The organism is Acinetobacter sp. 809848 (assembly GCF_000581275.1).
In the GTDB taxonomy this organism is placed as follows: Bacteria; Pseudomonadota; Gammaproteobacteria; order Pseudomonadales; family Moraxellaceae; genus Acinetobacter; species Acinetobacter pittii.
This window is the reverse complement of the sequence record NZ_JEXG01000001.1, coordinates 1-57,671: the sequence shown is the minus strand read 5'-3', so window position 1 is coordinate 57,671 and position 57,671 is coordinate 1. Positions and strand designations below refer to the sequence as shown.

Below are 57,671 nucleotides of genomic sequence, written 5' to 3'. Positions count from 1 at the left end.
TCAGAATAATAGTAGTAACATAATTAGTTCAAGTAACAATTTTATACTGTGAGTATAAACGATGAAACTACTTCAAATTGACACAAGTATTTTAGGTGAGCAGTCTGTTAGCCGCCAACTCACCTCATCTGTTATTGGAAAGCTCAGCGCAGCTTATCCTGATGCAAAAATTATTCATCACGATTTTGCTTTAGAACCAATTCCTCATTTATCTGATGCTGAGTTTTTGGCATGGCAAGGTGTTGAACCTAATAATGAAATAGCGCAGCAACATGTTGCACGAAACACCCAATATTTGGACGAGTTCTTATCGTCAGATATCGTTGTAATCGGCGCGCCAATGTATAACTTTAGCTTTCCATCACAGTTAAAAGCGTGGCTTGACCGACTATCTGTTGCTGGAAAAACATTCCGTTATACGGAAAACGGCCCTCAAGGTTTAGTAGAAGGTAAACGTGTCATTATTGCTTCTTCGCGTGGTGGTGTGTACTCAGAAGGTTCACCAGCCGAAGCTTTAGACTATCAAGAAACTTATATCAAAGCGTTTTTCAATTTTATTGGTGTGACTGATATTACTTTTTTGCGCGCGGAAGGGATCGCTTTCGGCCCAGAAGCACGTCAAGCTGCCTTAGATAATGCAGCAGCACAAATCGCACAATTAGCGGGTTAAAAATATAAACAGCCGAACAGAAAAGAAACTGTTCGGCCTTATTGATAAGATTTTCTGAATTTAAAAAATATTTAAATCAATAGTTAACTAAACAAAGTGACAGCTAGTCCAACCAGCGCTGATGCAAAAATCACATATAACACGTTCACGTTAAAGCGGAATAAAGCAATAAATGCACCAACAGTAATGAAGGCTGCAACAATGTCAAAATGCCCTGAAAAGCCTTGTGGCCATAACACGTGATAACTAAAAAATAGTGCGAGATTTAAAATTACACCGACCACAGCCGCGGTAATTGCAGTGAGTGGCGCAGTAAATTTAATTTCATTATGTGTAGATTCAATAATAGGCGCACCCGCAAAAATAAATACAAATGAAAAGAGAAAGGTAAACCAAGTCACAATGACTGCACCAAGTGCTCCAGCAAAAAATAGATGCTCAGAGCCAAGTAATGAATGATTGACGCCTCCTAAAAAGCCAACAAAAGCCACTACCATAATCAGTGGACCTGGTGTAGTTTCACCTAAAGCTAAACCATCAATCATTTGTGTAGGTGAAAGCCATCCAAAATGATTTACAGCTCCTTGATAGACATAAGGTAAAACTGCATAGGCCCCACCAAAAGTGAGTAATGCAGCTTTAGTAAAAAACCACGCCATTTGAGTATAAGAATGATGCCATCCAAAATATGCGCCTAAAGCTAAAATTGGCAATAGCCATAAAGCGATTGCTACAAAAATAAGTTTAGCTAAACGCAACCAATGGAATTTAGCGTGCTCTGGTGTTGGGGTCTCATCATCAATAAATGCCGGACCATAATCTTTTTGACTGGCTTTATGTCCAGCCGCGGAGGAAAATAGTTCTGGGTACTTTTTACTCGCTAAATAGCCAGCAATACCAGCTGATAAAACGATAAGCGGGAAAGGAAGCTTTAAGACAAAGATGGCAAAGAACGCCGCAATCGCGACGATCCATAAAAACTTATTTTTAAGCGAACGGCTACCTATACGGTACGTTGCATGGAAAACAATTGCGGTAACGGCAGGCTTGATTCCATAGAAAATACCTGCAATAACGGGAACATCTCCAAATTTTATGTAAACCCAAGACAGTCCAATTAAAATAAATAAGGAGGGTAATACAAATAGAATACCTGCAACTAATCCTCCAGCAGTTCTATGCATGAGCCAACCAATGTAGGTTGCTAATTGCTGTGCTTCAGGACCAGGTAATAACATGCAGTAGTTCAGGGCATGCAAAAATCTTTTTTCAGATATCCAGCGCTTTTGCTCAACGAGTTCCTGATGCATCACAGCAATTTGTCCAGCTGGTCCCCCAAAGCTAATAAAGCCGAGCTTGAGCCAAAATAAAAAGGCTTGCCAGAAGGTGACTTGAATAATACTTTCAGGTAAAGGGGATTTTTCGTTTTCCATTTTTTATCCCATCAAAAAATTGATTCATACGGATCAAGAACATCAAAAACTAGTAACTTTTAGTTAATTGAATAAGTTAGATGTGCTAGGCAGCTATAGCATACAGAACAAAAATGACTTTCTTATTATTTTAAAAAGATATTCTTCTAAAAAATCTCTAGAAGAATATCTATCTTTTACTTTTTAATGATCATGTTCTAAATAATCTGGTTTTTTCGGAAGCGCAAGGCTACATAAGAAGCAGATAATCAGCATGACAATCACATATATAAAGAAGGTGTTTTCAATTCCGGCAGCTTTGAATTGTAAGGCAACTGAAGGTGCAGAACCACCAAACAGCGCATTGCCTACTGCATAAGAGAAACCTACACCTAAAGCTCGCACATGAGGTGGGAACATTTCAGCTTTTACCAAACCACTGATAGATGTATAGAAACTGAGTAACATCATCATAAAAATAAGTAGCAACGCAATAATGATCGGCGAATCAATATAGGCACGCATCCCGATCACCATGACGGGATAAATAAAAATCGCAGACAATAAGCTAAATGCCAACATTGAAGAGCGTCGCCCAATACGGTCTGAAATTGCACCAAATATAGGTTGAGCACACATATAGACAAATAGGGCAAAGGTCATGATATAACCAACGGTTTTTCCATCCATCCCTAAGTTGGTTAAATAGGTTTTTGAATAAACAGTCTCTACATAAAACGTTAATGAACCAGCAGAAGTGTATCCAACCACTAATAAAAAGGTTTTCCAATGTTTCTTAAAGAGTTCTCTTAAGCTACCAGACTCTTTTCGTCCGCTATCTTGATGAGAAAGAGTTTCTTCTAAGCGACTACGTGCAAGCAAAGAAAAAATTGCTGCAATACCACCAATAACAAACGGAATACGCCATCCACCATCATGTAATTGTTGTTCACTTAAGAACGTTAATAAAATTACACCAAGTAAGCTGGCAAGTAATTGACCACCAGAGAGGGTGACATATTGGAAAGACGAGTAAAAACCACGTTGGCCTTTTAAGCCTAATTCACTCATATATGTTGCTACTGCACCATATTCACCACCAACCGATAAGCCTTGAAGTAAGCGCACTACAAGTAAAAGGAAAGGGGCAAATAAGCCAACTTGGTCATAAGTAGGTAGGGCTGCAAATAGAAAAGAACTCAAAGCCATCAGACAAATTGAGATGACCATCGACTTTTTTCGACCATGCCGGTCTGCAATTCGTCCAAATACCCAACTACCAATAGGACGCATAAAAAAGCTTGCAGCGAATACGCCCCACACATAGATAGATTTAGTCGTACTATCCATATCAGGTGCTGTTAGTGCTTGAGTAAAGTAGGCAGCAAATACTGCATAGATATAAAAGTCGAACCATTCAACTAAATTACCAGAGGCTGCGCCTACAATCCCACGTATTCTGCTACGTTTTTCTTCCTGAGTGTATGTCATATTTCTTCCATCATTTTGCAGACAAAAATGAGGAATTTTTAGATATGCTGGATAGAAAATAGAATGAAACTTTAAATATCACTCAATCCTGAGCACTTCCTTAAATTCCTAACCATTCATTTTTTCTAATTTTAAAATTCGTTTCTAGTAAGATTACGTCCTTTTGTTCGATTTAAAGATAATTTTACCAATGATCGAACACTTCCTTTCATTTAACTTAATAATTAATTCTATTTAAAATCAGTGAGCTAATTTACAACGGTACTTTTCTATTTTATTTCTCCTTTTAAGTTTCATTTCGAGCTTAAGTTTATTTTGAATATTTGGTAATACTTAAAAAGTTATAGCGTCAATTCCTAATAAAATAAATGAAATTTATATAATGATAAGTTCATAAAATTTGTATCAAATACACTTAATCGAAAAAGTACAGAATGTATTGTTTCTCAATATATGTAGCTGTATTCTTGCGTGGCTAAAAATAGACTCCGCACTCATTTCTAGCGCTTTAGAATTATGCACGGTATGGCAGGGAGTTATTCAATGGAAAGACGTTCGTTAAATCTTCACTTCATGACATGCTCTAAAACAGCATTGGCTTCATCTATTGTACTCATAACATCTGTCGTCTATGCAAATGAAGCGGAGGTTTCGCAGCTCCCAACCATTACTGTGAACGCTACACAAAATCATGATGCACTATATACGTCTAAAAAAGTTAATTTATCTGGTTTTCAAACTGGTGATGTAAAGAAAGTTCCTGCATCTATTACCACCATTACATCTGAACGCATAGCAGACCAACACGCAAAAACTTTAACTGATGTTATTAAAAATGATTCATCGTTAGGGGATGGTTACGCTGCAATTGGCTACTATCCAAACTTTGTAGCACGTGGTTTTGCGCTTGATTTAGGCTCAAGTTATCTCATTAATGGCCATAATATACGTGGCGAACAAAATGTGGCTTTAGAAAATAAAGAACAAGTTGAAATTTTAAAAGGCATTTCTGCTATTCAAAGTGGAATGTCGACACCGGGTGGTGTGGTTAACTATGTAACCAAAAGCCCTGCCGATATTAAAACTATTACGGTCGATGCAAATTCAGAAGGCGGCTATACACTGGCAACAGATGTTGGCGGCTTTATTAATGATAGTTTTGGTTATCGAATCAATTTAGCCCATGAAAGCATCCATCCAAATGTTGATCACGCAAATGGTAAACGAGAGTTTGGTTCAGTTGCTTTAGACTGGAAAATTAATGAGCGTTCTAAATTATTGTTTGATATTGAAGCTCAGCATCAAAGTCAACGTTCAGTACCAGGTTATCAACTGCTTGATGGGCAAGAAGTACCAACAAATGTAGATCAAGACCGTTTATTGGGTTACCAGTCTTGGAGTAAACCTGTTGTAAATAACAGTGTAAATGCAAGTTTGAAATATCAATATGCATTTAATGATCAATGGAGTGGTAGCTTAAGTGCATCGCAAAGCCGTGTTGTAATTGATGATAATAGTGCTTTCCCATGGGGATGTTATAACGATATTTGTTCTGGTTTGGGCAATACTTTTGATAAACACGGAAATTATGACATTTATGACTTCCGCAGCCCAGATGATACACGTATTACTAACCAGTTCGCTGCTGGGTTAAATGGTCAATTCAACACTGCTAATATCCAGCATCAAATCGCTTTCGAATTACAACGTACATATAAAACCTTAAAGCACCATACACCACTGAATGTAGCGGTAGGAACAGGCAATATCTATGAAGATACGATTGACTATAGTCCGTCATCGGAAAGCTTAGGTGATCGTTATAAAGCCTTAGAAAGTGATCAGACTGCATTTACTATATCTGACCGAGTTCAATTTAATGATCAATGGTCAACTTTACTCGGTGGAAAACTTATTCATCTTGACGAACAAGCCTATAAGCCAGATGGCCAGCAAAGCCGAGATACCGATTTAAACAAGTTCTTGCCACAATTAGCACTCATGTATAGCCCAACTTCCGCGACTAATCTTTATGCTTCATATGCCAAAGGTTTATCAGATGGTGGCGAAGCTCCATGGTATGCAGAAGCGAATGCTTATCAAGTTCTATCACCTAGAAATTCTGAACAATATGAACTTGGTGTTAAGCAACAAATACGCAACTTTTTATTAACAGCAGCTATTTTTGATTTAAAACAAGATAATCAATATACGACTATAAATTCTGAAGGAAAATTAGAATTTGTTGAGCAAGGTGAACAACACAATCAAGGTATTGAGTTAGGTTTAACTGGTGCCCTAACCGATACACTCGACGTAAGTTCAGGGGTTACCTATACGAAATCACGTCTTGTTGATATTGATAATGACAGCTACAAAGGGCATCAAACTCAAAATGTACCAAAAGTCCGCGCAACTGCGCAGTTATCTTATAAAGTACCTTCAGTTGAAGGATTAAGATTATTGAGTGGTATGCAATACAGTAGCAGTAAATATGCAAACAAAGAGGGAACGGCAAAAGTAGGTGGTTATAGCGTCTTTAATATTGGTGCTGCCTATAAAACAAATTTTGCTGGGCATGACACAACTTTTAGATTCAATATTGATAACTTGTTTAATAAGAAATATTGGCGTGATGTAGGGGCATTTATGGGTGATGACTATTTATTCTTAGGTAATCCACGTACAGCCCAGTTCTCTACAACTTTCAGTTTTTAAAATATAGAACAAATAAAAAAGGAGCTTATAAAGCTCCTTTTTTATTTTCAGGAATTAAGCCGACATTTTTGGTTTAACCATATTATTAATCGACAAGATATCATCAAGCTCTTGTGCCGATAATAAACCTTCATTTTGAACTAAAGCCAATACGCTTTGTCCAGTTTCGTTTGCAGTTTTAGCAATACGAGTTGTAGTTTCATAACCTAGATATGGGTTAAGTGCAGTCACGATACCAATTGAGTTTTCAACCAAAGCTTTACAATGCTCAGGGTTCGCCGTAATTGTATCAATACACTTAGTTTGGAACATTGCCATTGCTTTACCGAGCAAGTCCATCGATTCAAATAGTTTGAATGCAATAAGTGGTTCCATTGCATTTAACTGTAATTGACCAGCCTCAGCAGCTAAAGTTACAGCCAAGTCATTTGCAATAATTTGGAAGCAAGCAAGGTTCATCGCTTCAGGAATAACAGGGTTTACTTTACCCGGCATGATCGAGCTACCCGGTTGGCGAGCTTCTAAATTAATTTCATTAATGCCAGTACGTGGACCACTTGAAAGTAAACGTAAGTCATTGGCAATTTTTGAAAGTTTAGTCGCGGTACGCTTTAATAAACCAGATAAAAGAACAAAGTCGCCCATATCTGAAGTTGCTTCGATTAGATCAGGGGCAGACTTAATTTTCTTACCAGAAATTTTTGCAAGTGCTTGAATAGCGAGTTCACGGTAACTATATTCAGTAGTAATTCCCGTACCAATCGCCGTACCACCAAGGTTCATATACGCTAAAACATTTGGAATAAGAGTATTAATTTGCTCAAGGTCTTTTTGTAAAGTTACTGCAAAAGCACCAAACTCTTGACCTAATGTCATAGGAACCGCATCTTGTAACTGCGTACGGCCCATTTTTAGGATGTGAGCAAATTCTTGAGATTTATTGCGGAAACTTAAGATTAAATTGTTAAAAGGAAGATTTAGTTCATCTAAGCTTAATAACAAACCTAAGCGAATCGCAGTAGGGTATACGTCATTTGTTGACTGTGACATGTTAATGTCGTTATTAGGATGCAAATACTGATATTGGCCTTTTGCATGTCCCATATATTCTAAAGCGACGTTTGCTAATACTTCATTTGCATTCATATTGGTTGAAGTACCAGCACCACCTTGCATCATATCTATCGGAAACTGATCATGAAAATTACCGCGAATCAGCTGATTACAGCTGTATTCAATTGCTTCAAATTTAGTCTGATCTAAGCTTTTAAGATTATAGTTCGCTTCAGCGCAAGCAAGCTTTACCATTGCTAAAGCTTTAATAAGGTGAGGGAAATTTCCGACCTTGCTTTGAGTTAAATTAAAGTTTTCTAAAGCACGTAATGTTTGAACTCCGTAGTAGTCGTTATTATTGATCTCTCTATAACCAATAAGATCCTTCTCAATACGGGTGGTAATTTCAGCGTTCATCATTAAACTTCGAATTAGTAAAGAAGATAATTCATATTAGATTTCGAAATGCTTCACTTCTAATGCATTTATCAAGTTAATTATGCATTTTTTGCATATCAAATTTTTAATTTTATAGAGAACTAACGAGGAGATTTCACTTACAACTATTAATTTAACTTAAATTTTATTATTTAAATTAATATCTTAATATTAAAATAAGGTTAATTAAAAAATTGCTTGATACATTGAAATGTCATCTAATTTTTGAAAAGCAACTTATTACAAAATTTAAGACTGATTAATTTAAGTGAAATATCAACTTAATTATCTTTATTATTAGCTTTTAAAGTGTAGCTTATCTAACAAATTTATATAAAAACGTGATGCATTTCACATAAAAACAACTATAATATGAAAAAATCTTAGTTTTAAGTTTATGTTAAAAGTCACAGCCGCATTAATTATCTTGGGAAGTTTTACATACTATGTACTTTTCCATGGTGAAGAGAAAAGTGAGTCTAAAACTTCTCGTCTGCTTAAAGAAGCAGAGCAATCTATCGCTTCTGCTGAAACCTCTGTAAATAAGGCCAATAGTATTGTACCCATATCTTATAAGTAGCTACAGCTCTTAGGTTAATCTTTTATATCTTTCATCAAAATATTGTTTTACTTAGACTTTTTTAAGGTTTAGGTAAAAGACTGTATGTATAGAGACAAAATTCATGAGAATGAAGTTTATCGCCTATGATCCCAATTCTGGGGAAAAATTAAGCTTAAAAGAGCATATTCACCACATGGATAAATACACCACTTATATCTTTTTTAGTGATGAAAAGGACAATATGGTGTTCAATCCACAGAAAAAGCAAGTTTTTGAAATTACTCAATATACTTCTAATATGATGGTTGAAATTTCAAGGAAGCTATATTATCTCATTGGTGAATACTAAGAATTCGTTTTAATTCAATCTTAAGTTAAATACTTTAGTAGAATAGTCAGGTTTTATGGACTGAGCTATACTACAAGCATATCTTCTGATTTAAATGAATTTATTGAGTCAGAGAGCTTAATTCCTGAAATAAGCAAGATAGTCAATTTCAGTTTTACAGTCCGTATTCTTCCCCAAGGTGCGGACTTTTTTTATAAAAAAACATGAGTAAAGCATAGGGTTATTTCTGTTTTTTATTAACTTAAAACTTGTTATTTACTTGCTTTATATGCTCTTTACTTTTTGATTTAAAATAATTTTTAGGATGATAATTTTATATTTGTATGAGTTGTTGAGTTAAATCAAAGTCTTTTATTCTCTTACGCTCTTTTCTATGTCAGAATTATTTAAATACTTACTTTTATTGTTTGGCTTTGCCAACCCTCCATCGCATTTTTGCAGGTACTCCCATGTTTTATAGTTTTTATTCATCTATTCAGCTATTTATTCAGCTTCCCAACCAGACAGATTAAGGACATAACTATAAAAAGGGAATGCATAAAATGAACTTAGAAGTACGTTGGGTAGAAGACCTTTTGACACTTGAGCGTGAGCGTTCTATTTCAAAAGCAGCCGAAAAACGATTTATTAGTCAATCTGCGTTTACGCGTAGAATTCAGCAAATAGAAGAGATGATCGGAGCTGAAGTTATTATTCGAAATAATAAAAATAATATTGAATTTACAGACATTGGGCGGATTATGCTGGTGATGTCTAAAAATATTGAGAAGCAGGTAGAAGAAACAGCAAAGCTGATTAAAAATATCAAAAATGAAACCGAATCTACGATTCGTTTCTGTGTTGTTCATTCATTAGCATCAGGTTTTTTAACCACTTTTTTAAAAAAATTCCCAACGTTTATGCGTGATTTAAAAATTGAAATTGTCGCAACGAATAGTGGTGAAGGCTTATCTCTTTTAAAAGAAGGTGCCTGCGATTTTATGATTTGCTATGCAGATCGATCTAATATTAATCGGGTTGGTGATGATATTTTAAGTGGTATCAAGATCGCTGAAACAGAGATTGTTCCAGTGTCAGCTACCGAAGCAGATCATACGCCTAAGCATACAATTCAGAGTAATTTTTCATTACTTGCTTATAGTAAACATGCTTATTTGCGTAAATTGGTCGATCAATTGATTGAAGGTAAACTGATTTATAAAACCTTATATGAAACTGACAATGCCACCAACTTGAAAGAGCTTGTATTACAAGGTTTAGGTGTCGCATGGATTCCAAAAATTAATGTAGAGGAAGATCTCGCTACCGGGAAATTGGTCATGTTGGACCATAAAGAATACTGCCTGCCACAGGATATTTATATTTTTAAAAATAACTTGAGTGATAACAAATCAGTTCAGCAAATCTGGAAGGGCTTCCAAACTCAGCATGATTAAAATTTATAATGATATGTGATGTATTTAACATATTTACATACAAAGTAATCAATTAAATAGCTCATACCTTTGTCTTTGTGATGAAAGGCTTTATAAAGCATTGCTCATGGTCTAGATTCTTTGTTAATTTAGACCATATATCAATAATTCATAAATCTAGTGAGCATTTTTATACATGCTGTGCCTGATTTTATTCCTTTTGAATGGATTATTTGATCCAGACGGAGACAATTTTGTTTGATCTAGATAGTAGATTACTAAATATTTTTTATCATATTTATCGGTTTAAAAGTGTTTCAATGGCTGCTGATGCGATTGGCCTTACACAACCGAGCGTTAGTAATGGACTGAACAAAATCCGTCAGCATTTTAATGACCCGCTTTTTATTCGTGTTGGGAATGAGATGATCCCAACCGAATTAGCAAAGGAGATTTTTCCACTCATTAGTGAAGTGATTGATAAAGTGGAAAGCATTAATAATTTTAGTGTGAATTTTGATCCGCTAACTTCAGATCAGCTTTTTACAATTGCGATGACAGATGTATCTCATCTGGTTTTATTACCGCAATTAACAAACTATTTAAAAGAGAAAGCCCCTTTAATTCGCTTGAATATTAGGCCGATTACACCAGAAACCAGCTATCAAATGGCAAATGGTGAGATTGATCTTGCAATTGGCTTTTTACCGCAGTTAGAAGAAGGCTTTTATCAACAAAAGTTTTTTAAACAACATTATGTTGTGATTAGCTCTAAAAGCCATCCTCGTTTAGATCCAAATAATTTCACTTTAGATGATTATATGCGCGAATATCATATCGATATTGATGCGGGAATCGGGCACTACCATATTAAAAATGAATTACAGAACAAAGGATTAGATCGAAATATTTTAATTCGATTACCAAGCTATCTTGGAGTGGGATTAGTCGTTCAAGAAACAGATGCGATCGCAACAGTGCCGTATTATTTGAGCCAAGTCTTATTGGTGAGAGAAAATTTACAGATTTTACCAGCACCTCTAGACTTTCCAACTTATGATGTTAAACAACATTGGCATATGTCATGCCATCATAAAAGTAGCCATAAATGGTTCCGTCAAACCTGTTATGAACTTTTTAAAGTCTAAAAAAAGAAGATGTAAGAAAAATTCTTACATCTTCTGCGTGGTTTGACTTTTAGATTTCAATTGCAACAGCTGTAGCTTCACCACCACCAATACATAATGCAGCAACACCTTTTTTCTTACCAAGGCGTTTTAAAGCATAGATAAGAGAAAGAATAATTCTTGAACCAGTTGCGCCAATTGGATGGCCTAAAGCACAAGCACCACCATGGACGTTTACTTTTGCCTCATCAATGCCGAGTTCATGAATTGGCGCCATTGCCACCATTGCAAAAGCTTCATTAATTTCCCAAGCATCTACCTCGTCAACTGACCAACCAGCGCGCTCAAGCACTTTTTGAATAGCACTAATTGGAGCGATGGTAAATTCACTTGGATGCTGGGAGTGCGTAGAAGTTGCAACAATTTTTGCTAAAGTATTTAAACCATGACTTTGAGCATATTCTTCAGTGGTGAGTACTAACGCCGCAGCACCATCAGAAATTGAGCTTGAGTTCGCAGCTGTAATTGTCCCATCTTTACTAAAAGCTGGACGCAATGTTGGGATCTTCTCAAGATTCGCTTTTAATGGCTGTTCATCCTGATCGATAACTTCAACACCTTTACGTGTTTTTACTTCAATAGGAACAATTTCTTCTTTGAAGTAACCTTCCGTAATCGCAGTTTGCGCTTTTTTAAGTGAAGAAATCGCAAAGTTATCCATTTGCTCACGGGTAAAGCCTTTAGTATTTGCCATGTCTTGAGCAAAAGAACCCATTAAGCGGCCTGTTTCTGCATCTTCAAGGCCATCTAAAAACATATGGTCCTTAATCTCACCATGACCCATACGGTAACCACCGCGAGCTTTGGGTAAAATATAAGGCGCATTGGTCATAGATTCCATACCACCAGCCACAATAATATTGGCACTGCCTGCTTTTAGAGTATCTGATGCCATTAACACCGCTTTCATTGCAGAGCCGCAAAGTTTATTAATGGTGACAGCGCCGACATGATCAGGCACGCCAGCTTTACGCATCGCCTGACGAGCAGGACCTTGGCCAATACCCGCACTTAATACGCAACCAAAAATAACGTCATCTACTTGTTCAGGGGAAACACCTGCACGTTGGATCGATTCACGGATAACTGCAGCGCCAAGTTCTGGTGCAGTTAAAGCCGATAGGCTGCCTTGAAAACCGCCCATTGCAGTACGGCTACCTGAAACTATAACAATTGAACTCATCTTAATATCTCTTATTGATGTATTTGCTAAATTTGCCTTTAGCCGAAACTAAAGGCGCCGGTAAATTAAAAAGTAGGTGGGGTATAGCTAAGCGTTCTTCCAAAGAACCATAATAAAAATAAAACTAACGGAAAATGCACAACGAGTTGAGTGACTGTAAAACCAATCACATCTTTTGCTTTTAGTTTTAGAATGCCTAACATTGGAAGCATAAAGAATGGATTAATTAAGTTCGGTAAAGCTTCGGCTGCATTATAAATTTGTACAGACCAGCCTAAATGAACTTTCAAATCATTTGCTGCTTGCATAACATATGGGGCTTCAATAATCCATTTTCCACCACCAGACGGTACAAAGAACCCCAGAATCGCAGAGTAAATCCCCATCACGATTGCAAAGGTTTCTTTTGAAGCGATTGAAACGAAAAACTCAGCTATATAATGCGACAGCGATAAATCTTGACTGTTTAAAGCTTGCGTCATAATAAAAGCGATGCTTCCATAAAGTGGAAACTGAATTAAGATTCCTGATACAGCTGGAACTGCCTTTGAAACAGCATTTAAGAAGTTTCTTGGTGTTCCATGCAAGGCTAACCCAAGCATTAAAAACACAAAGTTGTATGTGTTTAAACTTGAAATAGCAATGATTGGATTGCTTTTTGAAAATTCAAAAAACATCCAGATTAAGCCTAATGCGACGACAATAATCGTTAAGATAGGCGAGTTTTCTAACCAATCACCTGGACGCGTCGATTTTTCCTCATGTGGTTTGTCTTCTTCAAATTGAACATCAAAACTATCAATTGTTTTAACATTATTGCCTTTTGGAGCTGACCAGTAAGCGATTGCGATTGACACAATAACCAAAATAATGGTCATCGCAATTGATTGCCAAAGGAAAATCGTTTCGGTAAATGGAATAACCCCTGTTAGGTTATAAATTGATTCAGGTAAACTAGTTTTATTCGCTTGAAGCTGTGCTGCCGAAGAGCTAATTCCAAGTGCCCAAGTTGCTCCCATACCAATAATTGCCGCCGCCGCAGCAGCACGGTAATCCATGTTCAGTTCTTTACGTTTCGCTAATTCAATCACTAAAAGTGCGGTAAGAATCGTGCTTACTGCCCAATTGACTAATGAAATTAATAAGCTGACAGTTGCAACTAAAACAATAGCACCACGTCCCGAATTTGGAATACGTGCCATTTTTTGGATTAGGAACTTTACGGGCTTAGATACAGAAACGACATAACCTACAATGATGAGCATCGTCATTTGCAGAGTAAAGGGAATAAGACTCCAGAAACCGTTACCGAAGGAAGTCGCGACATCGTGAATAGGTGCACCAATACCTAACGCAGCAATTGATACAATAATGACGCCAAGTAATGCAAAAATATATGAATCAGGAAACCATTTTTCAGACCAGTCACTAATCCGAAGAGCAAATCTTTCAAAAATTCCTTGCTGTTTTTCCATAGCTGAAAAAATCCTTCTCGTTCTTATTTATAGACAGCACATCCGGTGCTTTAAAGGGCTAAGACTCAAGCTCACTTACTAACTTGAGTCTTATCTGGCTAACTAAAAATTAGAATTTACGCAACTAAAGTTTTATAAAACTCGACACCTGTAGCAGCTTGAATCTGTTCAAGCGTGACATCTTTAGCAAGTTCAATCAGCTCTACGCCTTGCGGGGTAATATCCATTACACCTAAGTCAGTAATGACGCGATGAACCACACCTTTACCTGTTAAAGGTAGGCTACAGTTTTTCACGATTTTTGGCGTACCGTCTTTTGCACAATGTTCCATAAGCACTACAACTTTTTGGACACCAACAACCAAGTCCATTGCACCGCCCATACCTTTGACTTTCTTACCCGGAATCATCCAGTTCGCTAAGTCACCATTTTCGGAAACTTCCATTGCGCCTAAAATTGCAATATTGACATGACCACCACGGATCATGGCAAAAGATTCTGAACTTGAGAAAAAAGCAGCACCAGGGCGAGCTGTAACCGTTTGTTTACCGGCGTTAATTAAATCGGCATCGACAGTTTCTTCAGTCGGGAATTCACCAATACCTAATAGGCCATTCTCAGATTGAAGCCAAACATTAATATTTTCAGGAATATAATTAGCAACAAGGGTAGGTAAGCCAATACCTAAATTGACATAAAATCCGTCTTCAAGTTCTTTTGCAGCACGTTGTGCCATTTCATTGCGTGACCAAGCCATTTTATACTGCCTCCGTGCTTAAAGTTTTATGCTCAATGCGTTTTTCAGGTGACGCATTAAGTACAATGCGGTTTACATAAATACCCGCTAAATGGATCTCATCTGGATCTAATTCACCAATTTCAACAACCTGTTCAACTTCGGCAATTGTAATTTTTCCAGCCATCGCACATTCAGGGTTAAAATTCTGAGCAGTTTTACGGAACACTAAGTTACCAGCCTTGTCTGCCTTATAGGCCTTAACGAGGGCAACATCTGCTGTTAACGACTCTTCTAAAATGTAGTTTTTGCCATTAAAGGTACGTTCTTCTTTACCTTCTGCAATGAGTGTACCGACGCCTGTTTGTGTGTAGAACGCAGGAATACCAGCACCGCCAGCACGTAACTTTTCAGCTAATGTACCTTGCGGAGTAAGCTCTACATCAAGTTCACCATTTAAATATTGGCGCTCAAATTCTTTGTTTTCACCAACATAAGAAGAGATCATTTTTTTGATCTGTTTTGTTTGAAGCAAAATACCTAAACCAAAATCATCTACACCTGCGTTATTTGAAATACATGTGAGACCAGTCACACCACTTTGCTTAACTGCAACAATCAGTTTTTCCGGAATTCCACATAGACCAAAACCGCCTACGGCAAGTGTTTGATTATCTGCAATAACGTCTTTTAGTGCTGCCTCTGCATTGGCATAAACTTTATTCATTCTATTGTTATCCTATATCCCTTAGTAATCTTAGTTTTAGCATCACATTTTGCGTTATAGAAGTTAATTTTTTTAAAGGATTAATGAGTATAATCAATGAATGGTTTCAAATCGTCTACAAAAGATCAGACGAACATAAAGAAAAATACTTTAAAAAATCACCTCATATCATTGAAAATTATAATAATTAATAATTTTAGCTTAAGCGTATGCTTAGCTCATCCTAAAAAGCAGTCTTTAATTTTTTAAAATTTATATTGAATCAAAGCTTCAATAAATTGAGTCGAAATATTTGAAATTTCAAAGTTCTTTTTATAAACAATTCCTACAGTCTTATGAATAGATTCATCCTTTAACTCAATGAGTACGTTATGTTCTTTATCAATGTGTTTAGCAAAATGCCTTGGAATTGCACTCACCCCAATTCCATAAGCCACAAAGCTTGAGAGTGATGAAATTTGATGACATTCAACTTTTAAATCGAGCGTTATATTATTTCGCAAACAATTCTGCTCAACCAAATATCGAACAATTGAAGGTTTTTGCAATGTCACGAATGGATTTGAACAAAGCTCTTGCCATGTAATAGAAGATGATTGAGCAAGTGGGTGAGTCTTTGGTAATAGAGCTAAGAAATCTTCTTCAAATAGTGGTTTGAACTCTAGGCCTTCGGTGAGATCAGGTTCAAAGCAGATACCAAGCTCAAAAATACCGTCTTGTACTTTTTCTATAATGGTCTCATTTGGAATATCTTGAATTGAAAAGTTCAAGTTGGGATGAAGTTCTAAAAATTGATGAATTACTTCAGGCAGAATCGCATGAGTCACGAAGGGCATTGAAGCGATACTTAAAGTTCCACGATTGAGCTTAAAACGTTGTTTAACATCGTTTTCCATTTCATCCCAATTGGCGAGTAATTTTTTAGCGTAGGGAATAAGGGATTTACCTTCTTGGGTAAGCTCAACACGGCGAGTATTACGGTTAAATAGTTTTCCGCCTAATTCTTCTTCTAAGCTTTTGATAGTAAGACTTAAAGCAGACTGGCTGAGATGTAGCTCTAATGATGCATTAGCATAGTTGAGTGTACGCGCAAGGGCTAAAAAAGCTTTTAATTGTTTAAGCGTCATTTCTATCCTTTAGATTGCCCAACTCATCTAGAAGGGTAATTTATACGAAAATTTGTCTAATATGATGTTTTTTTGACAAAAAAATAAAAATAAAGCAGGGGACAATAGGCTGAGCTACTTCAGTAAATTTTCCCAACAAAACTCATCTGTGTTATTAGCAAAGTATAGAGCCATTCCAACTACATGGAAAAACAAATAACCTAGCCAAATTGCTTGAGGAGCAACTTTTAAGCCTTCTAATAAAATAGTTGTTGAATAGATTGCTAACAAAAAGGTGAAGAGAATAATGTATGTAGCACTCGCTACAAATTTATATTTTGGTGCTAATTGAGGGATTTTATAACCAATCAAAATTTGCATACCGCAATTTATGATCAATGAAAGTATAGCTACAATGACTTGTGGCGTATTTAGGTATGTTAAAGAGAGTTGCGTAATTATGAAAATAATTTGCCACAGTACAAACATCCCCAAAGGGTATATTATAAATTTAATCCATATCATATTTTGTTTTCTTATCAAGATTTTATATTGTTATTCTATTGAATAATCTAAATTAAATAAATGCTATTTTTAAAAATAAAGAGTATAAATTTGTCCACCCCCATAAAGATAAAAAGATGAATAAAGCTAAAAATTAGACGTCAAAAAATTAAATGCGCATCCTTAATGAGTGAACGGCACTTTTATAATTTAGTTAGTAAGTATCCAAAAGAATATATTAATTTTTACTATTTTGAGATAAGGCTTTATAAAAATCATATGAAAGGTTTGAACATGTCATTGTCATTGGTTTTTGATTCATTTGAGTAAGGCCTAAATTGAATATTTTTTACTATCAATTAAACTATCATTTTGTATATAAATTACTGTAATTAGATGGCTACAACTACACATAGTTCAATATATATTTCACGTCCAAGTAATTACGAGGGAGATGGAACTGACGATAAAGAAGAATTTATTGAGACATGCAATATCCGTTTTAAAGATATGTTTAAAGATCAAAAATCAATCTCCACACTGTCTGAAATTGAAAAAAAATACTTTGAAAAGTGTGTTTCAGCTTCAAATGATAAATATGCTGCTGAGGAAGTTATTTATGATATTGGAGTTGGTTTTGCGGTACTAATTGTTTTGCTGGGTATAGGCTGGGGATTCTATGAGGCAAAAAAATCTTTAAATACCCCAATGATAATTAATCCCAAGGAAAACACTGAGAATGGTACCAATGGAGACCATATCACTAACGGAGTCATCATAGTCCTTTTTTCCATAATTATTGCTGCATTTATTTATCTAATTTTTAGTTTTGTTTCCGGAATATGGATATCAATTAAATATTAAAGTTTGCAGAGATGTATATGGGCTTGAAAAGGATAAGCCGATTAGTTCTAGTCTTGGTGTGGCTAAATAAGTAGAAGATAAGGTAAAGAAAATCACTATGGGGGTCGTGAAATCTTTTGTGGTCTCTATTGTAGGTATTGATGCATATCAAACATCTCATATTGGTTCAATCAGGTCTAGTGTGTATGGGGTAGGGCGCTATATGAACTGATAGTTTTTTATTTTCTGAACTGTTAAGTTTTAGTCATAATTAAAAGGAGTAATTTCATGAAAAAGATAATTTCATTAAGCTTAATTTTTTCATTAAGTGGATGTGTAAGCCCAACTACCCAAATGACTAATAATAAATTTAGCGAAATACAGCCTTCTATACCTCTAGTGTCAGGGGTATGGACGATTTCAATCGGCCCAAGCATATCAACCATAAAACTTGACGCAGATGGTAATGGAATACTTTGCGACGATACTAGTGGACATGTAGTATTCAATAAAGTTAAGTATTTTAATAATATAATTTATCTTCAAAATGGTATGGTTTTAGAAGTTAAGTTTCTTAACAAAGATATACTCGAAGCTAGAACAATTTTAAGTGCCTCTACTTCAAATATGATTTATAAAGCTGATAACGACTTAAAGGCAGCTTCACTAAAATGTGTTAAAGAAATATAGATACCACTTTATAAATTTGCTGCCATAAGGCCAAATAATCAACGGACCTTTTTCATCGCCCAGTCTGATACATCCATTTTTATCTGCTATAAGCTTTCCATGTGCTGAAGCCATCATTGAAATATTACTTTTCGTATTGCTTGTAATAAGTATCGGTTGAATAGAAACCTCTTCATGGTTAGTTATAGTAGGCTTTACCATGCAAGATGTTAGGCTAAAAGCAGTTAAAGAGGCTAAGATTTGAATTTTCATATAGGGGCTTTTTTCTTTAGTTTTTAGTAAGAGGTTCTATAAATTGATTGATAATAACGCCTTTACTTAAATCACATGTAGTATCAGGTTTAATTATCCATTTGTAGTTGTTCAAATTAACGGGATAAGCTTCTCCGCTGCCATAAGCAATCGTGTCACCATCTTTATATTCTTTTGAGTCAACAATTAAAAGATACTTATTGCTATTCCAATGAGCATCTTTAGTTGCAAAAATAGGAATCACTCGATCATTTGTATTCATTAAATAAACACAAGAGCCTTCAATCTTGATTTGTGCCTCACTATAGCTTGCATTATCAGCATTACCAGAGTAACCAATTTTTGGAACAATAACCTTATTTTGAGCCAGAGAAGTATCGGTACATCCATTAAGTAGGATGATCAATCCAGTTTGAAGAGTGAACAAAATATTTCTTTTATTCATAACTTATATACTAGTGAAAAGTCTAAATTATAAATTCTATCAGTAGACATGTAATAGTATTCATTACATTGTCTAACTCTAGTGACAGAAGTAGAAGTTATCTTTAATAAACAAGCGCCGTTTTCGAGTAAAGATGAGAATATTAAAAACACGACTCTATATTCCTGTTCTAATCTTTTGATGATTAAGCTTCAAATTGCTTTATTCAAATAAAGATAAAAAATTATCTGCGCAATATTTCAAAAGAATAAGATGAATTATATTTATCAAATTATTTTAAAAAATATATTATTTAATTATCTTTATTGAATAATATGTTTGGTATTAATTTAATTTACTCAACAATTAATAAGTTTTATCAAATAATAATAGCTTTTAAATAATAAAATTTTACTAACAAATTAACTTAAATGTTTGTATTGTATGTATATTTTAAAATTTAAATAAATTACATTGTTTTTAAATATTTTAGTGATATTTTATTTTTAAGCTCATTTACCTATTACCACTTATAGATACTGTGATTTTATCATTTTAGGTTTGGGATAACCTAAATATCTTTTGGTAATTTTATTGAACCTAATATCTATTCTTTATGGAGAAAGAATATATGTGGGAATTATTTGTAATTCTACTTTCGCTTGGGCTGTTAATGTATACAGCTTACAAGGGCTTTTCAGTCATTCTCATGGCACCAATTTGTGCCTTACTTGCTGTTCTACTCATTAACCCTGCCAATGTCTTACCGTTTTATTCGGGTGTATTTATGCCCAAAATGGTGAACTTTATTAAAGATTACTTTCTTGTATTTTTACTCGGGGCAATTTTCGGTAAAGTCGTTGAGATGTCAGGAATTGCTGAGTCTATTGCACGAACTATTGTGAGATGGATTGGAGCAAAAAAAGCAATTTTAACCGTTGTATTGTTAGGTGCAATTTTAACATATAGCGGTGTAAGTTTATTTGTTGCTGTATTTGCCATTTATCCTTTTGCAAACCAGCTTTTTAGACAAGCGAATATTCCAAAACGTTTAATTCCGGGAACCATCGCGCTCGGTGCATTTACATTTACCATGGATGCATTACCAGGTACGCCACAAATTCAAAACGTAATTCCAACTACATTCTTTGGCACCAATATTTATGCTGCACCATTTCTAGGAATTATCGGTGCTATCTTTGTTCTATGCATGGGTTTGGCTTACTTAGAATGGCGTCGCCGTGCAGCTGTAAAAGCTGGTGAGGGATACTCTGGTTTTGGTGTAGACGATACGCCGTCTCAAGAAATTGAAGCCGATATGAACTTACAAAATAACGGAAGTACGGCGCGTCAGTTTTTAGCTTTTGTACCTCTTATTCTTGTTGCTGTAATGAACAAATATTTGTCTAAAGCAATCAAAGAGTGGTATCCAAATGGTTTTGATTTTGCCACTGTCGGTCTAGCGGATTACACCGTGGATGTTGCGAAAACTGGTGCGATCTGGGCGGTGGGCCTTGCGCTGATTGTTGGGATTATTTCTGCAATTTTGTTTGATTATCAGCGTGTAGTGACGAATTTTAAAGAGGGCATTAATGCCAGTATTGGTGGCTCACTTTTAGCAGTGATGAATACGGCTTCTGAGTATGGTTTCGGTGCAATTATTGCGTCATTACCGGGTTTTGCTCTGATTAGCCATGCAATGAGCAGTACCTTTACAAATCCATTAGTCAATGGGGCTGTGACCACAACCGTTTTAGCGGGTATTACCGGTTCAGCTTCAGGTGGTATGAGTATCGCTTTAAGTGCGATGGCTGAACAATATAACGCCGCGATTTTAGCTGCGGGTATTCCACCAGAAGTCATGCACCGTGTGGTTGCGATGGCGTCAGGCGGTATGGATACACTTCCGCATAATGGTGCTGTTATTACTTTACTGGCTGTTACTGGGTTAACCCATAAACAATCGTATAAAGATATTTTTGCAGTTACGGTAATTAAAACATTAGCGGTATTTGTGGTCATTACGGTCTTTACCGTAACGGGTATTGTTTAAATCAGCGCGTTATAAGTATTAAGGAGTAAATAGATGACGAAACTTTTAGAAGGTAAGGTCGCTTTTATTACAGGTTCTGCAAGTGGTATCGGTCTAGAGATTGCTAAGAAATTTGCTCAAGAAGGTGCCAAAGTTGCTATTTCTGATATGAATGCTGAAAAGTGTCAAGAAACGGCGAACTCACTTAAAGAGCAAGGTTTTGATGCATTATCTGCACCATGCGATGTGACTGATGAAGATACTTATAAACAAGCCATTGAGCTTACTCAAAAGACTTTTGGTACGGTTGATATCTTAATTAATAATGCTGGTTTCCAACACGTTTCATCTATTGAAGAGTTTCCAACGGCTGTTTTTCAAAAGTTGGTTCAGGTCATGTTAACTGGGGCGTTTATTGGCATTAAACATGTTTTTCCAATTATGAAAGCTCAAAAATATGGTCGTATTATTAATATGGCCTCAATTAATGGCTTGATTGGTTTCGCTGGAAAAGCAGGTTATAACAGTGCTAAACACGGCGTAATTGGCCTAACAAAAGTTGCGGCATTAGAATGTGCACGCGATGGTATTACGGTAAATGCTCTATGCCCGGGTTATGTAGATACACCGTTGGTTCGTGGTCAAATTGCAGATTTGGCTAAAACCCGTAATGTGAGTTTAGACAGCGCACTTGAAGATGTAATTTTGGCAATGGTTCCTCAAAAGCGTTTGCTATCTGTTGAAGAAATTGCTGACTATGCGATTTTCCTTGCGAGTAGCAAAGCAGGTGGGGTAACAGGCCAAGCTGTTGTTATGGATGGTGGTTACACCGCTCAATAATTTAAATATTTTATAAAAGCCGCTTATTTAAAATAGGCGGCTTTTTTATTCGTTAAAAATTTACGATAGTCTGCTGTTCAAAATAATGATTTATCTCTACTCTATTTGCTTATAAAAATCTAATAAAATAAATTTTTTAAGGTATGAAATTATACTTTAAAGGTATTTAACTTATTTCCATTTTTAAAATTTAATAGAGTATGAGAAAGTAATCTTTACTCTCTTTCTTGATTCGATATTTTTCAGGAAAACTCGTCAATTAAAGGATATTAATTGGCATACAAGTTGCTTTTTAAGCAATAAGTTATTTAGCTAGGTGAAAAGGATATGATATCACTCAGCCAACAGATGGAACTCAATCATTATTCACGCAAAGCTGAATTTGCGCAGAATTTGATGTCCACAATTTGTGGTGAACACCGTCTAGATACAATTTACAAAGACACTCTCGATTTTCACTATGACGGAATGCGTTTGCCCAATAAAAAAATGGCGATCGGAACAATCAGTTATGGTGCAAATGTTGCCATCAACATCTCAAATTTAAAAGCGTATAGCATTAGTTTGCCTATACAAGGTCGACAAGCTCTCAACATTCGTGGTGCCCATTATCAATCTGATGAAAACAGAGGCCTCATTGTTTCAAATAACGATCAGCAAGATTTGATTATCGATAAAGACTGTAGAAAATTTCAGGTCGTTATTCCTGAGCGGAGTATGCAGATTGTCCTTGCAGATCTACTGAATAAACCTATAGAAACGCCTATCATTTTTAACCCTGAAATGCACTTAGACTCTGAGCAACTGATTGGAGCGTGGTGGAAGAATATTCAGAATTTTTTACAGCTAAAATCGCAATATAGTAATTTTTATGGTTTACAGATGTTATCTGAAGACTATGAAAATTTTGTAATTAAAGCCTTACTATTATCTCAAGAAAACAACTACTCTGAAGCTTTAAAGTCACTCTCACATCAAGATGAGCCAGCTTATATTCGAAAGGTTCGTAATTTTATTATTGAACATGCTCACGAAGAAATCTGTGCAGAAGACTTGCAGCGTTTGGCTGGGGTTTCAAAATCAAAATTGTATGATGAATTTCAACAATACTACGGCACCAGCCCAATGTCGTATTTGAAAAAATATCGTCTTCAACAAATTTACAAAATCTTGAGCACTACAGGAGCAGATAAAAAGGTTTCTATTTCAAAGCTTGCGTATGACTGGGGCTTTAACCATTTAAGCCGTTTTTCTCAAGAATATCGTGAAGAGTTTGGAGAAAATCCAAGTGAGACTAAAGGCAAAATTTTCTAATGTTTAATTTTTCCAAATAAAAAAACTGATTTAGGCAACTAAATCAGTTTTTTATTTATTGCCTAATATTTATAAACTTTCTTCGAGCTTTAACACTTGTTTGTTTTTAGATTTCTCATAAATCACTTTGAGACTAAGTGCAATAAATGAGATGAAAGTTGGTATTGCTAGAATAAAGAAAATACCGCTTAAGCTTAGGTTAAAAGTAAAAATGAGCGAGCCAAAGAAAGCACCTAAAATTGCACCGATACGACCAATACCATGCATCCATGAAACACCAACCGCGCGACACACTGCTGGATAGAACATAGCTGCAAGTGGCAGTAATGAGGACTGAGCACCAGCGAGTAAGGCACCAATTAAGAAAATAGTAAGACCTAACAAGAAAATATTTGAGCTTACTAGACCTGCGACAATGAATAGGGCGAAGGCAATTAGATATGAATATTTAATGACTGTGGTTGGGTTCAGCTTATCCATGTACCATCCCATAATGGTTGCGCCAATTACACCACCAAAAGGGAAAATCGCGGCAATTAAACTAAACTGTTGGGTACTGAAACCTGCTGTTTTTAAAATCGTTGGCATCCAGCTTGTTAAAAGATAGAACACCAAAAGACTAGTAAAACAGCAGAGCCAAAGCATGCTTGAACCCCAAAGATATTTTCCTAAAACTACTTTAACCGGATTTTCATCTGATACAGTTTCTGCTTGAGTTAAAACAAGTTTTACCGGCTCTTGAAAAGAATGGCCTTGAATATTTTCTAATATACGCTGAGCTTTGTCTTGTTGATGACGTGTAATTAAGTATTGAGTTGATTCAGGTAATTTAAGCAATAAAGCAACCACTAAAATTAGGGGAATGCTTCCACCAATAATAATAACCTTAGCCCAGCCATAGCTTTCTAATAGATAAGCTGACAACACACCGCCACAAGAAATACCCAGCATAAAACCACAGCCAGCAAGACCTGTAAGGAATGCTTTACGTTTTACAGGCATGTATTCAGAGACAATAGTACTGATGTTTGGCATGGCTGCGCCTAAACCAACACCTGTAATAAAGCGATAAATCATTAAGTCTTGGGTTGAATTGGCAAAGCCACACAAAATCGTAAATATGGAAAATAAAAGACTTGTAAAAACAATGACACCTTTACGTCCAAACTTATCGGCTAAAGGGCCAGAAATAATTGCACCGATCGACATGCCCACTAAAGCAGCACTTAAAACTGGAGCAAGCTGAGGCTTGGTAATTCCCCAATCATCGAGCAATGCTGGAGCAATAAAACCGATAATCCCTGTATCTAGACCATCACAGAAGAAGACAAAAAAGCCTAGGATAAAAACCATCCATTGTAATGGAGACAGTTTTTCGCGATTGATAATCGTGTTTGCATCTATCGTTTTCATATGTATTCCTTATTCATTAAAATTTTTTGCTGTAATTGACGAAGAAACGGTTTTCAGAGAAATCGTTTCCATGCTTAACGTCGTAATTGATGAAGATGTATTGAAGAGCTAAACCTTTGAGGAGTGGCTGTTGAAGGGCATAATTGACAATAACGTTTGCTTCACTTTCTTTGTTTTTTAAGCCATCTGCTGTTTTGAAGTGATCGCCATATACATATTTGAAAGTGGTATTTAAACCAGGCACATAATCTTTAAAGTCATAGCCATAGATGAAGTGATAAGACTTTTCATCTTGTTTGAAGAAACCAGTCGTGTTCCAGTTAATGAAATAAGTTTCAGGCAAGAAACCATCTGGTAACGGGTACGCAGACTCACCAATAATTTGCTGATAACCCACACCAAAGCTGTGATTTTTTACTTTAAGCGTTTCTAGTAACCCTATATTTTGTGCGTCGATGTCAAATAGATTTCCATTATCTTTAGCATTGAAATATTTGAATTTTGAATTAACTGAAAAATTAGAATTTTTCCATAGGTGGTCAACGCCGACATAATGTTTGTTATATAAATCCTCCATATTTCCAAAGTAATATTCACCCTTCAGCGTAGGCGTAAATTGATAGCGAAGATCTATATAGTTAAGGCCGTCGGAGTAACCAGTCACACCTTTTGAAGTAAAAGAAAATCGGTGAAAGTCTTCTTCATTTCGCGGTGATACTTTTTCAATACGGCCAATTTCTGCGAAAAGCTTATCGTTTAGCTGGCTCTTAAGATTAGCTCCCCAATAAGACGTCAGGAGTTGCCGACTTGCATCTACTGTGGTTACGGGTAAATCCAGCCATAGTTCACCAATGCTGAGTAGTGTCTTGTTATAGCCTAACTTTAAGGTCGCGCCATATTTTAGATAATCAGGTGCTTGTGATTGCGTGGCTTTATCAAAAGGTAATACCGTATCTGCAACATGTTTATCTTGGCTTAAACGAACCGCATATTGTGCTGAAGCATTTGCGCCAATTTGAATTGGGGTTCCACCAATTTCTAACGGCGTATCATGCATATTTGAGTTGTAAAATAGAGAAACTGATTGTGACCAGCTACCTGTGTCTTTTACATCTGGATTGTCATAGTTTCTGTCTATATATGCATTTTTTGATGTAAATTTCCATTCTTCATCCGCTGAATAAGCCTGAGTAGAAAATGCACTACAACATAAAATATTGATGAGCATTAACGTTTTTTGTTGTCCATAAATTGGCCATGGTCGATGCATAAATAAAACGCCTTAATTTAGAAAATGACTGGGCTTTTTTTATGTAATCAAACGAATTACATGACTTGATTGAACTATTTTTAGCCAATCGTCACTATCCAATAAGTCCTAATCTTCATCCATTTTTTCCAAATTAGATAAAAAGTATTAATTTAATTTTTTAATTTAAAGTTATGAAATTTATTAGTTTTATTATTTTTAGTGTTTTATCCATTTTTATTGATTTTGATAATTGCGCAGAGATTGGATAGTGCTTGCAGCTTTTGGACAGCCTAAAAAAATATTCGGATAGAAGATAAAGCCATAACAATGTCAGGAGTTGACACTATGGCTGGTCAAACCGTTCAAATTAAAACAGCATCTGGAAAGCAGTTCAGTGCATATCTAGCGACACCAGAAACAGGAAAAGGACCTGGAGTGGTGCTTTGTCAGGAAATCTTTGGGGTGAATGCGGCCATGCGAGAAAAAGCAGAATTTCTTGCAGAAGAAGGCTATACCGTTTTAGTTCCTGATTTATTTTGGCGTGTAGCACCTAATATAGAACTGGGTTACACACCAGAAGATTTTCAAAAGGCTTTCGAGCTTTATCAGCAATATGATGAAAATCTTGGGGTTGAAGACATTCAGGACAGCTTAGCTTTTTTAAAGACTCGACCAGAATGTGACACCTCTACAGGTCTCGGCGTAGTGGGCTATTGTTTAGGAGGAAAGCTTGCATATCTTGCAGGCTGTCGACTTTCTGAAGTGGCATGTGCCGTAGGTTATTACGGCGTAGGCATTGAAAAAGCCTTAGATGAGTTAGCCAACGTAAAGGGGCGTTTGGTTTTACATATTGCAGAACTGGACCAATTTACACCGCCAGATGCGAGGCAAGCGATTGTCAATGCAGCCACCCAATATTCAAATGTACAAGCTTATGTTTATGAAGGTGTTGATCATGCTTTTGCACGACCAAAAAGCAACCATTACCACAAACCTTCAGCGCGCTTTGCCCATGAACGTACAGTAACAGCTCTACATGAAACGATTGGGCCGAAATATGACCTAGTTGCACTATGGGAAGAGCATATTCGGCATGAGTTCGATACGCGTGACGTACCAGCTACCATGGCAACGATGGTTGCTGAACCTTATGTCAACCATATTCCAACCTTAACTGGCGGTGTAGGCCAAAGCCAGCTTGCCCGTTTTTATCAATATCACTTTGTGCATCAAAACCCGAAAGATATGAAGATCACTTCGATCTCTCGTACGGTTGGCTCAACGCAAGTGGTTGACGAATTCATTATGAGCTTTACCCACGACGCTGAAATTGACTGGTTATTACCAGGTGTAAAACCGACTGGTAAATATGTCGAAATTCCAATGTTAGGTGTGATCCAGTTTAGAGGGTCAAAGTTGTGCCATGAGCATATTTACTGGGACCAAGCGTCTGTACTTGTTCAAATTGGTTTATTAGACCCAACAGGCTTACCAGTTGCAGGTGTCGAGACAGCTCGAAAACTTCTTGATGAAGATCTTCCTTCAAATACGTTGATGCCATCTTGGTCAAGTAGTGAAGGCAAGCCAGTCAATTAAGGAGTATTTGCAATGAATATAAATTTAAAAGGAAAAGTTGCTGTGGTGAGTGGTGGTGCAACACTCATTGGCAAAGCCGTTGTGCAAGCCTTGGTGAGTGCAGGTGCTCATGTCGCTATTTTAGATATCAATGCCAAAGGCAAGGCAATTGCAGAAAGCTTTAATCATGATGTGATGTTTATTCAAACCGATTTAACCAGCGATGCGGCTATTCAACAAGCTGTGGCCGATATTCACCAACATTTAGGTGAAGTGAGTTACTTGGTAAATTTGGCATGTACCTACTTAGATGATGGTTTTAAATCTTCACGTCAGGACTGGTTACAAGCACTCGATATTAATTTGGTCTCCACAGTTGAGCTGAGCCGTGCTTTATACACTGACCTAAAAAAGCAGCAAGGTTCAATCGTTAATTTTACTTCAATCTCGGCCAAAGTGGCACAAACAGGGCGCTGGTTATATCCAGTGTCTAAAGCCGCGATAGGTCAACTCACACAAAGCATGGCAATGGATTTTGCTGCCGATGGTATTCGCGTCAATTCGGTTTCTCCGGGTTGGACATGGTCTCGTGTCATTGCAGAAGTCAGCGGTAATAACCGTGAAAAAGCCGATAGCGTGGCAGCCGATTATCACTTACTAGGCCGATTGGGTCATCCCGAAGAAGTCGCCAACGTGGTTTTGTTTTTATTGTCACCCGCTGCGAGTTTTGTCACCGGAGCAGATTATGCAGTCGATGGTGGCTATTCAGTGATGGGCCCTGAAGGATCACAGCCCGCTATTCCACGTTTAGCCGAATAGCACAGCGTTTTAAAAGCACATTTAGAAAATTATGGAGAATATTATGCGCCGTATTGCAATTGTTGGAGCAGGACAGTCTGGTTTACAGCTTGGTTTAGGCTTATTAGATACAGGCTATGACGTGACAATGATCACCAACCGAACTGCCGATGAAATCCGCCAAGGCAAAGTCATGTCAAGCCAGTGTATGTTTCATACCGCTTTACAAACTGAACGTGACTTGGGACTGAATTTTTGGGAAGAACAATGTCCAGCGGTAGAAGGTATTGGGATGGCTTTAGTCAATCCTGAAAATGGTGGTAAAGCATTTGAATGGAGTGCTCGTCTTGAGCGCTACGCTCAATCGGTCGATCAACGCGTCAAAATGCCATATTGGATGGAAGAGTTTGAACGCCGTGGTGGTCGATTGGTAATTCAGGATGTTGGAATAGAAGAGTTAGAACAACTCGCAAACGACTACGAGCTTGTATTACTCGCCGCTGGTAAAGGTGAAGTCGTTAAACAGTTTGAGCGTGATGATGCACGCAGTGTTTTTGATAAACCGCAGCGCGCTTTGGCCTTGACCTATGTCAAAAATATGAAGCCAATTTCCCCATACTCTCGTGTGACTTTTAACATTATTCCTGAAGTCGGCGAATACTTTTCATTTCCAGCACTGACCATCAATGGTCCTTGCGACATTATGGTGTTTGAAGGAATTCCAAATGGGCCAATGGACTGCTGGCAAGATGTCAAAACACCTGAACAGCATCTGCAATGTAGTTTGGATTTGCTCAAAAAATTTGTGCCTTGGGAATATGAACGTTGCACAAATGTTGAGCTAACCGATGCAGGCGGATATTTGGCAGGGCGTTTCCCGCCGACCGTACGCAAACCCGTTTTAACCTTACCCTCTGGCAAAAAGATTTTTGGCATGGCAGATGCCTTAGTGGTCAATGATCCAATTACTGGTCAAGGCTCAAACAATGCGGCTAAGTGTAGCAAGATCTATTTCGATGCCATTTTAGCCAATGATAATCAAAGCTTTAGCGAACAATGGATGGTTCAAACTTTTGAGCGTTATTGGGCATATGCAGAAAAAGTCGTGGCTTGGACCAATAGCTTGTTATTACCACCAGAGCCTCATGTCGTTGAACTCCTAGCAGCTGCAAGTCAAAACCAGAGCATTGCTTCAATTATGGCCAATAACTTTGATGACCCTCGCGCTTTTGCCCCTTGGTGGTTTGATGCAGATCAGGCTCAGGCATTCATAGCCTCAAAAACCGCAGCAAAAGTGGCTTAAGGTCAAAATATCAAAGGGAGAATTAAAAATGGACACAATTGAAACTCAAGGTTTACAAACCATTAATACTGAAAACCCAAGAGAAATTCGTAATTTACTTGGTCAGTTTGCAACTGGCGTTACCGTGATTACAACCCGTGGTAAAGACGGTCGGAAAATAGGCATGACAGCCAATTCATTTTCATCACTGTCTTTAGCCCCGCCATTAATTTTATGGAGCCTTTCAAAAACAGCGCCAAGCTTGTCAGATTTTGTAGAAGCTGAATATTTTGCCATTCACATGTTGGCACAGGAGCATCACCAGCTTTCGGGACATTTTGCTCGGGGGGCTGAAGACAAATTTGCAGGCATTGCCCATCAACAATGCAATGCTGGCGTTCCAATTTTGTCCGATGCGCTCGCAACCTTGGTTTGCCGCAATGTAAATCAATATGAAGGCGGAGATCACCTGATTTTTATTGGTCAAATTGAACAATACCAACAACGCAAAGGTGAACCATTGGTATTCCACGCAGGAAAGTATCGGATTGCTGCAGAACATCCAGAATTAGCACATTAATTCACCACAATCACGATTAATCCGGTCGTGATTTTTTTATAGGAAATAAGAAGATGAAAAGCACTTTAATTAAACATGGCTTTTTAGCAGGGACATTGTTGGGTTTGCCCTTAGTTACACATGCTTATGATTTACCAACCGTAAACTTAGGTATGACCAGCTTTCTCGATGGTGGATTACCCGCAGGGCCCGGCTGGTATGCTCAAACTTACTTTCAAAATTACGATAGCAATAAACTGGTCGATTCCAATGGACAAAAACTCGGTTTACCTAAAACAGATTTAAATTATCAAGTACTGGTTGAACAGATTAGTTATTTATCAAATGTCCGAGTAAAAGATAAAGCCAGTTTAGGTATAAATTTTTTAATTCCTTTTGTCAGCAAAATGGACATGGATGATGGCTTGAATAATGCTGCAATTAAGGCCCAAAGTGGCTTTGGGGACATTATGATTGGACCTTTTATTCAGTTTGATCCAGTCATGCGTACACAAGGGCCAAAATTTGTACATCGTTTTGAATTTCAGGTGAATTTACCTACGGGCGAATACGATCAACAAAAAGATATTAACCCAAGTAATAATGCTGTTTCGTTTGATCCCTATTGGGCAGCAACATATTGGTTCAATCCAAAGTGGACAGCTTCAACACGCATCCATTATCTCTATAACTTTAAAAATGATGACCCAAGTTATGCTTTTGCTGGAGCTAATGATATGCAGGCAGGGCAAGCAATTCATGCAAACTTTGCAACGGACTATGCTATTACTGAACAGTTTCGCTTAGGACTGAATGGTTATTGGCTAAAACAAGTCACTGATACCGAAGTCGATGGTGAAAAAGTCAAAGGTCGACGTGAACAAGTTTGGGCAATTGGTCCGGGTGCGATGTATAGTTTTTCTAAAAATGATCACTTGGTTGCAAATGCATATTTTGAGCAAGATGCTGAAAACCGACCAGAAGGAACACGCTTACAAGTTCGTTATGTTCATCATTTCTAAGTCATAAAAAAAGCCTTTTATATTTATTGATATAAAAGGCTTTATCTATTTTTAGTTTACGAAAAAATTGAAGTAATTAAGCCTGAGCCTTCACTTTGACCAGAACGGCGGGGAGAAGAAGGGAACTCACCATAACGGCGTTTATATTCTTGAGAAAAACGACCTAAATGGCTAAATCCCCATTTAAAAGCAATGTCAGTGACAGAGAGATTTTCATTGTGCATCAGCTCTAAATGAGCTTGTTCAAAGCGTAATTCTTTTAAATAAGACATTGGGGTTGTCCCCAAATAGTTTTTAAAACCAGTAAATAGGGTTCTTACGCTCACGCCTGCATGCTCGGCCAGAATTTCGACGTTAAGCGGCTCGTGTAAATGTTCTTTAATATAGGCTTCTGTGCGCTTCACGAAATAAGGAGAGACTGTTTTTTCTTTATACTGATCAATTTTATGTAACGCATTATTAGGTTGACCATAAATGAGTGCATTAAACAAATTTGACTCAAATTGTTTAAAGGCTAAAGGATGATGAAGAGGATGTTGTTCACAAGCCAAAGCATCCATCAATGTTCTAACGAGCTGTAAAAAGTAGGCTCCACTTTGTGTAGCAAAGTCTAATTTTGGGTCGAAAACGAGTAAGTTGTTTTCTGAATCGGCAATGTGCTGACGGCAATGGTAAGTAAAATCATCCTTTGAAACTTTTAGAATGAGCTGTGGTGAGTTCGCGTGCCAGCGCATACGTAAAGATTGCTGAGGAGAAATAAGAGAAGCAACTTGAGAATAAGAAATAAACTTTTGAGAACCAAACTCGATTTCTGCGTAGCCTTGAGTTGGAATTTGAATGAGGTAAAAGTTATCAAGGTGATCTGGTTCAATAATGACATCCGCACCATATTCCAAGCGACTAATAGATAGTGCGCCTGTTTTAACATGGTGCATGGTTGCACTGAAATCTCGCTTTTGATGAGAGATTTTAAGATCATGCGGTTTAAAAATCTGCCCTACATTTCGGCAAGTTTCGCTTAAATCGTGATGATCAAACACCAGATTATGATTGGTAAAGATAGACTCATTTTGAAAATGACGCCCACTGAGTTCTGTGGAGTTGGCTTGGTTCATATTTATCCCTTTTGGCTCACTCCTGTATTTACTTGTGTTGTAAAAGCTTTAAAACTTCGCTGCACAGCAAGTAAATACGGCACTTAAAAAATTAAGTTATTCACAAATTACAATGAGATATAAGCAAAATACAGACCAATTTATCCGCTAATTAATATGATTTTCTCAAATTTTTACTTCGGATTTTGTCCATCAATTTAATACATTCGAGAAATAGAATAGGGGGATATAAAAGGCACTATAAGTTAATCTCATCATGATCTTATTCCTTAAGATCTATCAAAATTTATAGCAAATCCGAGCGAACTGGTCAATTTATTTTGTCGGAATTAATTATTTTATATTATTGATATATAAAAAACTTTTAATTTAAATGCAAAAATTCAATATACCCCTTATAAGAGTATATTGAATGATTTCAGGTTTAGTGGTTTTTAAATTATTTATACTTCAACGTGATGTATTGCTCTGTAAAAACTTCTCGCTATAAATACGATAGTTTTGCAAAGATTGTTCATCTAACCAATTTTTAACGGCTTCAATCATTGGTGGTGGGCCACATAAATACATATCAAAAGCCTGCTCAGCCAGTTGATCTTTATTTAAGTGCTCGTGAATATAGCCTGCTTTGCCTTGCCAAGCTTCAGTTGCTTTAGTCACAATCGGGTAATAACTAAAGTTCGGAAGCTGCTCTGCGTAGGCATGTAAACGCTGTTGTTCACATAAATCGGTTTCATTATTTACGCCGTAATACAACTGAACGGCGGGCGAGTTGGGCTGATCAACCAAGTTATCAAGCATTCCCAAGAAAGCCGATAAACCTGTTCCACCCGCTACAAAAACTAGTGGTCGTTCTACTTCACGTAAATAGAAACTACCAAGTGGGGCTTCAATGAGTAGGGGCTGTCCAACTTTACAGCGATCACGCAGGTAATTACTCATCACACCGTCTGGCAATAGACGAATTAAAAATTGCAATTGATTGGTTGTATTTGGTCTATTTGCAAAAGAATAAGAACGCCAATCTTCAGTATCTGGAATTTGCAAACGAGCATATTGACCCGGTAAAAACTGAAGTTGTTCAGTATGACTGCTTGCATCAAGATGTAAGATTGCTGTTGTTTCAGAAACCAGCTCAACCGCTGTCACTTTGGTTTCAATTTTTAAGGTGTCGCCAGCATTGCAAATAGCAGAATCATGATCAAAATAAAAGGCTGCATCTGATTTCACACGCGTCTGGCAAGCTAACATTTTACGCTCAGCCAAATCACGTTCACTTAATGCATCTTCATCAACATATTCTTGTTCATAAATACCGGTTTCACACTGTCCCTGACAGGTACCACAAACACCTTCACGGCAGTCTAGCGGGAGGTTAATTCCTTGGCGAACTGCTGCATCAAGCAGCAATTCGTCGTTATTTACCGAAATGAAAAAGGTTTTGCCATCGGCAAAATTAAGTGCAACTGAATGTCCCATTTTCATTCCCCTTAAACGTGATAGAAGTCTAAAACGGAATCAATTTTGTCATTCAGCAAAATGCTATGCTGACGACGAATGCGGAAACCATCTGCTGTTTGGCGTAAAAGATAAGTAGCGTGTCCGTAAAAACAGCCTTCTAAACCTTGACGGTTATAAAGCGTTTGCCATGCAACTTTTGCTTCAATTAATCCATCATCCAATGTTTTAACTCGGATGTTGTTTATGCTATGCAAAGTACGTGGTAACGGAGTTGCAGATGCTGCTTTACCTGTACGAATACGGAATACACGGTCTTCGAGTCCAGTACGGTCCGCATAATAAATATAAGACAAGCCCTGATTTGGATCTTGAACATAGTTATGGTCATCAATCCACTGTGGAATATGATATTCACTATCTTCATCGTAAAGCTCTAGATAGGCATCCCAGTCATAAGCATCACAAAGCTCTGCCTTTTTGTACAAAAACTGAGATACAGCAAAATGTAGTTCTTGTGACATGGTTACACCTCATCCATTACGGCATTGTTTTCAAAAGTAATATCCTGCATTTTCAGCGCTTTTTTATTTAAGCCGTCGAGCATTAGGCGTTGCCAGTGTCCATGTTGATTTACATAGAGTCCCTCGTGGGTAAACTCACGGCCAGTAATGACAGGTTGAATGCCTAAATCTTGTGAGTTTTTAGTTGCACCATATTCCCAAGACTGACAACCACGCGAAATATCGCTCCAACGTTCAAGTCGTGCTTGGAAACCTTTTTGCTGTTCACGGAATTCAACTAAATCGTCTGGTGTACCAAGGCCTGATACGTTAAAGAAATCTTCAAACTGGCGAATACGGTTACGGCGTGCTTCAGCAGATTCACCTTTAACACCAATACATTGGCTAATGACTTCAGTTTTATTCCATGCCACAGGGCGAACAATACGAAGCTGAGAACTAATTTGGTCCATAAAGAATAGGCTAGGGTACAAGTTCAAGTTTCTTAAACGGTGCATTGCCCACTCAGCATATTTGTCGCCATATTTTTCGACCATATATGGCATAACTGTGCTGTAACCCGGACGAACTGTTGGGTTCGGCATGTCACTAAACAATACGCTATGGCCATTTTTAAAACTAAACCAACCATCGTCAGTTTCTGAGTCACCGGCACCTAACTTGCTGTAGTCAAGCGTATCGAGTTCTTCACCTTTTGATGCATTGACTTGTTGACGGTGTTGGACTGTAGAGACATAGTTATAGTGAACGGTACTGACATGGTAACCATCTAAGCCATTTTCATTTTGTAGCTTCCAGTTACCTGCAAAGGTATAAGATGACTTGCCCTGTAATACTTCGAGTTCACCTGTTGGCGACTGGTTAACCATTAAATCAAGGAACAGTTTTGCATCGCCTAAAAAGTCTTCTAAAGAATCTGTTGCTTGAGTATCAAGACTTACAAATACGAAACCACGGTAGCTGGCAATACGGCCTTGTTTTAAGCCACGGCTTGATTTATCAAAATCTTCACAATATTCACCAGGCGCTTTTACCTTAACCAAACGGCCATCTGACTTATAGCACCATGCGTGGAACGGACATGTAAAGGTTGACTGGTTGCCTTTAGCAACGCGTGTTAAGGTCGCACCGCGGTGTTCACAAGCATTGACCATCGCGTGTAATTCGCCTTTACCATCACGGCTCACAATAATCGGTTGACGACCAATTTGAACTGTTAGGAAATCATGATTGTTTGGAATCTCACTTTCGTGACATGCATAAATCCAAACCTTTTCAAAAATAAGCTCCATTTCCAAGTCAAATAGTTCAGGCTCGGTAAACATATTACGTGCAATACGAAACACGCCATCGTTAGGACGGAAGTCGATACATCCATCTACAAAATCATTCCATTGTTTTAAATTAGATGAGGTCATTGCTCAATCCTCCAATCAGCTTTTAACTGATTGAACCGCGATTAAGCCTGAGCCTCTATCCGTTTTTTCCAGATCTTTATCCACTTTGTGCAGTTTTGATTTTTTTTAATTGAACTCTTTTTAAGAAAGAGTAGAGACTTAAATTTGTATGTGTTTTAACCTATTAAAGTTCCTTATAATGTTAAAGAGCATAAAATGAAATTTTGTGAACTAAGTCTATGAAAGAACAAAACTTAAAATTACAAATTAGAATTCTTTTAGAGCAAAACATTGCATTTGGTCCGGGTAAGGCAGACTTACTTGAAGCAATTGAGAGAACTGGTTCAATCTCACAAGCTGCAAAATCTATGAATATGAGCTACCGCCGTGCATGGCAGTTGGTCGATACGATGAACCAGTGCTTTGAAATAGCTTTAGTTGAAACTCAAACAGGCGGAACACATGGTGGTGGGGCAGCCGTTACAGCTTTGGGTCAGAAAGTCTTACAGCATTACCGCCAAATGGAAATCAATGCTCGACAAGCCTTAGAACATGATTATCAAATCATGAGTAGCTATTTAAAAGGCTAAATAAAAACTTTCATAGCGACTGAATTTTTTAATGTGGTATAGCTTTTGCTTAATCCAAAGTACATGCTGAAAAAGCACTGCTGCATTACAGTCATCTATATTTAACGAATTATACTTTTCATAATCTTCGTGTAGCGCTATATTCTTGGGTATATATCGCTGCAAAAACGACAAAAAGGTAAAAATAATGGTAAGTGATACGAAGATAAAAAAATTGGCTTTAGCCTGTTCAGTCCTCAGCATAGGATTGCTCTTTAATATCTCAGCCAAGGCTGAATCGGTTACCGTTTATGCAGCAGCGAGCTTAACGAATGCGATTAATGATTTAGAAAAAATTTACGAAAAACAGAATAAAGTAGAAGTCAAAACTTCATATGCAGGCTCATCGACATTAGCTAAACAAATTGAAGCTGGAGCACCAGCTGATGTATTTATTTCAGCAGATACCCAGTGGATGGATTATCTGCAAAACAAAAAACGAGTTGCAGCAAATGACCGTATAAATTTACTAGGTAACCGTTTGGTTCTAATTACCCCTAAAAGGCATTCACTAAATATAAAACTAGATAAAGCCACCGATCCTAATAAAGTGTTTACAGGCAAGATTTGTACAGGGGATACTAAAAGTGTGCCTGTAGGCAAATATGCTAAACAAGCTTTTACTAACTTAGGTTGGTGGAGTCGTGTTGAGCCAAAGTTAGTCGAAACAGAAGATGTTCGAGCAGCGCTAAACTTTGTTGCGCGTGGTGAATGTCAAGTCGGTATTGTCTATGCAACTGATGCTGCAATTAGTAAAGATGTAAAAGTAGTGGGTGTATTTCCGGAAAATACACATTCGCCAATTATTTATCCTGTAGGGATGATTAAAAAGAACTCAAACTCAGCAAAGTTCTATCAATTTTTACAAAGCACCCAAGCCAAAGCTGTCTTTAAAAAGTATGGCTTTAGTGTGCTCACCCCAGTTAAACCATGATGTTCTCTTTAACCCCAGAAGAGCTCAGCGTTCTGCAACTTTCTTGTAAGGTTGCAGCAAGTTGTCTTGTGGTCAGTATTATTCCTGCAATTTGTGTGGGATGGTTTTTGGCACGTAAAGAGTTCTGGGGTAAGTCATTTATTGAAACGTTAGTGTTTTTACCTTTGGTGTTACCTCCTGTTGTACCTGGTTATTTGCTTTTACAAGTTTTTGGTAGCCGCGGCGTTATTGGGCAATATTTGGCACCGCTTGGAATTGATTTTGCATTTAACTGGAAAGGCGCCGTTCTTGCCTCGGCAGTGATGGGTTTCCCGCTATTGGTTCAATCTATTCGTCTAGCGATTGAACTGGTCGATCAGCGTTTAGAAATGGCAGCAAAGACATTAGGTGCTTCATCTTTAGGGGCATTTTTTCATGTCACTTTACCTCTTGCCAGCAGTGGCATTTTAATTGGTGCTATTTTATGTTTTTGCCGTAGTTTAGGTGAGTTTGGGGCCACCATTACCTTTGTAGGTAATATTTCTAATGAAACACGAACTTTGCCTCTAGCCATGTATAGCTTAATGCAACAACCCGATACAGAGGCCGCTATTCAACGACTTATTGTTTTATCGCTAAGCGTGGCATTTTTAGCGCTATGGTTTGCACAGTGGTTTCATCGTTATCAAAAGAAACGCTTAGGGCGGTAGAAATATGTTAATTGATTGCCGTTTTCAGCTACACATGGGTCAATTTCATATTGAACCTAGTTTCCAGTCAGATGCTTCTGTTATTGGCTTATTCGGTGCATCGGGTTCAGGTAAAACATCGATTTTACATGCCATTGCTGGCCTGAACACTCCGCGTAGTGGGCTCATTAAAATACAGGAACAAACATGGTTTGATTCAGATCAAAAAATTAACTTGAGTACCCAAAAGCGGCATGTTGGATTGGTTTTTCAAGATGCTCAGCTTTTTCCGCATAAAACGGTAAAGCAAAACTTATTATTTGGTCTTAAGCGTCTATCCCAACAAGAACGTCACTTCGAAACAGATTACATTATTGAGTTATTAAAATTAGGGCACTTATTACAACGCATGCCCATTAAACTCTCAGGAGGGGAAAAACAGCGCGTAGCACTGGGTCGAGCATTGTTATATTCACCTAAGCTGTTACTGCTTGATGAGCCTTTATCAGCATTAGATGCGAATCATAAAGCCGAAATTATTCCTTTTTTTCAGAAAGTAAAAGAGGAAATAAAAATTCCAATGATTTATGTGAGTCATGATATTCAAGAGATTAAACATCTGACCGAAACTATGTGGATTTTATAATTTTTCATTTTTTATATGCATTTCCAAACTTACGAGAGTCGGAGTTATAGAGAACTCATTCTTAGCCTGCTGGAGATTGAACCCTAAAAAGTTACTAGGTTTGATAAACCATAAATCTGATTTTAGCCGAATAAATCAAAACCTGCTTTATTGAAAATGATTATTAACAATAAAATATTTCTGACCTTCTAATTTAATAAAACTAATATAAAACAACAATTTAATTTAAAATTTTAAGCTAAAGCTCATTTACCTGAGATCATAAATTAATCTTTTATCTTAATTTGCTATTGATAAGAATGATAATTATTTGCAATTATATTTATAGATTTCTTTATAATATAAATTGGAGTATCCACATGCGCTCTACCATCGTGGTCACAGGTGCTGCAAGAGGGATAGGAGCGGCTATTGCCAAGCAACTACTAGATCAGGGCTATCACGTTATTGGTATTGACCGACAAGAAAATCCTAAACAATGGGATATCAGCAAAACAATAACGCCAGATCAAACTTCACAATGGCAAGGCATCTCACAAGACATTACCCATCAACAAGAAACACAAACTTTAATTTCAGAGCTTTTAGAAAGATACGAAATTACGGGGTTAGTAAATGCAGCAGGAGTATTAATTATGCGCTCCATGCTTGAAGCCAAAACGGAAGATTGGGAAACACTTTTTGCGGTCAATGTCATGGCACCTATTGCGATTAGCCAACAAGTTGCTAAACATTTTTGTGCAAAAAGGCAGGGCAGTATTGTCACTATTAGTTCAAATAGTGCACGCATGCCGCGTATGCAACTTGGTATGTACGCCACCACTAAGGCCGCACTGAGTCATTTTTGTCGCAATCTAGCACTTGAAATTGCACCTTATCAAGTCAGGCTAAATATTGTTTCACCAGGATCTACTCTCACTCAAATGCAGCAACAACTCTGGACTGATAATACACCTCCACCTGCAGTAATTGATGGTGATTTGAGTCAGTACCGAACAGGTATTCCCTTAAGAAAACTCGCGCAACCAGATGATATTGCCAATACCGTGATCTTTTTACTTTCGGACCAAGCTGCCCAAATTACGATGCAAGAAATAGTGGTAGATGGGGGAGCGACACTTGGGGTTTAAAGATTACTTCAGCACAACAACCATCTGAAATTAAAAAATATTTTGAAAAATAGAAAAGGAAAATACTAATGAGTATTCCAAAGATTGCAAGTTATAGTATGCCCCAAGCCCATGAATTTACTCCCAACAAAACAAATTGGCCATTGCATACCAATCGAGCTGTTTTATTGGTTCATGATATGCAGCAATATTTTTTAGATTTCTATGACTTGACTCAGGAACCTATTCCAGAACTCATTAAAAACACCAAAGCATTAATTGACGCCGCTCATCAATCTAATATTCCCGTTGTTTATACAGCACAACCCGGCAATCAATCACCTGAACATCGACAATTATTAACTGATTTTTGGGGACCTGGTTTAAAGAACGAGCCGAGCTTTACGCAGATTTTGCCAAAAATTTCACCTCAAAAAAATGATACGGTTCTTACCAAGTGGAGATATAGTGTTTTTAAATTTTCACCTCTCGAACAACTCATGCGGGAGTCTGGTCGCGATCAACTCATTATCTGTGGTGTATATGCACATATTGGTTGTTTAATGAGTGCTGCGGAAGCATTTATGCTAAACATACAGCCATTCTTATGTGGTGATGCACTAGCTGACTTTAGCCGAGAAGAGCACGATATGGCGTTAAAATATGCTAGTACACGATGCGCTCAAGTCATGACAACACAACAAGTGATTCATGCATGGATGCAAGAACAAGATGTACTATCTTTAGCATAATAGTCATTTAACTTATTCTATTTAAAATATAAAAAGCAGATCATCGATCTGCTTTTTATATGGGTGGAAATGAATACTTATTTAGTAATATATAATGGTTATCATTATGTATTTGATAATTACTTAATATTGAATATCAAAACTTATATGTATATGATACACCGCTAAACACAAATGATAATATTTATCATATGTTAATCATTATATAGAATAAGGTCGGAAAATGACTTAATGAAGAGGGTCGCCATATGGTTCAGCTCAAGAATTCTTTTATTCACCAAGCGCGTACATGTAGATAGTGAGGTAGGAATAATATTAAATTATTCAGAAACTTATAATCAGCTCAAAGCTTATTTATAGGGTAATAAGCTCTGATTTATACATCAAATCATTTCCATAATTTTCAAGTAAGTATAGACAAAATAATTTTAAAAAATTTCTATATTTTTTCAACATTAAGGTTAATTAATCATGACAGCAACTTCAAAATCATTATTAAATGGACTACCCATAAAAAAATCGAGAATACAGGTTTTTGAAATTTTAAATCAAAATCCACAAGGCTTAAGTGCTGTGAGTATTTATACGCAAATTAAAAATGAACATAAAATAACGCTAGGAACGATTTATCGAATCTTGTCGGAATTTGAAAACCGTAAACTCATCAAAAGGGTGTTTTTAGGAAAAAGCAAAAGTATTTATAAGCTTAGAAAAGACAAGATGAGTTGTAACCTCATTTCGCTCAAAACCTCTGAAGCCTTGAACTTTGAACATGACAAAGTTAAAGAATTACTTCATGAGGTTACTGATATTATTTTTGCAAATACCGGAGTCGATATCAGTAGTGTTGAACTCAATCTATATACTGAATAAAAATCTTTTAAAGTGCCATAAAAAATAAAGGACAGCATCATACTGTCCTTTGATTCTCATTAAATCAGTTACTTGATAACTTTAATTCGAGTCGTAGCTGGAATAGTTAAAGGTGAATCTTTAGAGTTTTCAGCAACATAGTTTTCAAGCGCATCAATATCTTGACCACCACCGACACGGTTTTGGCCTTCTTTTAATACCGTAAAGTTGTCACCACCATCTGCCAAGAAGCTATTTACCGTCACGCGATACACTTTAGTGTCAACCAACGGTGAACCTGCAATCATAATATTACTTGCTCGTGGTGAAACAGATGTATTTGCCGCATATTGGTAACTCAACTCTTTAGATGGCTGTAAAATTCTAGGTGAATTTGCATTTGCACCAGACCATTGCTGTTCAAGCACATCTCTAATCTGTTTACCGGTTAAGCTCAAAGTCACAATAGAGTTACCGAAAGGTTGAACTGCAAAAACATCGCCAAAGGTAATCTGGTTATTACTATTAATGAGCAGATCCGCACGCACACCGCCTGGATTCATTAGTGTAAAGTCTGAGCCTTGATTACTTGCTTTTAAGGCAGCCGCTTGCTGAGCATCGGCAATCATAATACCTAGCGGACTTTCACCACTTTCGACTTGAGTACGGCTCACAACGGCAGTAGATGTACCAACCACACGACTTGAAATGGTGGTCACAGCTTGGCGGTATTTATCTAAAATCGCTTCAATGCTTGGGGTTTTGTTAAATTTTTGATAGAGGTCTGTCAGGCTTACCGTGGTTGTGCCAGACGTATAGGCCTCACTTTGTATAGGAACTTGTTTAGCATCTTTTTTAATGACATCACCAGTTTTACCATCTAATTCAATCTTGATGTCAGTAATGAGCGTGCCATATTGTCCAGCTGAAGTAAGTAAGAATGGTTTAGCTGGATTTTTTGTTGCATAGTCACAAATATAAGATTGATGTGTGTGACCTGAAACAACAATATCAACTGCTGGATTAAGCTTATCCAAAATTCCTAAAATCGGACCACTTAAACCATCACATGTTTTTTGATTGAGCTTCGTACTTGGCGCCGCACCTTCATGGACAACGACTACAATGGCTTCAATTCCTTGTTTTTTTAATTCAGGAATCAACGCATTTACTGTATCTGCTTCATCACGGAACTCAACGTCTTTAATACCTGCCGCAGAAACAATACTTGGCGTCGCTTTAAGAGTTAAACCAATAAATGCAACTGGAATTCCACCATAAGTTTTAACTTTATAGGCTGGGAAGATCGTTTTACTGGTGTCATTTTTCATTGCGACGTTAGCCGCAAGGAAATCAAATTTTGCACCACTAAAATTTTTATTAATTTGACAAGGTGCAGTGCTGGTATATTGCTGACATCCACCATTTTTTAAACGGCGTAATTCGTCTGTACCCCGATCAAATTCATGGTTACCTACAGCATTAAAGTCAATTTGAATATCATTCATGACTTCAATGGTTGGTTCATCTAAAAATAAAGAAGAGGTGAGAGGAGAGGCGCTAATTAAATCGCCTGCCGAAACCACAGCATTATTTGGATTTTCTGCTTTAAGTTTTTTAATTGCATCGGCAAAGTAACTCACTCCTCCCACAGGAATACGAACAGATTGAGCAGCATCATTTGGATTTGGTGCCTCGACATAACGCTTAGGTGGCTCAAGATTTCCATGAAAGTCATTAAAAGCTAAAATATTTACGGTTTGATTGCTTCTTTGGGCAGGTGATGCTGTGTCATTATCATCATCGTCATTACATCCCACCAATAATGCTACAGCCAGAGAAAGTGTTGTTACTTTAAAAAGTATTGTTAAATTTTTCATTTTTTTATCATTTGATCAATTAAGACGGATAAAAAAATACGCTTTTAGTATGAATGTTTGATGAAAGACCCAATAAGTAAATATGTTCGAAATATTAAAATTTGGACAAAAAACACAATTATCGAACAATATCTTAGCTAAGGGTGGTCTACAAACCCAATTTTTTTATTTAGAATAAATTTTTAATTGCCTTATAAATCTTAATCAAGTGATTCATTTCATAAGATTAATATGAACCGGAGATAATTTATGCAATGGACTAAACCAGCTTTTACTGATTTACGCATTGGTTTTGAAGTTACAATGTACTTTGAAGCACGTTAATCAGTTTCATCAAATATGTCATAAGCCCTAGTCTTGTTCTAGGGCTTATCTCTTTCTAATAAGATATTAATTTTATGTATATTTATGTTTTAGGTTCAGCTGCCGGAGGCGGGTTTCCGCAGTGGAATTGTAATTGCCCGAATTGTCATGGTGTGCGCACAGGTACAATCCAAGCCAAAGCCCGTACTCAATCATCGATTGCTGTTTCTGAAAATGGAACAGACTGGGTTTTATTAAACGCGTCACCTGATATCCGTCAGCAACTCTTCGAATTTAAAGCAGCGCAACCAGCGCGTAAATTACGTGATACAGGAATAACAAGCGTTATTTTAATGGACAGTCAGTTAGACCATACCACTGGGCTTTTAACCTTACGTGAAGGTTGCCCAATGAATGTATGGTGTACAGAAATGGTCCACCAAGATTTAACGAACGGCTTTCCAGTATTTAATATGCTCAAACACTGGAATGGTGGTCTTCAATATCATGAGATTAACCCTAAACAAGCTTTTAAAATTAATGGTTTCGAAAATTTAGAATTTTTACCCTTAATTATTAAAAGTGCAGCTCCACCATATTCACCGCATCGAAATGACCCACATGATGGCGACAATATCGCTTTAATTATCAAAGATCATAAGACACAAAAACAGTTGTTCTATGCTCCGGGTCTTGGAAAAATTGACGATCAAATCATGCAGATTATGCAGAGTTCAGACTGTGTCATGATTGATGGTACGCTTTGGACAGACGATGAAATGCAACAAACAGGGGTTGGAACTAAAACTGGCCGCGAAATGGGGCATTTATATATTAGTGGCGAAGGTGGTTCACTGTCTTATTTAAACAAGCTGAGTACACCTAAAAAAGTGCTGATTCATATTAACAATACCAATCCAATTTTAAATGAAAACTCTAGTCAGTTTGCTGAGCTTAAAGCAAATGGCGTAGAAGTTGCCTATGACGGCATGCAGATTGAACTCTAAGGTGAAACATGACTCAAACACCTGAAGCTTTAACGACTGAACAATTCAAACAAGCCATTATCGATAAAGGCCAGTATTATCATATCTATCATCCATTTCATGTGATGATGTATGAAGGTAAAGCGACCCAGCAACAAATTCAGGCTTGGGTTGCAAACCGATATTACTATCAAATTAATATTCCGCTTAAAGATGCGGCGATTATGGCAAATTGCCCCGATCAACGAGTCCGTCAAGAATGGATTCAACGCATGATCGATCAAGATGGTGAATATCCAGATGGCGGTGGTCGGGAAGCATGGCTACGGTTAGCTGAAGCTGTGGGCTTGAGTCGTGAACAAGTTATTTCTGAAGAGTTAGTTTTACCGGGCGTTCGCTTCGCGGTAGATGCTTATGTAAACTTTGCACGCCGTGCTTCATGGCGTGAAGCAGCAAGCAGCTCTTTAACTGAACTTTTTGCTCCACAAATTCATCAATCAAGACTTGATTCATGGCCACAACATTACCCATGGATTGATGATAAAGGCTATGAGTATTTTCGTTCTCGTTTGAGTCAGGCACGCCGTGACGTTGAACATGGTCTAACGATTACGCTTGATTCATTTACAACTTTTGAGCAACAAGAACGAATGCTTGAAATATTGCAGTTTAAGCTGGATATTTTATGGAGCATTTTAGATGCTTTAACACTTGCACATGTTCACAATGAAGCACCGTATCACAGCGTGACAAGCAACCGAGTTTGGCACAAAGGACTATTTAAATGAATAAAGAGCAGTTTGATTTAAACCTTGTGCCAACATGGCGACAAGGTTACCGTTTTCAGTTCGAGCCAGCTCAAAATGGTTTTGTGATTTTATATCCTGAAGGCATGATCAAATTAAATGAAAGTGCAGGGGCAATTGGACAATATATTGATGGGCAGCAAAATGTTTCTGCAATTATTGCTCAGTTAAAGCAAAAATTTGGTGATATTGCTGAGATAGATCAAGATGTAGTGGATTACATGCTGGTCGCACAGCAGCAACACTGGATTGATTTAGTATGACAGAAGGTGTTGGCCTGCCTTTATGGTTATTAGCGGAGTTAACTTATCGTTGTCCGCTACAATGCCCATATTGCTCAAACCCCTTGGACTACGCTCAGCATAAAAATGAGCTAACCACTCAAGAATGGTTTGATGTTTTTGATCAAGCACGTCAAATGGGTGCTGTTCAACTTGGTTTTTCTGGCGGTGAACCTCTAGTACGTCAGGATTTAGAACAACTCGTTGCACATGCTCATCAACAAGGGTTTTATACCAACCTCATTACCTCAGGCATGGGCCTTACCGAACAACGTATTGCTGATTTAAAACAAGCGGGTTTAGACCACATTCAAGTGAGCTTCCAAGCGAGTGATCCTGTTGTAAACGATGCCTTGGCAGGTTCAAAGCATGCTTTTGAACAAAAGTATGAAATGTGCCGATTGGTTAAGAAATACAATTATCCAATGGTGCTTAACTTTGTTATTCATCGACATAACATTGACCAGATTGAACAAATCATTGAACTTTGCCTTGAGCTCAATGCAGATACAGTCGAGTTGGCAATTTGTCAGTTTTATGGATGGGCTTTTCTAAACCGCCAAGGTTTATTACCCACCCAAGAACAACTGACACGAGCTGAACGGATTACCAATGAATATCGAGAAAAATTAAAAGCGCAAAATCATCCTTGCAAACTCATTTTTGTAGTGCCTGATTATTATGAAGAGCGACCAAAAGCCTGTATGAATGGTTGGGGTAAAATCTTCTTTACAGTTGCTCCAGACGGTATGGCGCTACCTTGCCATGCAGCACGACAATTGCCAATTTCGTTTCCAAATGTCCGCGAACATAAATTGTCAGATATATGGTACAAGTCAACTGGATTTAATCATTTCCGTGGCGATGCATGGATGCCAGAAGGGTGCCGTAGCTGTCCCGATAAAGACCGTGACTTTGGCGGATGTCGTTGTCAGGCCTATATGTTGACTGGAGATGCGGCTAATGCCGATCCTGTATGTGGGAAATCGCCGTATCATCAAATGATTGAACAAGCACGGGCAGAAAGTCAGTTGGCTGCACCTTTGCAAAATTTAGTATTTCGTAATAGTAGAAACTCTAAATCTTTAAGCACCACCCAAAATATTCCAGTCCACACTATTACAGATATATAGCAAGTAGGAATACTCATGAAGCCTCGCCATATTCCAGTTTTTGATGGACATAATGACGCATTAACACGTTTATGGCTAAGTGACTATCCAGATCCTGTACATGCTTTTATTCATGAACGTTTAGTAGGCCATCTTGATTTAAAACGCTGTCAAGAGGCTGGTTTTATTGGTGGAATGTTTGCGATTTTTTTACCACCATATAGCTATGTGCAACAGCATCATTCCAATAAATTATTTGATCAGAATGCTTCTGATTTTACGCAACAGCAAATTGAACAAATTTGCTTGGAACAACTCGATTTAGCTCACCAACTTGCTCAGTATTCTAAAAATATTAAAATTTGCACCTCGGTTCAAGATATTCAAGATTGCAGAGCAGAGAAAAAGCTAGCAATTGTATTGCATATGGAAGGTGCAGAAGCTTTACAACAAAATCCTGATTTACTCGATGTATTTTATGAAAGAGGCTTACGTAGTATTGGCCCCCTCTGGAATAGACCTAGTCGTTTTGGACATGGTTTAAATGCTAAGTTTCCTCACTCACCTGACACTGGAGCAGGTCTTACTAGCGATGGCAAAGATTTTATAAGACGCTGTGCCAATAAAAAGATGGTGATTGATGTTTCACATATGAATGAGAAAGCTTTTTGGAATACTGTAGATATATTGCAGCAGCCAATTGTAGCAACACACTCTAATTCACATGCTTTATGTCCTCAAGCTCGCAACTTAACTGACCCACAACTCAAAGCAATAAGGGAAAGTAAAGGGATGGTAGGCGTAAATTTCGATGTCGCTTTTTTACGGTCAGATGGACAACGAAATGCAGATACATCGATTGATGTAATTTTGGAACATTTAGAATATTTAATGGATCATTTGGGCGAAGAACATGTGGGCTTTGGTTCAGACTTCGATGGTGCACTTATAGGTACTGAACTTGAAGATGTGACAGGCCTACATCGCTTAATTGAACGTATGCAACAGCGTGGTTATTCTAAAACACTGATTGAAAATATATGTCTTAATAATTGGGTGAGGGTGCTTAATAGAATTTTTGGTCAATAATGAATGTCTAAACAGAGTTAATCTACAGAATCATAACTATTTTTTTATTGGCCGAAATGACTAAAAAAAATACAAACAGTTTAATTGTCAACCATTCGGTATATTCACTACACTCAATCTTACTGAATGTAAGAACATTTGGTATTTCAGGTCTTTTGTGGTTTTCACATCACCCATTTCTTTATGAGAAGTAGAAATGGGTTTTTTTTATCCTAATTATATAAACGTGACAGTCATCACAATAATCACTAATTATTGGTAAAAACCCTCAATCCCATCTTGACTAAAAGTTCAGCATTAAATACATTTGTAATATATTTTTAAAGATAATAAGATTGCATAAAGCGATTCATAATACTGCTTAATCCTGAAATACAGTGAAAAGCCTATTCTTTTTAGAATAGGCTTTTTGCTTTGTATCAAAATTTATTTTTCGGGATTATTTTTCTCTTCAATTAACATAAAAAATAAACACCTTACAAAAGCGGAGCAAATCAAAGCCGTTAAATAACAAATTTTATGCTATTAATTTAAGCTAATTTCTCAAAAGTTACTCCGTTAATCGAAGAGGTGCAAAATGTTAAAGTCAATTATAGTATTGGGAACAGGTATCGCGATTGGGATGTGTATGTACAAGAAAAAGCAAAAAAATAGCAAAAGCTTTACCACGGATAGTGATACAGACTCATTGATTAGTAAAGACACTGCTAAAAATAAAGATGATGGTTCGCTGGATAACGCAGTACAAGTTTAGAATTAAATAAAAAGGGTTCAGTTAATGAACCCTTTAATTTTGATTAAAAGTAAATTTTTTAATAAGTAATATTTACATTGAATAGATTAACTTAAAAATAATATTTAAATTAAATAATCACTCAACTATTCATTTAATTATTACAAAAATATGATTAGAACAAAGAAAACACTTTCATTATTAAAATTTACATATTGTATCAGTGCAATCTTTATTATTGTCGATGCGGATAATAAAAAAATGGAGACTAGTATGTCAAAACGCCATATCTTAAAAGAAGTGAATGCTAAAAGTATGTGTGGTATGGAAATCGTTGTCGAACAAATTTATGAAAATATCAATGAAAAAAACTTTATAGACGTTGAATTGGAACAGAGCTGGTTACCACTTTCTAAAATTGTGATTTCGGATAAAGTCATCAATTTAGATCCAGATAATAGCTTTGCTCATCCTAGAACAGGTAAAGTCTTTAAAGTCCTTAATTCTTAATCGTTTTCCTGTCAGTAGACTTTTCATATTTCTAAGTCATTGAGGCGAAACATAGATACGTTTCGCCTCAACCCACTTAACTAAGAATTAATTTTCTTTTTGGAAAATAGTTTCTCTGCGGCTCCCAACACAAAAATAAAGAACACGGGAACAAAAAAGATGGCCAAGATGGTGGCAGATATCATACCTCCAAATACCCCTGTACCTAATGCATGCTGAGTTTCCGAACTTGCTCCAGTTGCAATGACCAATGGGATAACACCACAGGTAAAGGCAAGGGAAGTCATCAAAATTGGGCGTAGGCGTAACTTTGCTGCTGCAACGGCTGCTTCAATTAAAGTCATGCCTTCTTCTTTGAGCATCTTTGCAAACTCAACAATTAAGATCGCATTTTTGGCAGATAAACCAATAATAGTGATAAGACCAATTTTGAAGAAAATATCGTTTGGCATTCCTCTTAACATAATGGCTAATATTGCACCAAAGATTCCTAAAGGAACAACAAGCATGACAGATGACGGAATTGACCAACTTTCATAAAGTGCAGCTAAAACTAAAAACACGACTAACATTGATAAAGCAATAAGAAATACCATTTGAGATTCAGATTGCTTTTCTTGTAGTGAAATGCCTGTCCACTCATAACCAATACCTTGAGGAAGTTTAGCAATTAACTTTTCCATTTCTCGCATCGCATCACCTGAAGATACCCCTATGTTAGGCACTCCAGCGATACTTAATGATGGTCGGCCATTGTAGCGATTATATTGCTGCGGCAACTTATTCCACTGAGGAATCACGACCTCGGATAAAGACACCAGTTGTCCGTTTGCGCCTGCAACCTTTAAACACAAGATATCTTTTAAATGCATTCGTGATTTTGCATTGGCTTGAACAATAACTTGCTGCATTCTGCCTTGATTTGGAAAATCATTGATATACATCGATCCCATTGAGGTCGAAATAATATCCGAAACAGAAGCAAAGCTTACTCCTAGAGTGTTTAATTTCTCGCGGTCGATCTTCAAGCTAATATTGTCACCTTGAGGTAAACCTTCTGGGTAAACCATGTAAAATTTTTTGTTTTGGGCCGCCATTTCCATAAGCTTTTCTTGGGCCGAAATTAAAGCAGGCATTCCTAAATTTGCTTTGTCTTGTAAACGCAAACTAAAGCCTGAAGATGTACCCAATTCATCAATGGCAGGGGGAAGTACAGACATAGTTGTACCTTCTTTACTGTTTGCCATTTCTGCATTTATGAAGTTGGTATAGTCAGTAGTAGATTTATCACGCTCGCCAAAATCTTTTAAGGTTGTAAAAGCGAGTGCAACGTTTTGGCCAGCGCCACTAAATCCCCAACCCATAATTGAAATATTGCTTTTAACATCCGACTGCTCATTTAAATGGTTTTCAAAATCTTTCACAATTTTTGTTGTACGTTCAGCAGTCGCATCTGAAGGTAATTGGAACGACGTTAAAAACCAGCCTTGATCTTCCTCTGGCATAAAAGCAGTTGGCCAATATTTCATGCCTGCAAAAGTTAAACCTGTAATCACCACAAAAATAATTAAAGTCGGAATAGTATGTTTAACGACTTTAAGTAAAATCGCTTCATATTTTTTTGTGACTTTATCAAAGCTACGATCAAACCATGCATAAAAACCTTTCTTTTGATGATTTGCATCAACAGGTTTTAATAAGGTTGCACAAAGTGCAGGGGTGAGTGTTAAAGCTAAAAATGCCGAGAATAAAATTGAGACTGACATCGTAATGGTAAATTGGCGGTAAATAATACCGACCGAACCACTTGCTAAAGCCATTGGTAAAAATACGGCTGCCAACACCAAGGTAATACCAATAATCGGACTGGTAATCTCTGTCATGGCTTTAGAAGTCGCTTCTTTAGGAGATAGACCTTCGGTTGCCATAATTCGTTCTACATTCTCAACGACTACAATCGCGTCATCGACAATAATCCCGATCGCAAGCACCATACCGAACATAGTTAACACATTAATTGAGTAACCGGTTAAAAGCATGATGGTAAAGGTGCCAAGCAGGGCAATTGGAGCGACAATCGCAGGAATTAAGGTATAGCGAACATTATGAAGAAATAGATACATCACAATGAAGACCAAAACCATGGCTTCAATTAATGTATGAACGACCTTTTCTATCGAAATTTTAACAAAAGGTGCAGTATCGTAAGGAACGCTAAATTGCATGCCTTCAGGTAAATTTACTTTTAGTTCTTCAAGTTTCTGTTTTACCGCATCTGCTGTTTTTACTGCATTTGCACCAGGGCTCAACTGAATGGCCGCAGCTGTTGCAGGTTTACCATTTTCTAAAATCGCAAAATTATATGACTGAGCTCCCATTTCTACATCGGCGACATCCGACAACTTAATATTGGCGCCGCTAATATTGCTCTTTAGACTAATATTTTTGAACTGCTCTACATTTTCAAGCTGTCCTTGAGCGGATAAAGGTATGGTAATTAATTGACCATTAACTAGAGGACGATCACCAAGTCTACCTGGTGCAATATCGATATTATTGTTACGAATCGCATTATTTACATCACTAATCGATAGACCATAAGAAACTAATTTATTTGGGTCTACCCAAATTCGCATCGCTTTTTCAGCACCAAAGGACTGAATTTTTCCGACACCGTCAACACGTTTAAGCTCTTCGACCACATTACGAACCAGATAATCGCTTAAATCGACTTCTGAATAACGATGGTTAGGTGAGTTTAAACCGACAAGCATTAAAAAGCCTGAGGACGATGCCTCTACAGCTAAGCCTTGTTGGCGGACGACTTGGGGTAAGCGTGCTTCAACCGCTTTAATTTTGTTTTGTACGTCGACTTGTGCCATATCCACATCGGTACCGGGTTTAAATGTCGCGGTAATTTCAGCGGTTCCTGAAGAATCCGTTGTAGCACTATAGTAGAGTAAGTTTTTTACTCCTGACATTTCCCGTTCAATGAGGGTAATCACACTATCATTAATCGTTTTGGGAGTAGCGCCAGGATAACTTGCTGTAATGTTCACTTCGGGTGGAGCGACACTCGGAAAGCGTGCAATGGGTAACTTTGGAATACTCAGCACACCAAATAGAATGATAAAAATTGCAATTACCCATGCAAAAACAGGACGGCGAATAAAGAATTGAGACATCATTTAGCATCTCCTTGCTTCACCGTATTTTCTGTTGAGGCCGCTTTCCATGCTGAAATTGCTAGTTTTTGGTTGGGCTGGATACGCTCTATACCTTCAACGACAACTTTTTCGCCTGCTTTCAGCCCTTTATTGATGAGATAAAACTGCTCATATTGTTGCCCTAACTCTACTGAGCGAACATCTGCGCCACCTTTGGCATTCACTACATAAACTTGAGGATCGCCATTCATATTGCGCTGAATAGCTTGTTCTGGCACGAGTAAGGCCTGAGGAACCGAAGCACGCTCAATATTAACGCGGACATACATACCCGGCAGTAATTTTCTTTCAGGATTGGTCACTTCAATACGAATGGTGACATCCCCAGTTTCAGGGTCCACATTAATATCTTCAAACAGCATTTTTGCTGTAACATTATAGGGCTGTCCCAAACTATTCAAAATCTGTACAGCTTTTTGATTGTTGGCAGACAACTCACCACTTTGTAGAGCCGCCTGTAGGCGCTCATATTCTCCAATAGACTGCTTTACATCGACATAAACGCGGTCAATTTGTTGAATGGTCGCCATAGTATTGCTATCAGCCTGACTAACCAAAGCGCCTTCTGTTACGAATGATTTACCAATACGTCCGGAAATCGGTGCTCGCACTGTCGCATACTGTAAATTAAGATTTTGTCGAGCTAATAATGCTTTCATTTGAGCAACATCTGCAATCGCTTGTCGATATTGCGCTTCGACATTACTTACTTCTTGCTTGCTAATCGCATTACTTGGTAAAAGTTGCTGATAACGCTCAAGTTGTATTTTTAAGCGGTTTACTTCTGCTTCAGCTTTATTTAAACCCGCTCGATTACTATTTACATCAGCCTCAAATGTTTCTGAGTTTATTTTGTATAGAGGTTGTCCAGCTTTAACTTCACTACCTTGAGCGAATAAAACTTTTTCGATAATACCGCCAACTTGAGGACGAATTTCGGCAGTTCTGAAAGCGTGAACGCGCGCCGGTAGATTTTCACTAAAGTTAATAGACTGCGGTTGAATTGAAATAACGGTAACCTTAGCCGTAGATACATGTGTTTGATCACTTACTTGTTCATTGCCACAGCCGTTTAACACAAAAACGAAAGATAAAACGAATGGAACTAAAAAATGCTTTTGCACTTTTATAACACCTAATGGACTTCTAGATGCTGGCATTATTTTTGATGTGTGTGTAACCAAAATCACGAATATGTGGAAAAAGTGTGGAGATCTATCAAAAAATACGCGTATGATAAATCAAATTTTTCCCACGTCTTATTGCTATGTTCGAGTCAACCTTTACGTTTAATTGTCAGGATAAGCTTATTCTTGTTGTAGAAGATGAATATGATATTGGCGATATTATTGAACATTATCTTAAGCGTGAGGGTATGCGTGTTGTACGGGCTATGAATGGTAAGCAGGCAATTGAAATACACGCAGCGCAGCCTATTGATCTGGTGATTCTCGATATAAAAATGCCGGAACTGAGCGGGTGGGAAGTACTGAATAAAATTCGGCAAAAAGCAGCAACACCAGTCATTATGCTTACGGCTTTAGATCAAGAAATTGATAAAGTCATGGCTTTAAGAATTGGAGCAGACGACTTTGTCGTAAAACCCTTTAACCCAAATGAAGTGGTCGCACGTGTACAAGCAGTACTAAGACGTACTCAACAAAACCAGCAAACTCCTAACCGAAATCTGATTTATAAAAATATTGAGGTGAATACCGAAATTCATACTGCTTACATCCATTCGGGCGATCAAAAACAAACACTCAATTTAACTCTAACTGAGTACAAAATTTTATTACTGATGTTACCGCATCCTCATAAAGTCTTTACTCGTTCAGAGCTCATGAATCAGTGTCTACCAGATCGAGATGCATTAGAACGTACGGTCGATAGTCATGTCAGTAAGCTACGAAAGAAAATAGAAGATCTGGGTTTACGAAATATGCTCATCAATGTTCGCGGTGTAGGCTACAGGTTGGATCATCCACATGAAAAATAAAACGGGCATTAGTAAACAACTGATTATTGCACTGAGCTTTACCAGTCTAAGTGTTACGCTGAGTTCGCTAATTTTAGGTTATGGCACCTACTATGTTGCAATTGAAGTAGGGCTTATTTCTCTCGAAAAGCTGAAAGAAAGTGATGAGTTTTTTCACTATCTAGATGGTATATGGTTATTCGCCGTGCTTCTATTTGGCACAGCATTATCAATTATTTTAGGCATCAAGCTTGCTCAACGCTTTATCGTGCCTATTAATCTATTAGCCGATGCAGCTAAGAAAATTAGTCATGGGGATTTAAGCGCACGAGTTGAAAAACCGACGCATCATTCTTCTGAAATTGGTGAGCTCATGGATAATTTTAATGATATGGCTCAAAAACTGGAAGCCTCAGTTGAAAATGCTCATGTCTGGAATGCCGCAATTGCACATGAGTTAAGAACGCCAGTCACCATTTTGCAAGGTAGGTTGCAGGGGATTATTGATGGTGTTTTTGAAGCTGACCCTATTTTATTTAAAAACTTACTGAATCAAGTAGAAGGTCTTTCAAACCTAGTCGAAGATTTACGTACATTGAGTCTTTTTGAAAACCAACAGCTTAGACTTAACTTCGAAACGATTTGTTTTAATGAAACTGCTCACAAAGTCGTGCACATGTTTGAAGAAAAATTAGAAAAAGCTCAGCTTAAAGTCATTTTCGATATTGAAGCGCCAAAAGTTGAGTGTGATCAACGGCGAATTGAACAGATTTTAATTGCTTTACTGGATAATGCTACACGTTATGCAAATCCGGGAAAGTTAATTGTTTCAACGAGACAAGAACAAACTAACTGGATTCTTGAAATAGAAGATGAAGGACCAGGCATTTCAGCTGAGCATCGTAAAGATTTATTTAACCCTTTTTTCAGGTTAGAACAATCAAGAAATAAAGAGTTAGGCGGCACTGGGTTAGGTCTTTCGGTTGTACAAGCCCTTGTCATTGCCCATAAAGGTCAAGTCGATTATTTAAATCAACACTCACATAGCATTTTTAGAATAAGCATTCCTCAATAATGATCGCTTTTGTACAACCTTTAACGCTTTAATTAAGAGAAATTGCATTTCATGACTCGTGATTAACTAAAAAATAGGATAATTTGTATATAAAATTTTTAAGTAAATACTGATTTTTTATGATAATTGAGATAGAAACCCATCCACTTGAGCCATTTTTACCTGAAAATGCCCGTTTATTAATGTTAGGCAGTTTTCCACCGCCACGTAATAAATGGAAGATGGATTTTTACTATCCCAATTTCCAAAATGATATGTGGCGTATTTTCGGTTTGATTTTTTTCCAAGACAAAACTTACTTTTTAAGTGAAAGCCAAAAAAATTTTAATGAAGAACGTATTCGAAACTTCTTGATTGAAACTGGTATTGCAATCTTTGATACCGCTTATCAAATTAAGCGGTTGAAAGGGAATGCCGCAGATAAATTTCTTGAAATAGTAACACCAACAGATCTTGCAGTTTTACTTCAGCATATTCCTTTATGTCAAACCATTATGACCACAGGCGATAAAGCAACTGATACTTTAATATCAGTTTTACCAGAGCACACCGAAAAACCGCTTATAGGAATGTCTACCTCGACTTACTTTGCAGGACGTAACATCAATTTATACCGCCTACCATCTTCTTCTAGAGCATATCCATTAGCGCTAGAGAAGAAAGCAGAGGTTTATCAAAAATTCTTTAAAGAGATAGGCATTTTATAAGTAAACTTGAAATGCTGTTACATCATCCATTCAACTGGCAAATATGAAACAGCTTTAATCATGGTACGTTGGAAAAGGCTCGTATCTGGGTCTTTTTCATATTCAACAATCTTTCCATTCGACTGATAATCTAACCAAACAATTTTGCCTTCACTATTTAACTTAAGCTGGTAAGCAACTTGAGGTAAATGCTGATCGAGCATGACTGAAATTTGCGCTTGTAATTGACTCGACTCGATAACAAGACCGACCTCTGTATTTAAGTAGGTCGAACGCGGATCAAAGTTAAAAGAACCAATAAATACTTTACCGTCTACATCAAAAAACTTGGCATGTAAGCTCGATTTATTTTTACCTTTTGCAGGGATCACACTTCCAGTCACCACTTCATACCAAGTTCTGCGTCTGCGTTCTAAAAAGGGCTTAAACTCAAATAGTTCTACACCACTTTTGAGCATTTCGACTCGATATTGACTATAAAAGGCATGCACAATTGCCACATCATTTGCAGCAAAAGAGTTGGTTAAAACCCTGACTTTAACACCTTGCACCTTGAGTTGTTTTAAATAATAAGTGCCTTGTTGGGTAGGAACAAAATAAGCAGAAGCTAATTCGATATGCTGCTTTGGTTCACCCATAATCTTTAGGACTTGCCCATAAAGCATTTCTTCTTTAGCGGCCAGTCCTAAGATTTTTTTAGGTGAATCAGCAACAAAATATGCTTTTGACCATTGGATTGGATAGTGCTCTAAAAGTTCTTTTAAATAGCTTTGAGCATCGTAAAGCTTATCTTCAGTTTGAGTATGATTCTCACTTTCATGAATTAAATCATGGTAGTGCTGCCTTAGTGTTTGCAAATGGTGAACAGCACATGTTCCCACTAGCTCAGTAGCATTTTGACTTAAATCACTTTGCCAAAAATCATTAAAGACAGACTGTGCATGTTGTACGGTATGTCCATAAAATAAAATATCTAGATCTGTAAACTGAAATTTACTACTTGCGTCAAAATACTCACTACTAATATTTCGACCGCCTGTTACCGCAATCACGCCATCCGCAATAATTAACTTATTATGCATGCGATGGTTTACTTTTTTGAACCGAAAAATATAGTCTAAAATTCTTAAATATCTAAACTTGTATGGATTGAATAATCGAATTTCAAAATTGGGGTGGTGGAGAAGGCTTCTAAGAACTCCATCCAGCTTTACTCCATTTTGATCGTCAATGAGTAACCGAACTTTTACGCCACGATCTGCCGCCGTTAGTAACTCGTGCAGCATTAAGTTTCCAACAAAATCATTTGTCCAAATATAATATTGTAAATCGATTTTTTCTTTTGCATTTCTAATTAGATACATACGAGAAGCGATACTGATAAAGGCATCATCTAATGCCACAAAAGCAGTCAGTCCTTGTTCTGTTTTTTTTGTAGCTTGCTCATCATTCAACCAATTAAAGCTATTCGTCACTATATCATTCTCATCAGGGTCGTATGTACCGTTATACGAAGGTGTATGTGTAAAGCCCCAAGCATTTAATGCCATACTACTATACTGCTGATAAATTTGATT

General features: G+C 37.2%; 56 protein-coding genes. 36 read left to right on the top strand and 20 right to left on the bottom strand.

What is annotated here, in order from left to right; genetic code table 11:
• Positions 1–61: 61 nt before the first annotated feature.
• Positions 62–670, top strand: coding sequence for an FMN-dependent NADH-azoreductase (locus J536_RS05290; protein WP_032062284.1), 609 nt, complete (start codon positions 62–64; stop codon positions 668–670).
• 83 nt (positions 671–753) lie between these two features.
• Here the strand turns inward: J536_RS05290 and chrA are convergent, their stop codons facing one another.
• Both chrA and J536_RS05280 read right to left on the bottom strand, forming a co-directional pair.
• Complete coding sequence (gene chrA, locus J536_RS05285) at positions 754–2,103, bottom strand: chromate efflux transporter (RefSeq protein ID WP_032062283.1); 1,350 nt, start codon at positions 2,101–2,103, stop codon at positions 754–756.
• 183 nt (positions 2,104–2,286) lie between these two features.
• Positions 2,287–3,573: an MFS transporter gene (locus J536_RS05280; protein ID WP_032057466.1), complete on the bottom strand. Its 1,287-nt coding sequence runs from the start codon at positions 3,571–3,573 to the stop codon at positions 2,287–2,289.
• Positions 3,574–4,089: 516 nt separating this feature from the next.
• Here J536_RS05280 and J536_RS05275 point away from each other — a divergent pair.
• On the top strand, positions 4,090–6,291 hold the full coding sequence (locus tag J536_RS05275) for a TonB-dependent siderophore receptor (protein WP_032062282.1): 2,202 nt from the start codon (positions 4,090–4,092) through the stop codon (positions 6,289–6,291).
• A 54-nt stretch (positions 6,292–6,345) separates the two neighbouring features.
• Here J536_RS05275 and J536_RS05270 read toward each other — a convergent pair whose 3' ends face one another.
• Entirely contained in the window at positions 6,346–7,764 is a 1,419-nt protein-coding gene (locus J536_RS05270) for an aspartate ammonia-lyase (protein ID WP_032062280.1), read from the bottom strand.
• A 415-nt stretch (positions 7,765–8,179) separates the two neighbouring features.
• Between J536_RS05270 and J536_RS05265 the strand changes: the two genes are divergently transcribed.
• The 4 genes from J536_RS05265 to J536_RS05250 all read left to right on the top strand — a co-directional run bounded on the left by J536_RS05265 (position 8,180) and on the right by J536_RS05250 (position 11,256).
• Positions 8,180–8,362, top strand: a complete 183-nt coding sequence (locus J536_RS05265) for a hypothetical protein (RefSeq protein ID WP_002113649.1) — start codon at positions 8,180–8,182, stop codon at positions 8,360–8,362.
• A gap of 109 nt (positions 8,363–8,471) precedes the next feature.
• Positions 8,472–8,693: a hypothetical protein gene (locus J536_RS05260; RefSeq protein WP_079284332.1), complete on the top strand. Its 222-nt coding sequence runs from the start codon at positions 8,472–8,474 to the stop codon at positions 8,691–8,693.
• 542 nt (positions 8,694–9,235) lie between these two features.
• Complete coding sequence (locus J536_RS05255) at positions 9,236–10,129, top strand: LysR substrate-binding domain-containing protein (protein WP_032062278.1); 894 nt, start codon at positions 9,236–9,238, stop codon at positions 10,127–10,129.
• A gap of 233 nt (positions 10,130–10,362) precedes the next feature.
• Entirely contained in the window at positions 10,363–11,256 is an 894-nt protein-coding gene (locus J536_RS05250; protein ID WP_003651675.1) for a LysR family transcriptional regulator, read from the top strand.
• 49 nt (positions 11,257–11,305) lie between these two features.
• Here J536_RS05250 and J536_RS05245 read toward each other — a convergent pair whose 3' ends face one another.
• From J536_RS05245 to J536_RS25960, 6 genes are all read right to left on the bottom strand, one after another.
• Positions 11,306–12,478: a thiolase family protein gene (locus J536_RS05245; RefSeq protein WP_032062276.1), complete on the bottom strand. Its 1,173-nt coding sequence runs from the start codon at positions 12,476–12,478 to the stop codon at positions 11,306–11,308.
• Between the two features lie 65 nt (positions 12,479–12,543).
• The gene (locus tag J536_RS05240; protein WP_032062274.1) at positions 12,544–13,953 is read right to left on the bottom strand and encodes a short-chain fatty acid transporter; all 1,410 of its coding nucleotides are present in this window, start codon (positions 13,951–13,953) and stop codon (positions 12,544–12,546) included.
• Positions 13,954–14,069: 116 nt separating this feature from the next.
• Entirely contained in the window at positions 14,070–14,711 is a 642-nt protein-coding gene (locus tag J536_RS05235; protein WP_014206696.1) for a 3-oxoacid CoA-transferase subunit B, read from the bottom strand.
• A gap of 1 nt (position 14,712) precedes the next feature.
• On the bottom strand, positions 14,713–15,417 hold the full coding sequence (locus J536_RS05230) for a CoA transferase subunit A (protein ID WP_002113873.1): 705 nt from the start codon (positions 15,415–15,417) through the stop codon (positions 14,713–14,715).
• Between the two features lie 245 nt (positions 15,418–15,662).
• Positions 15,663–16,544 (bottom strand): LysR family transcriptional regulator, encoded by an 882-nt coding sequence (locus tag J536_RS05225; RefSeq protein WP_002113536.1) that lies wholly within the window; start codon positions 16,542–16,544, stop codon positions 15,663–15,665.
• 114 nt (positions 16,545–16,658) lie between these two features.
• On the bottom strand, positions 16,659–17,048 hold the full coding sequence (locus J536_RS25960) for a hypothetical protein (protein ID WP_025465552.1): 390 nt from the start codon (positions 17,046–17,048) through the stop codon (positions 16,659–16,661).
• A 489-nt stretch (positions 17,049–17,537) separates the two neighbouring features.
• Here J536_RS25960 and J536_RS05220 point away from each other — a divergent pair, with 489 nt between their 5' ends.
• The 3 genes from J536_RS05220 (at position 17,538) to J536_RS26460 (ending at position 18,560) form a co-directional block, all read left to right on the top strand.
• Positions 17,538–17,891, top strand: a complete 354-nt coding sequence (locus J536_RS05220) for a hypothetical protein (protein ID WP_078225433.1) — start codon at positions 17,538–17,540, stop codon at positions 17,889–17,891.
• A 97-nt stretch (positions 17,892–17,988) separates the two neighbouring features.
• Complete coding sequence (locus tag J536_RS25650; protein WP_128839948.1) at positions 17,989–18,102, top strand: hypothetical protein; 114 nt, start codon at positions 17,989–17,991, stop codon at positions 18,100–18,102.
• A 56-nt stretch (positions 18,103–18,158) separates the two neighbouring features.
• Complete coding sequence (locus tag J536_RS26460) at positions 18,159–18,560, top strand: J517_1871 family lipoprotein (protein WP_005069291.1); 402 nt, start codon at positions 18,159–18,161, stop codon at positions 18,558–18,560.
• A gap of 268 nt (positions 18,561–18,828) precedes the next feature.
• Here the strand turns inward: J536_RS26460 and J536_RS05210 are convergent, their stop codons facing one another.
• Positions 18,829–19,257, bottom strand: coding sequence for a hypothetical protein (locus tag J536_RS05210; protein ID WP_032057455.1), 429 nt, complete (start codon positions 19,255–19,257; stop codon positions 18,829–18,831).
• A gap of 81 nt (positions 19,258–19,338) precedes the next feature.
• Between J536_RS05210 and J536_RS24900 the strand changes: the two genes are divergently transcribed.
• The 4 genes from J536_RS24900 (at position 19,339) to J536_RS05195 (ending at position 23,422) form a co-directional block, all read left to right on the top strand.
• The gene (locus J536_RS24900) at positions 19,339–19,470 is read left to right on the top strand and encodes a hypothetical protein (protein ID WP_002113882.1); all 132 of its coding nucleotides are present in this window, start codon (positions 19,339–19,341) and stop codon (positions 19,468–19,470) included.
• Between the two features lie 397 nt (positions 19,471–19,867).
• Positions 19,868–21,289, top strand: coding sequence for a GntP family permease (locus tag J536_RS05205; protein WP_032057558.1), 1,422 nt, complete (start codon positions 19,868–19,870; stop codon positions 21,287–21,289).
• Positions 21,290–21,322: 33 nt separating this feature from the next.
• On the top strand, positions 21,323–22,108 hold the full coding sequence (locus tag J536_RS05200; protein ID WP_032062272.1) for a 3-hydroxybutyrate dehydrogenase: 786 nt from the start codon (positions 21,323–21,325) through the stop codon (positions 22,106–22,108).
• A gap of 327 nt (positions 22,109–22,435) precedes the next feature.
• Positions 22,436–23,422, top strand: a complete 987-nt coding sequence (locus tag J536_RS05195; protein ID WP_005069281.1) for an AraC family transcriptional regulator — start codon at positions 22,436–22,438, stop codon at positions 23,420–23,422.
• 69 nt (positions 23,423–23,491) lie between these two features.
• Here J536_RS05195 and J536_RS05190 read toward each other — a convergent pair whose 3' ends face one another.
• The gene (locus J536_RS05190) at positions 23,492–24,835 is read right to left on the bottom strand and encodes an MFS transporter (protein ID WP_032057563.1); all 1,344 of its coding nucleotides are present in this window, start codon (positions 24,833–24,835) and stop codon (positions 23,492–23,494) included.
• Between the two features lie 16 nt (positions 24,836–24,851).
• Entirely contained in the window at positions 24,852–26,063 is a 1,212-nt protein-coding gene (locus tag J536_RS05185; protein ID WP_416202120.1) for an OprD family outer membrane porin, read from the bottom strand.
• Between the two features lie 369 nt (positions 26,064–26,432).
• On the opposite strand from J536_RS05185, the gene J536_RS05180 reads away from it, so the two are divergent.
• From J536_RS05180 to J536_RS05160, 5 genes are read left to right on the top strand one after another with little or no spacing between them, the layout of a single operon-like run.
• Positions 26,433–27,683 (top strand): dienelactone hydrolase family protein, encoded by a 1,251-nt coding sequence (locus tag J536_RS05180; RefSeq protein ID WP_032062268.1) that lies wholly within the window; start codon positions 26,433–26,435, stop codon positions 27,681–27,683.
• Between the two features lie 12 nt (positions 27,684–27,695).
• A complete protein-coding gene (locus J536_RS05175) occupies positions 27,696–28,481 on the top strand; it encodes an SDR family oxidoreductase (protein ID WP_032035042.1) in 786 nt (261 codons plus the stop codon).
• 43 nt (positions 28,482–28,524) lie between these two features.
• Positions 28,525–29,763 (top strand): styrene monooxygenase/indole monooxygenase family protein, encoded by a 1,239-nt coding sequence (locus tag J536_RS05170; RefSeq protein WP_032062266.1) that lies wholly within the window; start codon positions 28,525–28,527, stop codon positions 29,761–29,763.
• Positions 29,764–29,791: 28 nt separating this feature from the next.
• Positions 29,792–30,322 (top strand): flavin reductase family protein, encoded by a 531-nt coding sequence (locus J536_RS05165; protein ID WP_032062265.1) that lies wholly within the window; start codon positions 29,792–29,794, stop codon positions 30,320–30,322.
• 53 nt (positions 30,323–30,375) lie between these two features.
• Positions 30,376–31,323 (top strand): SphA family protein, encoded by a 948-nt coding sequence (locus J536_RS05160; RefSeq protein ID WP_032062263.1) that lies wholly within the window; start codon positions 30,376–30,378, stop codon positions 31,321–31,323.
• A gap of 56 nt (positions 31,324–31,379) precedes the next feature.
• On the opposite strand, the gene J536_RS05155 is transcribed toward J536_RS05160, so the two are convergent.
• From J536_RS05155 to antA, 4 genes are all read right to left on the bottom strand, one after another.
• Entirely contained in the window at positions 31,380–32,438 is a 1,059-nt protein-coding gene (locus J536_RS05155) for an AraC family transcriptional regulator (protein ID WP_032062261.1), read from the bottom strand.
• A 450-nt stretch (positions 32,439–32,888) separates the two neighbouring features.
• Positions 32,889–33,923 (bottom strand): anthranilate 1,2-dioxygenase electron transfer component AntC, encoded by a 1,035-nt coding sequence (gene antC, locus J536_RS05150; protein ID WP_081404084.1) that lies wholly within the window; start codon positions 33,921–33,923, stop codon positions 32,889–32,891.
• Between the two features lie 5 nt (positions 33,924–33,928).
• Positions 33,929–34,420 carry an anthranilate 1,2-dioxygenase small subunit gene (gene antB / locus J536_RS05145; RefSeq protein WP_000076809.1) on the bottom strand — a complete coding sequence of 164 codons (492 nt, stop codon included), beginning with the start codon at positions 34,418–34,420 and terminating at the stop codon, positions 33,929–33,931.
• A gap of 2 nt (positions 34,421–34,422) precedes the next feature.
• Positions 34,423–35,838 (bottom strand): anthranilate 1,2-dioxygenase large subunit, encoded by a 1,416-nt coding sequence (gene antA / locus J536_RS05140; protein ID WP_019459119.1) that lies wholly within the window; start codon positions 35,836–35,838, stop codon positions 34,423–34,425.
• A gap of 218 nt (positions 35,839–36,056) precedes the next feature.
• On the opposite strand from antA, the gene J536_RS05135 reads away from it, so the two are divergent.
• The 7 genes from J536_RS05135 (at position 36,057) to J536_RS05105 (ending at position 41,428) form a co-directional block, all read left to right on the top strand.
• Positions 36,057–36,407, top strand: a complete 351-nt coding sequence (locus tag J536_RS05135) for a winged helix-turn-helix domain-containing protein (protein WP_032057577.1) — start codon at positions 36,057–36,059, stop codon at positions 36,405–36,407.
• Between the two features lie 187 nt (positions 36,408–36,594).
• Positions 36,595–37,380 (top strand): molybdate ABC transporter substrate-binding protein, encoded by a 786-nt coding sequence (modA, locus tag J536_RS05130; RefSeq protein WP_032057578.1) that lies wholly within the window; start codon positions 36,595–36,597, stop codon positions 37,378–37,380.
• A complete protein-coding gene (modB, locus tag J536_RS05125; protein ID WP_032057579.1) occupies positions 37,377–38,069 on the top strand; it encodes a molybdate ABC transporter permease subunit in 693 nt (230 codons plus the stop codon). Before modA ends, modB begins: the two co-directional genes overlap by 4 nt.
• Before the next feature lie 4 nt (positions 38,070–38,073).
• Entirely contained in the window at positions 38,074–38,694 is a 621-nt protein-coding gene (locus tag J536_RS05120; RefSeq protein ID WP_032057581.1) for an ATP-binding cassette domain-containing protein, read from the top strand.
• A 359-nt stretch (positions 38,695–39,053) separates the two neighbouring features.
• Positions 39,054–39,824, top strand: coding sequence for an SDR family oxidoreductase (locus tag J536_RS05115; RefSeq protein ID WP_002113769.1), 771 nt, complete (start codon positions 39,054–39,056; stop codon positions 39,822–39,824).
• A 68-nt stretch (positions 39,825–39,892) separates the two neighbouring features.
• The gene (locus J536_RS05110) at positions 39,893–40,555 is read left to right on the top strand and encodes an isochorismatase family protein (protein ID WP_032003629.1); all 663 of its coding nucleotides are present in this window, start codon (positions 39,893–39,895) and stop codon (positions 40,553–40,555) included.
• Between the two features lie 471 nt (positions 40,556–41,026).
• Complete coding sequence (locus J536_RS05105) at positions 41,027–41,428, top strand: transcriptional repressor (protein ID WP_005069251.1); 402 nt, start codon at positions 41,027–41,029, stop codon at positions 41,426–41,428.
• 68 nt (positions 41,429–41,496) lie between these two features.
• Here J536_RS05105 and J536_RS05100 read toward each other — a convergent pair whose 3' ends face one another.
• On the bottom strand, positions 41,497–43,287 hold the full coding sequence (locus J536_RS05100) for a bifunctional metallophosphatase/5'-nucleotidase (RefSeq protein WP_032057584.1): 1,791 nt from the start codon (positions 43,285–43,287) through the stop codon (positions 41,497–41,499).
• Between the two features lie 249 nt (positions 43,288–43,536).
• On the opposite strand from J536_RS05100, the gene pqqA reads away from it, so the two are divergent.
• From pqqA to J536_RS05065, 8 genes are all read left to right on the top strand, one after another.
• Positions 43,537–43,611, top strand: coding sequence for a pyrroloquinoline quinone precursor peptide PqqA (gene pqqA, locus J536_RS24895; protein WP_001982218.1), 75 nt, complete (start codon positions 43,537–43,539; stop codon positions 43,609–43,611).
• Between the two features lie 74 nt (positions 43,612–43,685).
• Positions 43,686–44,597 (top strand): pyrroloquinoline quinone biosynthesis protein PqqB, encoded by a 912-nt coding sequence (gene pqqB, locus J536_RS05095; protein WP_032057585.1) that lies wholly within the window; start codon positions 43,686–43,688, stop codon positions 44,595–44,597.
• Positions 44,598–44,605: 8 nt separating this feature from the next.
• Positions 44,606–45,364, top strand: coding sequence for a pyrroloquinoline-quinone synthase PqqC (gene pqqC, locus J536_RS05090; protein ID WP_032057587.1), 759 nt, complete (start codon positions 44,606–44,608; stop codon positions 45,362–45,364).
• Positions 45,361–45,645, top strand: a complete 285-nt coding sequence (pqqD, locus tag J536_RS05085; RefSeq protein WP_005069244.1) for a pyrroloquinoline quinone biosynthesis peptide chaperone PqqD — start codon at positions 45,361–45,363, stop codon at positions 45,643–45,645. The genes pqqC and pqqD overlap by 4 nt, the downstream gene beginning before the upstream one ends.
• A complete protein-coding gene (gene pqqE / locus J536_RS05080) occupies positions 45,642–46,796 on the top strand; it encodes a pyrroloquinoline quinone biosynthesis protein PqqE (protein ID WP_032057588.1) in 1,155 nt (384 codons plus the stop codon). The genes pqqD and pqqE overlap by 4 nt, the downstream gene beginning before the upstream one ends.
• A 15-nt stretch (positions 46,797–46,811) precedes the next feature.
• Positions 46,812–47,864: a dipeptidase gene (locus tag J536_RS05075; RefSeq protein ID WP_032057589.1), complete on the top strand. Its 1,053-nt coding sequence runs from the start codon at positions 46,812–46,814 to the stop codon at positions 47,862–47,864.
• 577 nt (positions 47,865–48,441) lie between these two features.
• The gene (locus J536_RS24890; RefSeq protein WP_002113575.1) at positions 48,442–48,618 is read left to right on the top strand and encodes a hypothetical protein; all 177 of its coding nucleotides are present in this window, start codon (positions 48,442–48,444) and stop codon (positions 48,616–48,618) included.
• 252 nt (positions 48,619–48,870) lie between these two features.
• Complete coding sequence (locus tag J536_RS05065) at positions 48,871–49,107, top strand: hypothetical protein (protein ID WP_016806236.1); 237 nt, start codon at positions 48,871–48,873, stop codon at positions 49,105–49,107.
• Between the two features lie 80 nt (positions 49,108–49,187).
• On the opposite strand, the gene J536_RS05060 is transcribed toward J536_RS05065, so the two are convergent.
• Both J536_RS05060 and J536_RS05055 read right to left on the bottom strand, forming a co-directional pair.
• The gene (locus tag J536_RS05060; RefSeq protein ID WP_032062257.1) at positions 49,188–52,295 is read right to left on the bottom strand and encodes an efflux RND transporter permease subunit; all 3,108 of its coding nucleotides are present in this window, start codon (positions 52,293–52,295) and stop codon (positions 49,188–49,190) included.
• Positions 52,292–53,458, bottom strand: coding sequence for an efflux RND transporter periplasmic adaptor subunit (locus J536_RS05055; RefSeq protein WP_032057592.1), 1,167 nt, complete (start codon positions 53,456–53,458; stop codon positions 52,292–52,294). The genes J536_RS05060 and J536_RS05055 overlap by 4 nt, the downstream gene beginning before the upstream one ends.
• Before the next feature lie 143 nt (positions 53,459–53,601).
• On the opposite strand from J536_RS05055, the gene adeR reads away from it, so the two are divergent.
• The 3 genes from adeR (at position 53,602) to J536_RS05040 (ending at position 56,094) form a co-directional block, all read left to right on the top strand.
• The gene (gene adeR, locus J536_RS05050) at positions 53,602–54,333 is read left to right on the top strand and encodes an efflux system response regulator transcription factor AdeR (RefSeq protein WP_002113657.1); all 732 of its coding nucleotides are present in this window, start codon (positions 53,602–53,604) and stop codon (positions 54,331–54,333) included.
• A complete protein-coding gene (adeS, locus tag J536_RS05045; protein WP_032052128.1) occupies positions 54,323–55,387 on the top strand; it encodes a two-component sensor histidine kinase AdeS in 1,065 nt (354 codons plus the stop codon). The genes adeR and adeS overlap by 11 nt, the downstream gene beginning before the upstream one ends.
• Before the next feature lie 119 nt (positions 55,388–55,506).
• Positions 55,507–56,094 carry a uracil-DNA glycosylase family protein gene (locus J536_RS05040; RefSeq protein ID WP_032062255.1) on the top strand — a complete coding sequence of 196 codons (588 nt, stop codon included), beginning with the start codon at positions 55,507–55,509 and terminating at the stop codon, positions 56,092–56,094.
• A 17-nt stretch (positions 56,095–56,111) separates the two neighbouring features.
• Here the strand turns inward: J536_RS05040 and J536_RS05035 are convergent.
• The coding region (locus tag J536_RS05035; protein WP_032062253.1) for a phospholipase D family protein at positions 56,112–57,671 on the bottom strand (1,560 nt) is incomplete at its 5' end.

Coding starts and splice junctions, on each gene's coding strand:
- J536_RS05290 (WP_032062284.1), top strand. CDS start 62: ATGAAACTACTTCAAATTGACACAAGTATTTTAGGTGAGCAGTCTGTT.
- chrA (WP_032062283.1), bottom strand. CDS start 2,103: ATGGAAAACGAAAAATCCCCTTTACCTGAAAGTATTATTCAAGTCACC.
- J536_RS05280 (WP_032057466.1), bottom strand. CDS start 3,573: ATGACATACACTCAGGAAGAAAAACGTAGCAGAATACGTGGGATTGTA.
- J536_RS05275 (WP_032062282.1), top strand. CDS start 4,090: ATGCACGGTATGGCAGGGAGTTATTCAATGGAAAGACGTTCGTTAAAT.
- J536_RS05270 (WP_032062280.1), bottom strand. CDS start 7,764: ATGATGAACGCTGAAATTACCACCCGTATTGAGAAGGATCTTATTGGT.
- J536_RS05265 (WP_002113649.1), top strand. CDS start 8,180: ATGTTAAAAGTCACAGCCGCATTAATTATCTTGGGAAGTTTTACATAC.
- J536_RS05260 (WP_079284332.1), top strand. CDS start 8,472: ATGAAGTTTATCGCCTATGATCCCAATTCTGGGGAAAAATTAAGCTTA.
- J536_RS05255 (WP_032062278.1), top strand. CDS start 9,236: ATGAACTTAGAAGTACGTTGGGTAGAAGACCTTTTGACACTTGAGCGT.
- J536_RS05245 (WP_032062276.1), bottom strand. CDS start 12,478: ATGAGTTCAATTGTTATAGTTTCAGGTAGCCGTACTGCAATGGGCGGT.
- J536_RS05240 (WP_032062274.1), bottom strand. CDS start 13,953: ATGGAAAAACAGCAAGGAATTTTTGAAAGATTTGCTCTTCGGATTAGT.
- J536_RS05235 (WP_014206696.1), bottom strand. CDS start 14,711: ATGGCTTGGTCACGCAATGAAATGGCACAACGTGCTGCAAAAGAACTT.
- J536_RS05230 (WP_002113873.1), bottom strand. CDS start 15,417: ATGAATAAAGTTTATGCCAATGCAGAGGCAGCACTAAAAGACGTTATT.
- J536_RS05225 (WP_002113536.1), bottom strand. CDS start 16,544: ATGACGCTTAAACAATTAAAAGCTTTTTTAGCCCTTGCGCGTACACTC.
- J536_RS25960 (WP_025465552.1), bottom strand. CDS start 17,048: ATGATATGGATTAAATTTATAATATACCCTTTGGGGATGTTTGTACTG.
- J536_RS05220 (WP_078225433.1), top strand. CDS start 17,538: ATGTTTAAAGATCAAAAATCAATCTCCACACTGTCTGAAATTGAAAAA.
- J536_RS25650 (WP_128839948.1), top strand. CDS start 17,989: ATGGGGGTCGTGAAATCTTTTGTGGTCTCTATTGTAGGTATTGATGCA.
- J536_RS26460 (WP_005069291.1), top strand. CDS start 18,159: ATGAAAAAGATAATTTCATTAAGCTTAATTTTTTCATTAAGTGGATGT.
- J536_RS05210 (WP_032057455.1), bottom strand. CDS start 19,257: ATGAATAAAAGAAATATTTTGTTCACTCTTCAAACTGGATTGATCATC.
- J536_RS05205 (WP_032057558.1), top strand. CDS start 19,868: ATGTGGGAATTATTTGTAATTCTACTTTCGCTTGGGCTGTTAATGTAT.
- J536_RS05200 (WP_032062272.1), top strand. CDS start 21,323: ATGACGAAACTTTTAGAAGGTAAGGTCGCTTTTATTACAGGTTCTGCA.
- J536_RS05195 (WP_005069281.1), top strand. CDS start 22,436: ATGATATCACTCAGCCAACAGATGGAACTCAATCATTATTCACGCAAA.
- J536_RS05190 (WP_032057563.1), bottom strand. CDS start 24,835: ATGAAAACGATAGATGCAAACACGATTATCAATCGCGAAAAACTGTCT.
- J536_RS05185 (WP_416202120.1), bottom strand. CDS start 26,063: ATGCTCATCAATATTTTATGTTGTAGTGCATTTTCTACTCAGGCTTAT.
- J536_RS05180 (WP_032062268.1), top strand. CDS start 26,433: ATGGCTGGTCAAACCGTTCAAATTAAAACAGCATCTGGAAAGCAGTTC.
- J536_RS05175 (WP_032035042.1), top strand. CDS start 27,696: ATGAATATAAATTTAAAAGGAAAAGTTGCTGTGGTGAGTGGTGGTGCA.
- J536_RS05170 (WP_032062266.1), top strand. CDS start 28,525: ATGCGCCGTATTGCAATTGTTGGAGCAGGACAGTCTGGTTTACAGCTT.
- J536_RS05165 (WP_032062265.1), top strand. CDS start 29,792: ATGGACACAATTGAAACTCAAGGTTTACAAACCATTAATACTGAAAAC.
- J536_RS05160 (WP_032062263.1), top strand. CDS start 30,376: ATGAAAAGCACTTTAATTAAACATGGCTTTTTAGCAGGGACATTGTTG.
- J536_RS05155 (WP_032062261.1), bottom strand. CDS start 32,438: ATGAACCAAGCCAACTCCACAGAACTCAGTGGGCGTCATTTTCAAAAT.
- antC (WP_081404084.1), bottom strand. CDS start 33,923: ATGAAAATGGGACATTCAGTTGCACTTAATTTTGCCGATGGCAAAACC.
- antB (WP_000076809.1), bottom strand. CDS start 34,420: ATGTCACAAGAACTACATTTTGCTGTATCTCAGTTTTTGTACAAAAAG.
- antA (WP_019459119.1), bottom strand. CDS start 35,838: ATGACCTCATCTAATTTAAAACAATGGAATGATTTTGTAGATGGATGT.
- J536_RS05135 (WP_032057577.1), top strand. CDS start 36,057: ATGAAAGAACAAAACTTAAAATTACAAATTAGAATTCTTTTAGAGCAA.
- modA (WP_032057578.1), top strand. CDS start 36,595: ATGGTAAGTGATACGAAGATAAAAAAATTGGCTTTAGCCTGTTCAGTC.
- modB (WP_032057579.1), top strand. CDS start 37,377: ATGATGTTCTCTTTAACCCCAGAAGAGCTCAGCGTTCTGCAACTTTCT.
- J536_RS05120 (WP_032057581.1), top strand. CDS start 38,074: ATGTTAATTGATTGCCGTTTTCAGCTACACATGGGTCAATTTCATATT.
- J536_RS05115 (WP_002113769.1), top strand. CDS start 39,054: ATGCGCTCTACCATCGTGGTCACAGGTGCTGCAAGAGGGATAGGAGCG.
- J536_RS05110 (WP_032003629.1), top strand. CDS start 39,893: ATGAGTATTCCAAAGATTGCAAGTTATAGTATGCCCCAAGCCCATGAA.
- J536_RS05105 (WP_005069251.1), top strand. CDS start 41,027: ATGACAGCAACTTCAAAATCATTATTAAATGGACTACCCATAAAAAAA.
- J536_RS05100 (WP_032057584.1), bottom strand. CDS start 43,287: ATGAAAAATTTAACAATACTTTTTAAAGTAACAACACTTTCTCTGGCT.
- pqqB (WP_032057585.1), top strand. CDS start 43,686: ATGTATATTTATGTTTTAGGTTCAGCTGCCGGAGGCGGGTTTCCGCAG.
- pqqC (WP_032057587.1), top strand. CDS start 44,606: ATGACTCAAACACCTGAAGCTTTAACGACTGAACAATTCAAACAAGCC.
- pqqD (WP_005069244.1), top strand. CDS start 45,361: ATGAATAAAGAGCAGTTTGATTTAAACCTTGTGCCAACATGGCGACAA.
- pqqE (WP_032057588.1), top strand. CDS start 45,642: ATGACAGAAGGTGTTGGCCTGCCTTTATGGTTATTAGCGGAGTTAACT.
- J536_RS05075 (WP_032057589.1), top strand. CDS start 46,812: ATGAAGCCTCGCCATATTCCAGTTTTTGATGGACATAATGACGCATTA.
- J536_RS24890 (WP_002113575.1), top strand. CDS start 48,442: ATGTTAAAGTCAATTATAGTATTGGGAACAGGTATCGCGATTGGGATG.
- J536_RS05065 (WP_016806236.1), top strand. CDS start 48,871: ATGTCAAAACGCCATATCTTAAAAGAAGTGAATGCTAAAAGTATGTGT.
- J536_RS05060 (WP_032062257.1), bottom strand. CDS start 52,295: ATGATGTCTCAATTCTTTATTCGCCGTCCTGTTTTTGCATGGGTAATT.
- adeR (WP_002113657.1), top strand. CDS start 53,602: ATGTTCGAGTCAACCTTTACGTTTAATTGTCAGGATAAGCTTATTCTT.
- adeS (WP_032052128.1), top strand. CDS start 54,323: ATGAAAAATAAAACGGGCATTAGTAAACAACTGATTATTGCACTGAGC.
- J536_RS05040 (WP_032062255.1), top strand. CDS start 55,507: ATGATAATTGAGATAGAAACCCATCCACTTGAGCCATTTTTACCTGAA.